Origin of the sequence: Jiella avicenniae (assembly GCF_021390325.1) — a bacterium.
In the GTDB taxonomy this organism is placed as follows: domain Bacteria; phylum Pseudomonadota; class Alphaproteobacteria; order Rhizobiales; family Rhizobiaceae; genus Jiella; species Jiella avicenniae.
The window spans coordinates 56,860-113,647 of the sequence record NZ_JAJUWU010000006.1 but is presented as its reverse complement, the minus strand read 5'-3'; the positions used below and the strand labels follow the sequence as shown (position 1 = coordinate 113,647).

Genomic DNA, 56,788 nt, shown 5'->3' with positions numbered 1-56,788 from the left:
TCATCCTCTTTCTCGTCGCCGCGGCCTTTCTCGCCGGCTATGTCGACGCCGTCGCCGGCGGCGGCGGGCTGATCACCATCCCTGCCCTGCTTCTCGCCGGCCTCGACCCTTTGACGGCGCTCGGCACCAACAAGGTGCAGTCGCTCTTCGGCTCGGGCTCGGCGACCATCGCCTATGCCGCCAAGGGCCACATGAACCTCAGGGAACAGGCGCCGGTGGCCGTCCTGTCCTTCGCCGGCGCCTGCGTCGGCGCGCTCGGCGCGCGCGTGCTGCCGACGGAAATCCTTCAGACCGGCCTGCCCTTCCTTCTGATCGCCGTGGCGCTGTTCTTCGCGCTGAAGCCCGGCCTTTCCGACATCGACGCCGAGCGGCGCATCTCGCCGGCGGTCTTCGGCTTCACGCTGGTGCCGCTGATCGGCGCCTATGACGGGCTGTTCGGGCCCGGCACCGGCTCGTTCTTCATGCTGGCCTTCGTCGCTCTCGCCGGTTACGGCGTCCTCAAGGCGACCGCGCATACGAAGCTCCTCAACTTCGCCTCCAATCTCGGCGGCTTCGCCGTCTTCGCGCTGGCCGGGTCGGTGATCTGGCAGCTCGGGCTGATGATGGGGGTCGCGCAGTTCGTCGGGGCAAGGCTCGGCGCGATGACGGCGATGCGCTTCGGGGCGAAGTTCATCCGCCCGCTGCTCGTCGTCGTCTGCATGGCGCTGGCCATCAAGCTGCTCTGGCAGTAGGTCGAAGGTTCGCGGAAGGGGAGCCGCCGATGGGCAGGACGCCGGCGATCATGCTGCAGGGGACGGGCTCGGACGTCGGCAAGTCCGTCCTCGTCGCCGGCCTTTGCCGGCTGTTCGCCAATCGCGGCCTGACCGTCCGTCCGTTCAAGCCGCAGAACATGTCGAACAACGCCGCCGTCGCCGCGATCCCCGGCACCGGGGCGTTCGGCGAGATCGGCCGGGCACAGTGGCTGCAGGCGCTCGCCTGCCGGACGCCGCCGACGACGGACATGAACCCGGTGCTGCTCAAGCCGCAGTCGGAGACCGGCAGCCAGATCGTCTTGGCCGGCAAGGTGGCGGGCGCAGCCAGGGGCCGGGAATATCAGGCGCTGAAGGCGCGTTTCCTCGAGACGGTGATCGGCAGCTTCGAACGGCTGTCGGCCGAGGCCGATCTCGTCCTCGTCGAGGGCGCCGGCTCGGCCGCCGAGATCAATCTGCGGAAGAACGACATCGCCAACATGGGCTTTGCGACCGCCGCCGCCGTGCCCGTCGTCCTCGTCGGCGACATCGACCGCGGCGGCGTCATCGCTTCCCTCGTCGGCACCCATGCGATCCTGCCCGATGGCGACCGGGCGATGGTGAAGGCCTATCTGATCAACCGCTTTCGCGGCGACCCGTCGCTGTTCGACGACGGCCTGAGCGCGATCACCCGCTTCACCGGCTGGGAAAGCCTCGGCGTGGTGCCGCATCTTGCCGCCGCGGCACGCCTGCCGGCGGAGGACTCCGTCGCGCTGGAGCGCCCTGGCCTCACCGCCTCGAAGTCGGCGCGGCTGACGGTCGCCGTGCCGATCATCGGCCGGATCGCCAATTTCGACGATCTCGACCCGCTGAAGGCCGAGCCCGACGTCGCGGTCGTCTTCGTGCGGCCCGGCGAACCGCTGCCGGCGGATGCCGGGCTCGTCGTCCTGCCGGGTTCGAAATCGACCATCGGCGACCTCGCGACCCTGCGGGCCAACGGCTGGGACCGCGACATTGCCGCTCACGTCGCCCGCGGCGGCCATGTCGTCGGCCTTTGCGGCGGCTACCAGATGCTCGGCCGCACGGTGCGGGACCCGGACGGCATCGAGGGCGAGGAACGCGAGGCGCCGGGCCTCGACCTCCTCGACGTCGAGACCGTCATGCAGCCGGAAAAGACCGTGCGCCCTGCCAGAGCCGCGACGCCGGACGGGCTGCCGCTCGACGGCTACGAGATCCATCTCGGAAAGACGACGGGGCCCGACTGCGCGCGTCCCGTCGCGATCCTCGACGGCATCCCCGATGGGGCGACGTCGCATGACGGCCGCATCTCGGGCACATATCTTCACGGGATTTTCGGGGCGGACGAATTTCGCCGGGAATTTCTGGCGCGCTTCGGTCTCGACGGTTCGGCCGCGGGATACCGGCAATCGGTCGAAGCGGCGCTCGACGAGATCGCGGACGCTCTGGAGCTGGTGGTCGACGTCACGAAGCTGATGGCGATCGCGGAAGGGCGCTGAGCGCTGCACGCATCCACATCGAAACGACACGACGAGGGGACGAAGTCGGAGGAGAGGCGTACCCCGGACTACCGCCCATGGCGGTTCCGTCATTTTGCCTGAGAGCTTCGACGATGGCGCCGGTCCGGTCGCCGAGGGCCTGAACGCGTCGACATGGCGGGCTTGACCTGGGACCAATCTGCGACGGACGAGCCGATCGGATCCAGATGTGCTTCTGTGACCTCAATAATTCCAACGGTTTGGAATGGATCCCGGGTCAAGCCCGGGATGACGACACCGCGATGATGCGATCCGCCGTGACACGCCGACGGTGCCGAAAAGCGTCGTGCGCCGAAGCCTCAATAAGACATTAAACCCGCTGCCTCATGGCCGCGGCGGTCCGCCCCCGGCCGCACATACGGAGCTTGCGCGCCCCTCAGCCGTGGAACGCCGTCTTCAAAAGGTCGATCTGCTGGCCGACCGGGTTGTTTGCCTCGGTTCCGGGCTCTTCCAGGCCGCGGTTTCCGTAGATCTCGCGGTCGAGCATGGCGATGCGCCGTTCGAGCTTGATCGCCCGTTCGACCAGGTCGCGGAAGCGCTCCGGCAACTGGCCGTATTGCGGCGTGTCCTTGGCCGAGCCGAGACCTTCGAGGCGCACCTTGACCTTTTCGGCCTCGACCTGGCTGCGCGACATGTCGCCCTGATTGGCCGCGCGCTGCAGGAGCAGCCACGAGGCGACCTGCATCAGACGCGTGGTCAATCGCATCGATTCGGCGGCATAGAGGGTCGCGCCGGCCCGATCGAGACGCTTGGCCTCGGTCCGGCCCTCGCCGTCGAGATAGCCGGCCGTCTCGTCGACCATGGCCATGCCCTCGTTGAAGAGCGGCTGAAACGACCGCGAAAACGCCAGGTGCTCGGCGAGCTTGACGGTCCGGTCGTCTTCACGCGAATCTGTCATCTGAGGTGCCATCGCCTAGCGCCAACTCCCGACTGCCTGCCCGAAGAAATCGCAACGAACGCAATGTGTAAAGCCTCGTCGCCGGGCCAAAGTGCTGCGACTTGGCCGCCGTGGCAAGCCTTGCCGGTAGGTTTTTCTTAACCTCGGTTAATACCCACAGCCCCGAAGCCGGGCAAAAAAAAGAGCCGTCGGAAACGGCTCTCAGGAGTTTCAACAGGGAGGCGTCAGACGGTGCGGAGAGCCGCGCCGCCTATCCAGCGAACTGGACTGAATTCAGTGATACCTTCGAAACCTTACCCGATCCTTAACGCCGGGTTCTCATCGCAAGAATTCCTCTACCTTTGGATCGAACGCCCGAAGTTTCGGGCCTGACGGCAAGAGAACGCGAGGGATCGGACATGGCGGCGGACCGCGAAATGCGCGTGGTGGAAATCGGCGAGCCCGGCGGACCGGACGCGTTGCGCGTCGCCAGCCGCGACGTGCCGGCACCGGGCAAGGGCGAGATCCTGATCGAGGTCGGCGCGGCGGGCGTCAACCGGCCCGACGTCATGCAGCGCCAGGGCCTCTATCCCCCGCCCCCCGGCGCCCCCGAATGGCCCGGCCTCGAAGTGGCGGGGCGCGTCGCCGCGCTCGGCGAGGGAGCGTCACGGTTTTCCATGGGCGACCGTATCATGGCTCTCGTCGCCGGCGGCGGCTATGCCGACTTCGTCACGGTGGCCGAGGCGAACGCCCTGATGGTGCCCGCGGCGTTGAGCCTCGTCGAAGCGGCCGGCTTTCCGGAAACGTTCTTCACCGTCTGGCACAACGTTTTCCAGCGCGGCGGCCTGAAGTCCGGCGAAACCTTTCTCGTCCATGGCGGGACCTCCGGCATCGGCACGACGGCCATCCAGCTCGCCCATGCCTTCGGCGCGCGGGTGTTCGCGACGGCCGGCAGCGACGAGAAGTGCCGCGCCGCCGAAAGGCTCGGTGCCGATGCCTGCATCAACTACAAGGACGCCGACTTCGTCGCCGCGCTGAAGGAGGCGACCGGCGGGCGCGGCATCGACCTCGTCCTCGACATGATCGGCGGCGACTACGCCGCCCGCAACGTCGAGGTGGCGGCAGAGGAGGGCCGGATCGTCCAGATCGCCGTCCAGAAGGGTGCGAAGGCCGAGATCGACCTGTTCAAGATCATGCGCAAGCGCCTGACGCTCACCGGCTCGACGCTCCGCAACCGGTCCGTCGAGTTCAAGGCGACCATCGCCGAGGAACTTTCCACCCACGTCCTGCCTTTGATCGAGAGCGGCAAGGTCAAGCCGCTGCTCGACCGGACCTATCCGCTGGAAGCCGCGAGCGACGCCCACCGGCACATGGACGACGACCACATCGGCAAGATCGTCCTGACGACCGGGCGCGGCGAGACATAGCCGTTTTGCCCGGCATCGGAACCGGTCGACCGACATCCCGACGCGCCGCCGCTCGTGGCGCAGAAATCCAAAGTTGCCGCGAGCCGATGTCCGAATGATCGATTTCGAAAGCCTGGGATTTTCCTTCAACATCGTGCTCTTCGTCGCGGCTGCCGCGATGATCACCTATGCCGGCGTCAAGGTCTCGACGCTCGCCGACGAACTCGCCGACCGCACCGGCCTCGGCGAGGTCGTCGCCGGCGCGCTGTTCGTCGGCGCTTCGACGTCGCTGCCCGGCGCGATCACCTCGGTCGCGACGGCCTGGCAAGGCTTTCCGTCGCTGTCGATCGGCAATGCGCTCGGCGGCCTGACGGCGCAGACGCTGTTCATCGCCGTCGCCGACATCTTCTATCGCCGCGCCAATCTGGAGCATGCCGCCGCGACGCCGGTGGCGCTGGCCCAGGGCATGCTCCTGGTCGCGCTGCTGTCGACGGCGCTGCTCGCCTCGACGCAGCCGGGCGTCTCGTTCTTCGGCATCCACCCGGCATCCTACCTGCTGCCGGTCGGCTACGTTTTCGGCCTTCTTCTTCTTCGCAACGTCCATCAGAGCGAGATGTGGAAGGCGACGGTGACGGACGAGACCCGCGAGGAAATCTCCGACAGCAGCGAAAGCGACGATCCGCGAAGCGACGGCAAGCTGTGGTCGCTCTTCGCGGTCTATGCGGGGCTCACCGCCATCGCCGGCTACGTCGTCGGCGAGAGCAGCATCGCCCTCGTCTCCGCGACCGGGGTCTCCCAAACGCTCTTCGGCACGACCTTCACGGCGATCGCCAACTCCCTGCCGGAACTCGTGACCGCGATCGCGGCGGTGCGGATCGGAGCCGTCGGCCTTGCGGTCGGCGACATCATCGGCGGCAATGCCTTCGAGATCCTGTTCCTCAGCCTCGCGGATTTCGTCACGCCCCGGTCGATCTATCTGGAGATGTCGCCGGACGATCAGTCGACCGGCCTCTTCGCCATGCTGATGGTCATCATCGTGCTGCTCGGCATGATGAAGCGCGAAAAAAGCGGGCCGTTCAACATCGGTTTCGAAAGCGTGTCGGTGTTTGCGCTCTATGCGCTGTCGGTTCTCGTCCTGTTCGTGTGACCCGGAGCGGGCAGGACGATCCGACGCGACGGTCCGGCTTTTCCTTGCGCTGACATCGCGAACGATTTATATCGAACGCGATTTCCCGGACATCCTGAGATGATCCACGGCCTGCCCTCCCCCGGACAGGCGAACAGGAGGATTTTATCCATGGCCCAACAATTGTTGATGCCGAAGGCCACCGCGGTCTGGCTGGTCGACAACACCTCGCTCTCCTTCGAGCAGATCGCCGATTTCTGCACGATGCATCCGCTCGAGGTGAAGGCGATCGCCGACGGGGAATCCGCCCAGGGCATCAAGGGCCTCGACCCGATCATGACCGGCCAGCTCAACCGCGACGAGATCGAGCGCGGCGAGAAGGACGGCAAGTACAAGCTCAAGCTCGCCGCGCCGAAGGTCCGCGTGCCCGAAACGAAGCGCAAGGGCCCCCGCTACACGCCGGTTTCCAAGCGCCAGGACAGGCCGAACGCCATCTTGTGGCTGGTCCGCAACCATCCCGAGCTGAAGGACGCGCAGATCTCCCGGCTGGTCGGCACCACCAAGAACACCATCGAGCAGATCCGCGAGCGCACCCACTGGAACTCGGCGAATCTGACGCCGATGGATCCGGTCACGCTCGGCCTCTGCTCGCAGATCGATCTCGATCTCGAAGTCGAGAAGGCGACCCGGGACATGCCGCCGCGCGCCGAGGACCTGGCAGAGGAAGAGCGCCTGCTCTCCGCCGCCCAGACCCAGAACTGGGCGCCGCAGGAGCGCTCGTCGGCAAATGACGAGGACGAGATCGACGAGGCCGCGGTCTTCGCCAAGCTCTCCTCCATGCGGCGCGAGGAGCCGGAAGAGGACGAAGACGACGGACGCTGAGGCGTCCGCTACACCCCTCAAACGATCGCGACAGACGGTTCGGCGCCGCGTCCATGCCAATGGGCGCGGCGTCGGCGTTTACGGGCCGACACGACTTGCGCCGTCGCCGCAACGGCGCCACGGCTCCTTCGTCCGGCAGCGGCGATGCTACTGCGCCACGTCGCCGCCCTGCGGCGGGATCGCCTTCAGATAGGCGGCGATCGCCTCGCGGTCGCTCGCGGGCAGTCTGGCGATGTTTTCCTGCACCTCCACCATCGCGCCGCCGACGGAGTCGAAGTCCGGGGTGAATCCGCTTTCGAGATAGTAGGCGATGTCCTCGGCCGACCAGGAGCCGATCCCGGATTCCGACGGCGTGACGTTCGGGACGTTGCCCCTGCCCTCGGGGTTGGGCGCACCGGCGAGCCAACTTGCCGTTTCGAGCCCGCCCGCGCCCCAGAAGCTGCGGGGGGTGTGGCACTCGCCGCAATGGCCGGGCCCTTCGACGAGATACTGGCCGGCATGGGCCGGGTCTGAGGCATCGCTCGGCAGTGTGATCACCGGCTCGCCGTCGCCGAGGAAGACGAGCTTCCACAGGCCGACGGCCGGGCGGATGTTGAAAGGAAAGTCGAGGTCGTTGGCCGGTGCAGCGCCCTTTTCGGCCGGCAGCGTCTTCAGGAAGGCCCAGAGATCGGCGACGTCCTCTTTCTTCATGCGGACATAGGATGTGTAGGGAAAGGCCGGATAAAGGTGCCGGCCCTCGGGATCGACCCCACGCTGCAGGGCATTGGCGAAGTCGGCGAGGCTCCAGCCGCCGATGCCGTCCTCCCGATCGGGCGAAATGTTCGGCGCGTGGAACGTGCCGAAGCGGGTGGTCAACGGATCGCCGCCGACGAGCTTCAACCGCTCTTCGCCCTTCGACTTCGATGGCGCATGGCAGGAGACGCAGCCGCCGGCCCAGAAGAGGCGTTCGCCGCGCGTCGCATCGCCGCTGCCCTCGGCGGCGATCTCGTCCGGGTCGAGCCGGTCGGGGCGGGCCAGAAAGAACAGCCCGCCGGCCACGACCAGCGCCAGGACCATCAAAGCGATCAGGAGTTTCTTCAGCATCCCCGCCTCTCACCATGCCGGCCCGAGCCGGAAGCGGAGAGGTTTGCGGGGCGGGACGCGAGGCGTCAAGCCGGCGGCCGGTCGTCTCGGCGCCGCGAGCAGCCGGTCGCGACCGACCGGAGGGCCGGCCGCCACCGAGACCGGCGGCGGCCGGATGCCCTGACGTCAGATGCGGCCGAGCAGGAGAAGGATCAGCACCACCACCAGCACGAGACCGAGAATTCCGGACGGTCCGTAGCCCCAGCTGCCGGAATATCCCCATGTCGGCAGGGCGCCGACGAGAAGCAGGATGACGATGATGAGGAGGATCGTACCGAGGCTCATGGGGCGTTTCCTTCGCCGTTGTTTGATGCCTCACAAACCGTTGAACGGAGATTGCGTTCCCATCGCCTCGGTCCGTTCGGTTAACATTTTGCCACGACTTGGACTCAGGCCGGCCCGAATCCCCCGATCGCGACGAACACCGCGATCAGCACGAAGATGATTCCGAGGACCAGCGTCGGCCGATAGCCCCACTGCCTGGAATAGGGCCATGTCGGCATCGCGGCGATCAGCGCCAGAAAGACGATGACGACGACGATCGGGCCGTATCCGACGTCCATGGGCATTCTCCCTTCGCTTCGGCTCGGCCTCGGGCGGCCCGCTCACTCGGGCTGCCGGAGGACCACGCTTCAAGAGACCGGCCATGCGGTGGCTTCGGTCCCTTCGTCAACGATCCAGGGCACAGTCCGTTCGCAACCAATCGGACAGCTTACCAGTTGAATCCTACTAGATAGGATACTATCAATATGCTCATGACACAGACGGCATCGCTCCAGTTCGATCTGACGACCAATCTTCTGCGGATCGGCAGGATCTGGCGCAAGAACGTGCGCGGCCGTATCGACGCTCACGGACTCTCGGAAGCCTGCGCCCACCCGCTGGTGGCGATCGGCCGCCTCGGCGACGGCGTTCGCCAGGGTCAGGTGGCCGAGGAAGTCGGCATGGAGGGGCCGTCCCTCGTGCGACTTCTCGACCAGCTGTGCGAATGCGGCTTCGTGGAGCGACGCGAGGACCCGGCCGATCGGCGCGCCAAGACGCTGTGGCTGACCGAGCGTGGCCGCAGCGTGATGGCGAGCATCGAGGCCGATCTCGTCGCCCTGCGCGCCGAGGTTCTGGATGGGGTTCCCAGGGAAGACATCGAGGCGACGCTTCGCGTCTTCGCCGCCTTCAGGGCCTATCAGCCCTCGCCGGACCATGGCGCCGCGAGAACGCCGGAAAAGCTCGAAGAGACGTCGTGATGTCCGCCCTTCCCCTGCCCAACGGGCGGGAATGGATCTTTGCGGCGAAGACCTTCGCCGCGTCCATGCTCGCCCTCTACATCGCGCTCGCCGCCGGTCTGCCGCGGCCCTACTGGGCCATGGCGACGGCGTTCATCGTCGCCAATCCGCTTGCCGGCGCGACCCGCTCGAAGGCGCTTTACCGGGCGCTCGGCACGGTGATCGGCGCCGCCGCGGCGGTGTTCTTCACACCACTCTTCGTCGGCGAGCCGATCGTGCTCAGCGCCGTCGTCGCCATCTGGACGGGCGGCATGCTGTTCGTCTCCTTCCTCGACCGCTCGCCGCGCTCCTACATGCTGATGCTGGCGGGCTATACGCTGCCACTGATCGCCCTGCCGACGGTGGGCGACCCGTCGACGGTCTTCGACGTCGCCCTGGCGCGGTCCGAGGAAATCATCCTCGGCATCACCTGCACCAGCCTCGTCAGCGCCCTCGTCCTGCCCCAGAGCCTCGGGGCGGTCGTCGCGGGCCGCGTCGACGGCTGGCTCGGCGACGCCGGCTCGTGGATCCGCGACGTGCTCGGCGGAAATGGCGATGCGCGCCTCGGCGAGACGATGAAGCTCGCGCCCGACCTCAGGGCCGTCGACCAGCTGATCGGACAATTGCGCTACGATCCGGAGATGGCCGCCGTCGTCCGCAGCGCCCGCGAACTGCGCGGCCGGCTGGTGATGCTGCCGGCGCTCCTTTCCTCTCTCGCCGACCGGCTGACGGCGATCCGCAACCAGTCGGGAAGGCTGCCGGCCGACGTCGAAGTCCTGTGCTGGGAACTCGACGCCTGGGTGGCGAGCAGCGGCGAGGCACATCGCAACGGTAGTCGACGGCTCACGAGCCGGATTGCGGACCTTCGCAACCCGCCCGCTCCGGCCGGCGACTGGAGCGCGCTGCTGCGCGACAGCACCCTGGCGCGGCTTTCCGAGATCGTCGATCTGTGGAGCGACTGCGTCACGTTGAGGACCGAGATCCTCGCCGGGCGGAATGCCAGGCGGCGGCCGTCCCTGCGGCTTTCCGACGTCGCGGCCGAGGTGCCGCACTACGACTACGGCATGATGGCCTTTGCCGCCGGCTCGGCGATCCTCGGCCTGTTCTGCGCTTCGCTGATCTGGATCTTTTCGGGGTGGGACCAGGGCGCCAGCTTCGTGCTCATCGCCGCGGTCGCGGGGGCGTTCTTCGCCTCACTCGACAACCCGCTGCCGCAACTGAAGCAGATGGCCATCCTGACGACGCTCGGCTGCATCGTCGCCGGCATCTACGTCTTCGGGGTCCTGCCGCAGGTGAGCACCTTCGCCGGCCTCGTCGTCGTCTTCGCCCCCGTCTATCTCGCACTGCCGATCCTGATCGCCCGGCCGAAGACGATGTTCATCGGGCTGCTCCTCGCCGTCAACAGCGCGACGCTGATGACGCTCCAGGAGGTCTATGCGGCGGATTTCACCGTGTTCGTCAACGGCGCGATCGCCGCCGTGCTCGGCGTCGTCTTCGTCGTCGTCTGGACGATCCTGACGCGGCCTTTCGGGGCGGCGCTGGCGGCCCGGCGCCTGGAGAGCCAGGGCTGGGGCGAGATCGCTTCGCTCGCCGACGGGCGAAGCCCGGCTGCCGCTCCGGTCTTCGCCGGCCGGTTCTTCGACCGCCTCGGCCAACTCGTGCCGCGTCTCGGGCCCGATGCGGCGGAAAAGAGCGCGGAAGCCTTCGCGGAGATGCGCGTCGGTCTCAACGTCCTCGACCTGAGGGAGGCCGGCATCCGGCTGCAAGGGCCGCAAAAGGCCGGCGCGGCAGCAGTGCTTTCCGGTGTCGCCCGGCTCTTCCGGCAAAAGGCCGCGGGTGCATCGACGGCTTCGGCCGGGCCCGATCTCCTCACGCATATCGACGCGGCGCTCGGCCAATTCGGCGAGGCCGACGCCGGGCGGGCGGATGCTCGGCGGGCGCCGCAGGCGCTGATCGGTCTCAGACGGGCCCTCTTCGCGGACGCGCCACCGCCCTCTCTGCCCGACCGGACGGCTTCCGCCCCGCCGCCCGCCGAGACCGCCTTCGCCATGGCGGCGGAATAGGAGTGTTCCATGATCGGTGACCTGTCGCTCTTCGGGGTCTTCGTGCCGAAGCTCCTCGTCCTCCTTCTGGCATCCTACGGGATGCTGCTCGTTCTCAAGAAGGTCCTCGCCCGCCTCGGGGTCTATCGCCTCGTCTGGCATCCGGCGCTGTTCGACCTCTCGATCTTCGTCATCCTCGCCGCCACGGCGGCGAACGTCGCTGAATGGTATCTGTCATGATCGCCCGCTTTTCCCGGCTGCTCAAAACCGCCCTTACCCTCACCCTCTTCGCCATCGCGCTCGCCGTCGGCTGGAACTCCTGGCAGAGCTACATGCAGACGCCCTGGACACGGGACGGGCACGTGCGCGCCGACGTCGTCTCCATCGCCCCGGACGTCCCGGGCCCGGTCGCGGCGGTGCTCGTTTCCGACAACCAGACGGTGGAGAAAGGCGACGTGCTGGTGCGCATCGATCCGGAACGGTTCCAGATCGCCCTCGATCTCTCCGACGCCACGCTGAAGGACAAGACCGCCGCTCTTCGCCAGGCCAGGCGGGACGCAGAGCGCTATCATCGGCTGAAGAATGGCCCGGCGATTTCGGAGCAGAACGTCGAGCAGGCGGATCTCGCCGTCGAGCAGGCGTCGGCGGCCTATGACGAAGCGAAGGCGAACCGGGACCTCGCCGCCCTCAATCTAACCCGGACCGAGGTTCGCGCGCCGGTCAACGGCGTCGTCAGCAATCTGTCGCTCAATCCCGGCGACTACGTCTCCAGCGGCTCCGGCGTGCTGGCGCTGATCGACACCGACACGCTGCGGGTGGAGGGCTATTTCGAGGAGAACCAACTGCCGAGCATCGCCGTCGGCGACGCCGTTTCCGTCGATCTGATGGGGCATCCGCAAGAGCTGCGCGGCCATGTCGAAAGCATCGCCGCCGGCATCGAGGATCGCGAGCGCACCAATGGCTCGAACCTTCTCGCCGACGTCACGCCGACCTTCTCCTGGGTGCGGCTGGCCCAGCGCGTGCCGGTTCGCATCGCTCTCGACGAGGTTCCGGCGGACACACGGCTGGTCGCCGGCATGACCGCCACCGTCAGCGTCCATCCGCGGCGCGACGGCGGCGCTCCCGCCGAGGCCTCCGCCGCGGAGTCCGCGACGATGCGGCCGGCATCCGCCGAACCGGCCCGCTGAGTGCACGGAGACGGAAACGGCTCGCGTCCCTTCCCGTCGCCCGCTGCAGCGGGCACGCGTCGTCACGGTTCCGTCACGCCCGGCGGCGAGAATTGACAAGCGGCGGTGAACGCGCCACCTCCGAGGCCGATGCTTTTGAATTTCCTCCGACGAGGACCGTTGCGATGACCATCCAGACGCCGATCGACACGATCGAGGCAGACCCGGCGCCGAGGCGGGCGACCGTCGGCGTCGACGTCGGCGGGGTGCTGGTCGGCGGGGGCGCGCCGGTGGTCGTACAGTCGATGACCAACACCGACACCGCCGACGTCGATGCGACCGTCGCCCAGGTCGCCGCCCTGTCGCGCGCCGGCTCGGAAATCGTCCGCATCACCGTCGACCGGGACGAATCCGCCGCCGCCGTGCCGAAGGTCCGCGAGCGGCTGGAGCGGCTGGGCATGAACGTGCCGCTGGTCGGCGACTTCCACTATATCGGCCACAAGCTTCTCGCCGATCATCCCGCCTGCGCCGAGGCCCTGGCGAAGTATCGCATCAACCCCGGAAACGTCGGCTTCAGGGACAAGCGGGACAAGCAGTTTTCCGACATCGTCGAGATGGCGATCCGCTACGACAAGCCGGTGCGGATCGGCGTCAACTGGGGCTCGCTCGATCAGGAACTCCTGACCCGGCTGATGGACGCCAACAACGCTTCGCCCAAGCCGCGTTCGGCGCGCGCCGTGACGCGCGAGGCGATCATCCAGTCGGCGCTGCTCTCGGCCAGCCTCGCGGAGGAGATCGGCCTGCCGAAGACGAAGATCATCCTGTCGGCGAAGGTCAGCCAGGTGCAGGACCTCATCGCCGTCTATCGCGACCTGTCGCGGCGCACCGACCATGCCCTGCATCTCGGCCTCACCGAGGCGGGCATGGGATCGAAGGGCATCGTCGCCTCCTCCGCCGCCATGGGGATCCTGCTCCAGGACGGCATCGGCGACACCATCCGCGTCTCGCTGACGCCCGAGCCCGGCGGCGATCGCACCAAGGAGGTGCAGGTCGCCCAGGAACTGCTCCAGACCATGGGCTTTCGCCAGTTCATCCCGGTCGTCGCCGCCTGCCCCGGCTGCGGGCGGACCACCTCGACGGTGTTCCAGGAACTCGCCGAGAAGATCCAGAGCGACATCCGCGCGAACATGCCGCTCTGGCGCGAGAAATATCCCGGCGTCGAGGCCCTCAACGTCGCGGTGATGGGCTGCATCGTCAACGGCCCCGGCGAATCCAAGCACGCCGACATCGGCATTTCGCTGCCCGGCACCGGCGAAACGCCCGCCGCTCCCGTCTTCGTCGACGGCAAGAAGTCTGTGACGCTGCGTGGGCCGGCGATCGCCGAAGAATTCCAGGCGATGGTCGCCGACTACATCGAGCGCCGGTTCGGCCAGGGGCGCACCGCTGCCGAATGAGGGAACCGCGAGCCGCCCCCGTTCCAGCTCTCGCCCCCGAAGGCGACGCGGCATCGCCTTCGGGGGCGGCACGGGGCGCCCTGGTGCTCCTTCTCTCGCTCGCCCTCCTCCATGCGGTGGCTCCCATCGCCAGGGCGGATCCGCCGCGCCCGGCAGACGGCGCCGCGATCGCCATGCCGGCCCTCGCCTATCCGCCCTCGCCGCCGCGTTTCCGCGCCACCGGCGACATCCCCGGGGCGGCCGAGGCAAGGGCTGCAGACGAGCCGCCGGTCCGGCGCATCTGCCGGCTGATCGCCGAAAACGCCGACGCCGTCGGCATGCCGCGCTCTTTCTTCGCCCGGCTGATCTGGAAGGAGAGCCGCTTCGATGCGGAGGCGCGGTCTCCGGTGGGCGCGCAGGGCATTGCCCAGTTCATGCCCTATACGGCGGCCGAGCGTGGCCTTTCCGATCCCTACGACACCGCCGAGGCGATCCGCCACTCGGCGCTCTATCTCGCCGATCTCAGATCCGAACTCGGCAATTGGGGCCTCGCCGCCGCCGCATACAACGGCGGGATCAACCGGGTGAAACGCTGGATCGCCAGTGGCGGGCGGCTGCCCTCGGAGACGGAAAACTACGTCGCCGCGATCACCTTCCGCCCGGCCGACTGGTTCCAGGAGGACGGCCGCGAGATCGAGCCGCGCCCGCTCGAGGACGACAGGGAATTCGACGAATCCTGCGAGCGATTGCCGATCATCGAAAGCCGGTCGGTCTTTGCCTCGCTCGACACGGGCGCGCCGATGAAGCCATGGGGCGTGCAGATCGCCGGCAATCCGAGCCAATCGGTGGCGATGGCGATGTTCCGGCGGGTGCAGTCGCAGGTGCCGTCGCTTCTCGGCGGCAAGGCGCCGCTGGTCCTGCGCGAACGGGCGCCCGGCCGCGGCCGCATCTGGGCCGTGCGCATCGGCGCCGACAGCCGGGCCGAGGCGAACCAGTTCTGCATCAAGCTCAAAGGCGCCGGGGCGTCCTGCATCGTGATGAAGAACCGCTGACACCGACGAGCGAAAATGCCGAGGCCTCCGCCCGCGGAGCAGCGACGATCGGCGCCATGCCGCTGCCGAACGGGACCGAGACGACGTCCTTGCGCAGAGAGAGTTCCCGCTGGCCGGGGCTCGCCCGAAAATCGCGGTGCAGGCGGGAACGTCTTGCGACGCCTCTCGTGATCAGTCCGACAGGACTTCCCGCAACCGGTTCGCGTCGGTGCTGGAAACATGGGACGCCGGCTCCGGATCGGCCTTCATCTGCTGCTCGAGATCGCCGGATGCGATTTTGCCCCGTGCAGCCAGAATTTCGCCGTAGATCCCGATCAGGTCTTCCGCCTGGTCCGAGGCCTTGCGCATGGTCACGCTGCCTGCGGGAGACATCAGGTAACGCTGCGGATCGCGGTCGATCTCCCGCAGCGCCCTGATCAGGCCTTCCGGACTCGACACGTCGACCTTGAAGCCGTTCTGGCCCTCGATCACGTCCTCGCCGACGGCGCCGCGGTCCGAAGCGATCACCCAGCAGCCGCACATCAGCGCCTCTCGGGTCACCAGGCCATAGGCCTCCGGCCAGACCGACGGCGCGACGAGCACGTCGACCTCGGCATAGAGTTCGGCCACCTTGCTCTGCGGCACCTTCGGCCTGATGTCGAGTTCGGTCGTTCCGAGCCTGCCTCGGCGGCGGGTGCCGAGGGACATGGCGTGATCGATGAAGACGAAGCGGAGATTCTCGAACTCGCCGCTGAGGAGCGCCTGCTGGATCAGGTGGTATCCCTTGTGGCGCGCCAGGCCGCCGATGAACGCGAGCCGCACCTTGCCGTCGGGCGAGGGAATGCGCGGAACCGGCACGATGTCCGAGCCGCCGTTCGGCACCGCGACGACATTGTGGACGCCGGCGCCGCGATACACCTCGGCGAAGGCCTCCGAAACGGCCATCACCTTCTCCGCCCCGAGCAGGCATTCGCGCAACTGCATGCGCGTGGCGAACTGGTCGGGCGGGACCCGGCCGAGTTGCGACGCCGGATTGGCGTGATCGTAGAGGACGATCCGGTCGTCCTTGCCGATCAGGAACTGTTCGTCGGAAATCCACCAGCCGTCATGGGCCGTCAGCACGTAGGGGATGCCGCGGCGCCGCGCTTCGAGCACCACTGCGGCCGTCAGCCGCTGAATGCAGTGGAAGTGGATGATGTCGGGCTGGCAGACGTCGAGATAGTCGCTGAAGACCTTCGCCATCTTCTCGTCGTAGACGATCCGGTCGATGTCCGGCAGATCCGGCGTGGTGACGCCGACGACACGAACCCCGTCCACCGCATGGCTCGAGACCTTGTAGCCCTCGCTGGCGCCTTCGATGGAGCAGAACACCTCGAAGGCGAATTCGTCCCGATGGTTGGCGGCGAAATGCCGGACGTTGTCGTGGACGACCCGCGTCGCGCCGCCGAGCGCCTGCGGCGGATAGAAGACGTTGACGACGAGAACGCGTTTGCGACGGTCCGGTGCCGGCAGGCTCGCCGAACGGATGATCTCGGTGATGTTCTTCGCCATCGCCGGGATGCTGTATTGCTTCAGCGCCTTTTCGCGCGCCTTCGCACCGATGGAAGCCCGCAACTCCGGCTGCCGGATCAGCCGGTCGAGCGCATCGGTCCAATCCTTCGGCGTGCGGGCGATGATCCCGTCGACTCCGTCCTCGATCAGATCCTCGTAGAGCGCCGTGTCGCTGACGATCGACGGAATGCCGAGCATCGCCGCTTCAAGCCACTTGATCTCGCTCTTCACGTCGGTCGTCGGCGCCGGTTTCAAGACGGCGAGGTTGATGTCGGCGGCAGAAAGCGCCGACCAGAACTGGTGGACGTCCCAGACCGGCGGCAACATCACCAGGTTATTCAGGTATTCGCCCAGCTTCTTGCCGGGGCTCATGTAACCGGCAAGGACGATGGAGACCTGGTCGCGGTATTTCTCGGCCATGGCGACGAGCGCCGGCTCGACCAGTTCCTGGAAGTCCTGCTTGTGCGCCTTCGTCCCCGATCCGTAGAAGATCGTGACCTGCTCCTTGGCCTGCACCGAAACATGGCCGACATGCTGGGCGTGCGGGCTGTGCAACGCATTGGCGTGGACGAAGACGGGCGTGTCCGGGCCGGCGATCCTGTGAACGTGTTGGATCAGCGGCTTGGTGGAGACCAGCGCGTTCTCGCAATATCTGAGCGCCGAGCGGAACAGCGGCACGCCGAGCGCCAGGCCATCGTGTTCCTTCTGAGTGAACTGGGCGTCGTAGGTTTCGAGCGGAGGCGGAAAGAACTCCGTGTCGAAGATGAGGTCGTCGACCTCGTAGAACGTCGCGCATCCCACTTCGCGCGCCTTGTCGATCGCGCGGATCATCTCGTAATAGGCCGGCACCCGGAAAAAGACGACCGCGTCGAAGCAATGGACCTTTTCGAGGAACCGTTCGACGTTGTCCTTGAAATCGAAGGCCTCGACGACGAAGCCGGCCGCCTTCAACTGCTCGATCTTCTGGTCGATCCTGTAGAACCGGCACTGGGGCAGATCGAAATTGCCCACCAATGCAACCGAGCGGACGTAGCGCTTGTCCGCCGTGCTCTCGGTCCGCAAGAGCGCGTACACGGCATCGCACTCTCTTTCGATCCGGGCCTGTGCCTCGGCGAGGCGTCCGTCGCTCGCCTCGGCATTGGCGAGCAGCCAGGTCGAGGTCAGATACCGCGGCGCGAGGTCGTGGAAACGACGCTTCAGGCCGAGATCGGCCGGAAAGCGGTCGATGCCATCCCTCAATGCCTTCAGGGCGGCAAATTGATCGCCGACCTGTTCGGCGCAGTGCGACAGGTTGATGTAGCTCCAGATGCTCGCGTCGGAGGTTGCGGTCAGCCTCTCGTAGATTTCCGCCGCTTCGAGGTAGCATTTGCGGCGCAACAGGCAGTCCGCATAGTGGCGGAGCGCCGGCGGGAAGTCCGGCACCCGCTGCAGGATCTTCTGGTAGGCGGTCAGCGCCTGATCGTCCTTGCCTTCCAGGACGAGGCGATCGGCGATCAGAACGAGCAGCGGCGCGTGCCGTGCCTCGATCAAGACCGGCGTGGCGTTGCTGACCATCACCTCGTTCATGAGCAGACCGAAGCGATCGACGTATCTGGTGGTGGCGTCCGAACCTGCGAAGGAGGGAAGTTCGAGCGACGACAGCCCCCGCACCCCCGGCCCGAGAAGACTTTCCAGCCACAGCCGCCGGTTCGGCCAGTGGTTTGCCGCAATCCCTTCCTTCAGATAGTGGCGGTAGATATCGGAGGGTGCCGGCGAGGTGACCTCTCTCGCATAGGTCTCGACGTAGAAACCGGGCTCGAACTCATAGCCTTCGCGGATGGTCGCCAACTCGTCGATGCCGACCGACACGAAGTGCCACAGCGCGGCCTCCTTGTCGAAGCTCTTCTGCCGAGATCTCAACGACTTGCTTGAATAGTAATAGTATTCCGCGTCGAACTTGCTCAAGAGGATCGGGCTGACGTCGTTGGACAGAAGCCGCTGCTCCACCGGACCGTTCGGCCCCGTCTTCGCCGGCGGCGCCAGCAGCGCCATCTCTCTGGACGGCGCACTCCGCCCGTAGCGCTCCCGGTGATACCGGGTGATTTCCTCGTCGGTCGGGATCGGCGCGGCCATCCCCCGCAGCTCCTCCGCCACGTGAGACGAGGAGGGTTCGATCATGTAGGCTTCGCGGTAGGCCGCGATCGCTTCGGTGCGCTTGCCCTGGATCTTCAGGGCGTGGCCGAGTTGCAGATGCGTGTCGGCCTTGTCGCCGCGCAGTTTCAGCGCCTGCCGATAGGCATCCTCTGCACGGGACGCGAAACCTTGCTCCTTCAAAGCGTGACCGTACTGGACCCACACCGAATCCAGCTTCGGATTGCGACGCAGGGCTTCCCCATAAGCCTTCTGGGCATCGTGCCAGCGGCGCTCGGCATTCGCCTTGTCGCCGGCCTTGACCAGCGGGCGCGCGCCGCTCAGCAGCGTCGCGGTCTTCGACAATGCGCTCCATTCGCCATTGGGTCGCCGCTCTCCGGATCCGTCTTGCCGCGTGATGAAAGGGCGGAGCAGACGATCGAACGAGGAAGAAGAACCCTTGGTCATGAATCCACTACTCACAGGCTGCGGTCGATCTGGCGCTCTCTGTTTCGGCTCGGCTTGCACGGGAGGTCAGCCGAACGAAATCGAGGGCACGTTGCGGGGCAGGAAACGAAATCAATCTATAAGGTAACGTAGCGTCAATCCATATCGGACTGATGGTCGGATCGCGAGAGAATACTTCGGCTCCCCAACGACTTTCGATGAGGGCTCGCTCGCGGCGGCTGCGCTCGGCGCGTTCGGTATCGAGGTGATCGAGACCGCGCGATTTCGATTCGTAATGCAGAAGCGTCACGTCGGGTGTCCAGAGGATGTCTCGACCCGACGCATGCAGCCGCAGGCACAGATCGATGTCGCTGTAGCCGATCGGAAGCCCGGCCGCATCGAACCCGCCCAGTGCGAGGAAATCGTCCCGGCGCACCGCCATGAAAGCTCCCGTCACCGCGCTTGCGCGTCGCGTCTTGATCCAGCGTCCGGACGGACCTGCGGCGTCGCGAGCCTCGAACAGGCCATCATGGATCACCGACCCCTTCCAGCCGAACAGAACACCGGCGTGCTGCACCGTCTCGTCCGGATAAAGCAGCTTCGCCCCGACCGCACCGACGTTCTCGCGCGCCAGGAGGCCGCGAAGCCGCTCGTCCCAGCCGGAGCTTAGCATCCGCATGTCGTCGTTGGCGAACACTAAGATCGGCGTATCGCTCGTCGCCGCGGCCAGATTGTTGATGTGCGACCAGTTGAACGGGCCATCGTCTCTCGAGACGCGGACGCCTTTGCGCGCGGCCAGAGCGTCGAGACCGACGAGGTCCGATCGCGCCGTCGTGGCGTTGTCGACGATCAGGATTTGCAGGCCATCGGGGTCGGACGCCTTGACGAACAGGCTGTCGACGAAGACGGCGCAGTCTTCCGCATTGTCGCGGGTTGGAACGATGACGGTGATCGCCGCGTGCGGCGAGCCGGCCCGCCATTCGAGATGCAGCGGCCCGCCGTCTGCCCCCTCCGAAAGGATGACTTGCCGGCCAAGGTCACAAAGCCGCAGATGCCGCTCGACCGCCTGGCGATGCTCCGCCAGCGCCTTGCGCCTCACCGCATCTCGGGCGTTCCCGTCACCCTCGTAGACCACGAGCGGATAGGGTGTATGGCCGAAGGAAGCACCGGCCCGCAGCGCCGAGAGCAGAAGATCCGAAGGTTCGGGCAAGCGCCGCCCCTCGCGTCGGGCGAGGTCGAACGCGCCCAAGGTCGTCTTGCGAACGGCAATCGCTTCGCCCCAGCCGTTCTCCTGGAGCAGCATTTCCGGATCGAGCCCGCCCCGGGCCTCGAAGCTGGAAGGCTCCGTCTCGCCCGGCACCACCCATTCCTCGTCGAAGGTCAGGACGTCGGCCGCGCTCCCGGCAAAGGCGGCGGCCAGCCAGGCGAGGCAGTGCCGATGCATCGCAGCGCTGCGTGGGAGAAAGAGGACGGCATCCGTCCCGGTCTCTTGCACGAGGTCGAGGACCGCAGTTCCGCCGGCTCCCTCGCTCGCGGCCGGAGCCGCCTCGAGCCGGTCATCGGCCCGCGCGAGCCTTTCGACCGCGACGAGAAGCGACGGCTCGACGTCGAACAGGACGGCGCGCCAGCGCATCGCCGACTGGCCGACGACGGAGGCGAGGAGCCGGTGCAAGGCGGCCGCGTCGAGGCCAGCGGCATCGGCGACGACGGTGAGGTGCGGCAGATCCGCCGGACGTTCGAGCGATGCCGGCGACGGGACGTCGAAGATCTCGCGAAAATGGCGATAGGCCTTGGCCGGAAAGGCGGCGAGACTGGCGACGTCGGGAAGCGCGGCGGCGATCTCGTCCAGCTTGCGCCGCATCGCCGCGACCTCTGCCGAAAGGGAGAGCATCGTCTCGAGGCCGTGCCCGGTCATCTGTGCGGCGATGCCGCGCATCTGCTCGCCCTCGTCGCCGGCCTGCACGAGTTCCCAGCTGGCGTTGCGGTTTGCCGGATCCAGGGCCAGTACCCGTCGATAGGCCGCCAGAGCCTCGGTCCGGCGACCGGCCAGCTTCAGCGCGTGCCCGGCCTGCAGGTGGATGTCGGCATCGTCCGGACGATCGGCCAGCGCGCTCTCGTACCAATGCAGCGCCGCGTCGATGGCGCCGGCGTCCTTGTGCATGTTGCCGCATTGGACCTTGAGGTTCGTCCGGCCGGGATCGACCTTCAACGCGGCCTCGTAGGCGCGCGCCGCCGCAGCCGGATTGCCGGCATCCCGGAGCTTGTCGGCGCGCAGGACATGGGGCGTCGACCGCCCCCTTGCCGCCAGCCAGCGCACGGGATTGGTGCGGAACCGGGTGCCTGCGGCACTCATGGCGCGCCCACCCGTTCGCCCCCGACGATCGCTCCCGCGGGGGCCGGACGGATGACGGAGTCCGGGCGAACGATCCGGTGCGGGGGCAGCAGGAGACGTCCGATCATCAGGTCGGAATTCCTTCATACATGCTCACATGACCAACCGGTACGCCCCGCCCCGGTCGGGAATACGGCAGACCGCCACGAAATCTCAGACGGAACCGTCCAGAACCGCCAGGCAGCGATCGATGCCGCTTCGCCAGGATGGCAGGCTGTGTCGGAACGTCGCCTGGAACTTCGAGGTGTCGAGCCTGGAATTGGGCGGTCTTCTGGCCGGCGTCGGATAGTCGGCGGTGGTGATCGGCTCGACGGCGGCGGACGGACCGCCCCGGGCCCGGGAACGCTCGAAGATCGCCTCGGCGAAGCCCGCCCAGGTCGTCTCTCCCTCTGCCACCATGTGATAGACGCCCGGCCACGCCCCCTCCGGATCGGCGACGGCGTGCTCGCAGACGGCCAGGATCCCGGCCGCGATGTCCGGCCCGTAGGTCGGCGTGCCGTGCTGGTCCGCGACCACCGTCAGGACGTCGCGGTCCTTGCCGACCCGCAGCATCGTCTTCAGAAAGTTGTTGCCGTAGGGGCTGAAGACCCATGCGGTGCGAAGCACCACGGCCCTCGGATTGGCCGCCAGAACGCGCCGCTCCCCCTCCAGCTTGCTGGCGCCATAGACGCCCGTCGGCCCGGTCTCGTCGGTCTCGGCATAGGGCGCGTCCTTGTCGCCCGAAAAGACGTAGTCGGTGGAAATGTGGACGATCGGAATGGCGGCCGCGGCCGCGGCGGAGGCGACGTTCTCGGCCCCCCCCGCATTCACGGCAAAGGCCGCCTCACTCTCGCTTTCGGCCTTGTCGACCGCCGTATAGGCGGCCGGATTGACGACGACGTCCGGCCGAACCTTCGCGATCGCGGCGTCGATCGAAGCCCGATCCGTCAGATCGAGTTCCGGCCGGCCGAGGCAGACGATTTCCCGCCCATTGACGGCAAGATCCGCCAAACAGCGGGCGATCTGGCCGTCGCGGCCGGTCACGAGGATACGCATCTTCACACCTCTCCGCTCATCGAGCCTCAGGCCTTGCCGAGACGTTGGCCCGAATAGCGCTCGCGCAAGGGGCGCCACCAGGTCTCGTTGTCGAGGAACCAGGCGATCGTCTTTTCGAGGCCCGTGTCGAACGTCTCCTCGGCCTTCCAGCCGAGTTCGGATTCCAGTCGCGTCGCGTCGATGGCATAGCGCAGGTCGTGGCCGGGACGGTCGGTGACGAAGGCGATCTGCTCACGACGGCTACGCCCGTCCTCGCGCGGCGCCAGGCGATCGAGCGTGTCGCAGATGGTGTGGACGACCTCCAGATTGGACCGCTCGTTGCGCCCGCCGACATTGTAGGATCGGCCCGGCTCGCCGCGGGTGGCGACCATTTCCAGCGCTTTTGCATGGTCTTCCACATACAGCCAGTCGCGGACGTTCTCGCCACGCCCGTAGACCGGCAGGTCGTTGCCATGCAGCCCGTTGAGGATCATCAGCGGAATGAGCTTCTCCGGAAAATGGTACGGGCCGTAATTGTTGGAGCAGTTGGAAAGGACGACCGGCAGCTTGTAGGTATGGTGCCAGGCCATGGCGAGGTGATCGGACGCAGCTTTCGACGCCGAATACGGCGAAGACGGGGCGTAGGGCGTCTCCTCGGTGAACAGTCCGCCGTCGAGCGGCAGATCGCCATAGACCTCGTCGGTCGAGACGTGATGGAAGCGGAACGCGTCGCGCCGCTCGCCGGCAAGCTCGGACCAGTAGCTGCGGACTGCCTCCAGGAGATCGAAGGTGCCGACCACGTTGGTCTGGATGAACTCGCCCGGCCCGTCGATCGAACGGTCGACATGGCTCTCGGCGGCCAGATGCATGACCACGTCGATCTCGTTGTCGCGCAGGAGCTGGCCGATCGCCTCGCGATCCCGGATGTCGACCTTGGCGAACTGGTAGCGCGGATCGTTGGAGATCGGTTCCAGCGAGGCGAGGTTCGCCGCATAGGTCAGCTTGTCGACGTTGACGACGCTGTGGCCGGTATTGCGGATGAGATGGCGGCAGACCGCCGACCCGATGAAGCCGGCACCGCCGGTGACGAGAAACCTCATGAGCGCGTTCTCAAGTTTCGGACGTGAAAATGACGGGCGTCTCGGACAGGGTCGGGGCCACCTTGTCCTTGTCCGACAGGATCGGCGCCTCGCCTCCCAGCGGCCATTCGACGCCGATCTCCGGGTCGTCCCAGCGGATGCCGCGATCGTGGTCGCCGGAATAGGGCGCCGAGACCTTGTAGAACACCTCCGTATCCGGCTCGAGCGTGAGAAAACCGTGGGCAAAGCCCTTCGGCACGAGGATCTGGTTGAAGGCCTTCGCCGAAACCTCGAGGGCCACCCACTGGCCGAAGGTCGGCGAGCCGTGACGAATGTCGACGGCGACGTCGAGGATCGCCCCCTTGAGCACGCGCACGAGCTTGTCCTGGGCGAAGGGCGGCGTCTGGTAGTGCAAGCCGCGCAGGGTGAACTTCGCGGCCGAGAAGGACTGGTTGTCCTGAACGAAAGGCATCGAAACGCCGGCATCGGCGAAACGCTGGGCGTTGTACGTTTCGCTGAAGAATCCGCGATCGTCCCCGAACTTTCGCGGCTTGATCTCCAGAACCTCGGGAATGGCGAGAGGCGTGACTTCCAGCATGACGATCCTTCTCGGGACGGCTTGAAGCTTTTGCCCGGCGTCACCGGGCATGGCGAACGCTACGCCATGGTAGCGCTCGCGGTCGGGATATATTAAGCAGACCCCATCGGCAATCACGAATGGAGATCATCGTGAAAGGCATCATCCTGGCCGGCGGCAGCGGCACACGCCTCCATCCCATGACGCTGACGGCATCGAAGCAGCTGCTTCCGGTCTATGACAAGCCGATGATCTACTATCCCCTCTCCACGCTGATGCTCGCCGGCATCCGCGAGGTCCTCCTGATCTCGACGCCGCACGACCTGCCGCGCTTCAAGGCCCTGCTCGGCGACGGCAGCCGCATCGGTCTGAAGCTCGACTATGCCGAACAGCCGAGCCCCGACGGCCTCGCCCAGGCCTATCTCATCGGCGAGGAATTCGTCGCCGGCGAACCCTCGGCCCTCATCCTCGGCGACAACCTGTTCTACGGCCATGGCATGCCCTCGCTGATGCAGCGCAGCATCAAGCGCGAGAACGGCGCCACGGTCTTCGCCTACCACGTCCAGGATCCGGAGCGTTACGGCGTCGTCTCCTTCGACGGCGCCTTCCGCGCCACCTCGATCGAGGAAAAGCCGCAACAGCCGAAATCCAACTGGGCCGTCACCGGCCTTTATTTCTACGATGGTCGGGCGTCGCAATTTGCCCGCGCCCTGAAGCCATCGCCCCGCGGCGAACTGGAAATCACCGACCTCAACCGTGTCTATCTGGAGGAAGGCACGCTCGAGGTCTCGCGCATGGGCCGCGGCTATGCCTGGCTCGACACCGGCACGCCGGATTCCCTCCTCGAGGCGGCCGAGTTCGTCCGCACGCTGGAACATCGCCAGGGCTTCAAGATCGCCTGCATCGAGGAAGTCGCCTTCGAGATGGGCCTGATCGACAGCGACCAGTTGATGTCGCTCGGCAAGGAACTCGGCAAGAGTTCCTACGGTCAGTACATCCAGCGGATGGCCCGGACCGAACGCTGAACCTTCCCGTTCTCGCCGGATCGAGCCGCGCCCGCACGACGGATGGCGAGACGGTGCCGTCCCCCTTTGCGTCCTTCCGGGACGTGAGGGAGCGCCATCACGTCTCAGTCATGGAGCCCATATTCTCGCCGCCCGGGGGAGATCGCGGCGGATCGGCCTTTATATGTCGTCGGCCGGGCACGGATTTCGCGGCGTAAAATTCGGCCCGCCCCATTTCCAGACGACAGGGCCAGGCGCATGGACGCACCGAATACCGATCTCGAAAAGCACCCCGACGGCAACCCGCGCCGCCACTCGAACGACGTCACCGAACGGCGCATCGAAGAAGAAGGCTCGACGCTGACGGCGACGGAACTGCGCGAGATCGAGCGCCGGCTCAGTCTTCGGCCCCTGGCGATCTACGAGCTGGTCCGCCAGGAAGGCGAGGACGAGCTGACCCGGCCGACGTCGAGCCTGTGGTGGTCGGGTCTTGCGGCCGGCCTCTCCATCGGCTTCTCGGTGTTCACCCAGGCGGTCCTGCGCGCCTATCTCCCAGACACGCCGTGGCGCCCGTTGATCGAGTGCTGGGGCTATTCGGTCGGCTTTCTCATCGTCATCCTCGGCCGGCAGCAGCTGTTTACCGAGATCACGCTGACGGCGACCCTGCCGGTGCTCGCCCGGCCGAGATGGGTCGGGGCGAAGGCGCTGATCCGGCTCTGGTCTGTCGTCTTCATCGCCAATATGGTGGGCACGGCGGTCTATGGCGCGGGAATCGCCTTCGACGTCCTCGGCACGCCCGACATCACCGCCGCGGCTCTGGCGGTTTCCCGCAAAGCCATGGAAGCGGGACCGTGGTCGACGCTTCTGCGCGGCATCGTCGCCGGCTGGCTGATCGCCACCGTCGTCTGGGTGCTCCCTTCGGCCCAGAATGCCGGCTTCTTCGTCATCGCGCTTCTGACCTACCTGATCGCGCTGTTCCACCTGTCGCACGTCGTGGCGGGATCGGTGGAGGCGATGACGCTGATGTTTGCCGGCGAACTCATGCCGCATCACGCGATCTGGGGCTTCTATCTGCCGGCCCTCATCGGCAACATCCTCGGCGGCTCGGCGCTGTTCGCGCTCATCAGCTACGGTCAGGTGGCGCCGGAACTCGACCAGAAAGGAAACTGAGCAAGGCCCACGGATCGGGCGGGCAGAGCGACCGCGCAAGCGCGCGGCAGGCTTCGCGCCCTTCGAAGCCCGGCCGGCTCGAAGAACCGGTCGAGCACTTCGGCACGAGGGGAGCGGAAAGGCTTGCGCCGTCAGCCCCTGAGGATCGAGCGGCCGGCATAGACCGCCTGGTCGCCGAGCTCTTCCTCGATGCGGAGCAGCTGGTTGTACTTGGCGAGCCGATCCGAGCGGGCGAGCGAGCCGGTCTTGATCTGCCCGCAATTGGTCGCGACCGCGAGGTCGGCGATGGTGGAATCTTCCGTCTCGCCCGAGCGATGCGACATCACCGCGGTATAGCCGGCACGGTGGGCAACGGAGACGGCGTCGAGGGTCTCCGACAGGGTGCCGATCTGGTTGACCTTGACGAGGATCGAGTTTGCGACGCCCTTCGCGATGCCTTCGCGCAGGCGCTCGGAATTCGTCACGAAGAGATCGTCGCCGACGAGCTGCACCTTGCCGCCGATCTGGTCGGTCAGCGCCTTCCAGCCGTCCCAGTCGTCCTCGGCCATGCCGTCCTCGATCGAGATGATCGGATAGGCGGAGGCGAGCTCGCCGTAATAGGCCGCCATGTCGGCGGGCGAGAGCTTCCGCCCCTCGCCTTCGAGATCGTAGACGCCGCCCTTGAAGAACTCGGTCGAGGCCGGATCGAGGGCGATGGCGATGTCCTCGCCGGGCTTGTAGCCGGCCTTCTCGATGGCCTTCATCACGAAGTCGAGGGCTTCCTTGGCCGAGCCGAGATTGGGAGCGAAGCCGCCCTCGTCGCCGACATTGGTGTTGTGGCCGGCGTCCTTCAGCATCTTCTTCAGCGTATGGAAGGTCTCGGCGCCCCAGCGCAGCGCTTCGGCGAAGCGATCGGCGCCGAGCGGCATGATCATGAATTCCTGGAAGTCGATCGGATTGTCGGCATGGGCGCCGCCATTGATGATGTTCATCATCGGCACCGGCAGGACATGGGCCGAGGCGCCGCCGACGTAGCGATAGAGCGGCAGCCCCGAGGCGTCGGCCGCCGCCTTGGCGATGGCGAGCGACACGCCGAGAATGGCATTGGCGCCGAGGCGGGACTTGTTCTTCGTCCCGTCGATCTCGCGCAGCGCCGCGTCGATGCGGATCTGGTCCTCCGCCTCGAAGCCGGCGATCTCCTCCAGGATCTCGCCATTGACGAAGTCCACGGCCTTCTGGACGCCCTTGCCCATGTAGCGCGACCCGCCGTCGCGCAACTCCACCGCCTCGTGCGCGCCGGTCGACGCGCCCGACGGCACCGCCGCCCGGCCCATCGAGCCGTCTTCGAGAACGACGTCGACCTCGACGGTCGGATTGCCCCGGCTGTCGAGAATCTCGCGGCCGATGATGTCGATGATGGCGGTCATGGGGTGCCCCTGTCGAAATGGACGAACGGTTCGACGGGCGTTCTAGACCATGAGGCGGGGGTTGGGTAGCGGGTGCAGGCAGGGACCATGAGTCTTGTAATAGTGTACACTTTTGGTGTACGCCCGAATGAGGGGATGGCTGACCGCAGCCATCGTCTGGGACATGTACCTCGCCGAGGTTCCGCCCGTTCGAAAGGATCGGATTTGGATTTCGAATGGGATGAAAGGAAGAGGCAGAACGTGATCGCCAAGCGAGGCGTCGACCTCCTCTATGCAGCGGGCATTTTCGAAGGCGAGTATCTGACCGGTGTCGATAATCGGACCGATTATGGCGAAGAAAGACTGATTTCCTTGGGCATGGTCGGCGATGAATGCTTCGTCGTCGTGCACACCGAACGAAACGGAGTGACGCGGTTGATCACCGCGTGGAAAGGGGGCCGAGATGAGCGACGAGACTATCAAGCGGGCATCGCTCGCAGAGATCAGGCAGATGAGGGAGAAGGGTGACCTTCATCACGATCCCAAAGCTCCTGTCGGAGAAAGCCTCGGTCCGGTTTTCTGGGCGAAGGCGAGACTCAATCGCCCAAAGCCGGCTCCAAAGTCAGTTCATCTGAAGCTCGACCCGGAGGTGTTCGAGTTCTTCAAATCACAGGGCAAAGGCCATCTGACGAAGATGCAAGAGGTACTGAAGGCCTATGTCGAGGCGCATCGCTAGGCTCTCCGTCATCCTCGCCCTCGTGGCGAGGATGAGGGCGGTCGGGAATGCGCCGCCTCTCCTCCCCCGGCTCAGCCCTTCGTCACCTCATCCAGCGCCTTGAGCCGCTTCAGCATTTCCGCCATCTGATCCAGCGGCACCATGTTCGGCAAAGGCTCCAGAAACCGGCGCTCACCCGCAAGCCGTAGATCCTCGCCCTCGTGGCGAGGATCTACGGCCATTGAAGCGATGGATCGGCGCAGTCGGCGCGCTTCCGCTGACGGACCGTCGATGGCAAACGACGGTGGATCCTCGCCACAAGGGCGAGGATGACGGCGGTACAGAGGATGACGCCGCACCAGAAACTCCGGCGACCGCGGCTAGCCAAAGACGACAGATCTGGAAGCGACGCTCACCCCTTCGTCAGAGCATCCAGCGCTTTGAGACGCTTCAGCGTCTCCGCCATCCGGTCCAGCGGCACCATGTTCGGACCGTCGGAGGGCGCGTTGTCGGGGTCCTCGTGGGTCTCGACGAACAGCCCGGCGACGCCGACGGCGACCGCCGCGCGGGCCAGCGTCTCGACGAAGCGGCGTTCGCCGCCGGACGAGCCGCCCTGCCCGCCCGGCTGCTGAACCGAGTGGGTGGCGTCGAAGACAATGGGCAATCCTGTCTCGGCCATGATCGGCAGGGCGCGGAAATCGGAGACCAGCGTGTTGTAGCCGAAGGAGACGCCGCGCTCCGTCAGGAGCACGTTCGGATTGCCGCTCTCGGTGACCTTTGCGGCGACGTTCTTCATGTCCCAGGGGGCGAGGAACTGGCCTTTCTTGATGTTGATCACCCGACCGGTCTTGGCCGCGGCGATCAGGAGGTCGGTCTGGCGGCAGAGGAAGGCCGGAATCTGCAGGATGTCGCAGACGGCACCGACTTCGCGGCACTGCTCCTCGGTGTGGATGTCCGTCAGCACCGGCAGATCGAAGGTTTCGGCGACCTCCTGAAACACCGGCAGGGCGCCGGACAGGCCGATGCCGCGCTTGCCGGTGAGGCTGGTGCGGTTGGCCTTGTCGAAGCTCGCCTTGAAGACGTAGGGGATGCCGAGATCGTCGGTGATCCGCTTCATCTTCTCGGCGATCATCATCGCATGATCGCGGCTCTCCATCTGGCAGGGGCCGGCGATCAGCGCGAAGGGCGCGGCGTTGGAGAAGCTGGCCGACTTGGCGGAGACGGTGGTGGCGGTCATGATCTCTCCTCGATGAAGCGGATGGCGCCGCGGCCGTTCGGGCAGGCGATGGCGACGCCGTCGCCCGCCTCGGAATAGGCGATGCCCTGCCCTTGCCAGAACTTCTTCGCGAAAGCGAGGTCGGCGACCGTGACTGTCAGGCTGTCGATCGCAAGCGGGCTCGGGCCGCCGGCAACGACGTCGAGCCGGCCGCCGTCGAGCGGGACGGTGTCGGCGCCATCGTCATTCCCCTGCACCTCACTGTCCGCGACGGAGGCAAGATAGTCGCGAAACATCTGCGGATCCCGCGCCTCAACTGTGACACCAGCGATACCGGTCGCACCGTTCGGATGGGTCGTCAGCGCGGAACGATCCGGCTTCGCCGTGTGCCGCGCCTCGCAATAAAAGAAGCTCGGCGCATCGGCGGCGTGGATCGCGGCGAAGGCAAGGCGGAAGGAGAGTTCGACCGTTCTGCCGTCCGGCAGGCGCATGGTCCGCCCGAACTCGACGAGGCCCTCCTCGCCGGCCTCTTCCTCGAGAAGCTGCTCGCGGTCGGCGAGCGCATCGCTCGAGCGGAAGGCCAACCCTGAAATCGCCGGCCGTTCCGGCAGATCGCGCATGGCCGCGTCGCGTTCGATGAAGAGATGCCCTTCGTCCTTCGCGGCGTCATAGGCGGCCGGATCGACGATCGCGAGCGGCTCGATGTAGCACCCGTCCGCCAGGAAGACGCAGGCATTGCCCGTGCCGAAGGGATGGGCGGCCTCGGGCGCCACGAGGAAGCCGAGGCTCATGAACCACTGCCGCGCGGCGCCGAGCGCATCGAACGGCATCACCAGATGATCGATCGAACGCATCGGCCTCTCCAGTCAGTGCGCGCGGCGTCGAACGACGCCCCGTTCTGTCGCCTTCAGACGAGCCGCGACTGCTCCAGCGCCGCCGCGACAAAGCTGGCGAACAGCGGATGCGGCTCGAAGGGGCGGGACTTCAGCTCCGGGTGATACTGGACGCCGATGAACCAGGGATGGTCGGCGAGTTCGACCGTCTCCGGCAGCAGCCCGTCCGGCGACATGCCGGCGAAGATCAGGCCGGCCTCTTCCAGCACCGGCCGGTAGTCGCGGTTGACCTCGTAGCGGTGGCGGTGGCGCTCCTCGATCTCGGTCGAGCCGTAGATGTCGGCGATCTTCGAGCCGGCCTTCAGTGCAGCCTTGTAGGCGCCGAGGCGCATGGTGCCGCCGAGGTCGCCCTCGGAGGCGCGGCGCTCCAGCTCGTTGCCCTTCAGCCATTCGGTCATCAGGCCGACGACGGGCTCGGGCGTCGCGCCGAACTCCGTCGAGCCGGCCTTTGCGATGCCGGCCAGCGAGCGGGCCGCCTCGATCACCGCCATCTGCATGCCGAAGCAGATGCCGAAATAGGGAACGTTGCGCTCGCGGGCGAAACGGGCCGCGTGGATCTTGCCCTCCGAGCCGCGCTCGCCGAAACCGCCGGGGACGAGGATGCCGTTGACCCGTTCGAGATAGGGGGACGGATCCTCCTGTTCGAAGACCTCCGACTCGATCCAGTCGAGCCGCACCCGCACCCTGTTGGCGATGCCGCCGTGATAGAGCGCCTCCATCAGCGACTTGTAGGCGTCCTTCAGCCCGGTATATTTGCCGACGATGGCGATGGTCACCTCGCCCTCCGGGTTGCGGATGCCGTCCACCACCTGGTGCCAGCGCTGCAATTGCGGCTTCGGCGCCGGGTCGATGCCGAAGGCTGCCAGAACCTCCGTATCGAGGCCTTCGTGGTGATAGGCGATCGGCACGTCGTAGATCGTCGCGACGTCGAGGGCCTGGATCACCGCCGTCTCGCGGACGTTGCAGAAGAGGGAAAGCTTGCGCCGCTCCTCGGCCGGGATCGGCCGGTCGGCGCGCACGAGCAGGATGTCCGGCTGGATGCCGATGGCCCTGAGCTCTCGGACGGAATGCTGGGTCGGCTTGGTCTTCAGTTCCCCGGCCGTCGGAATGTAGGGCATCAGCGTCAGATGGACGTAGATCGCGCCGCCTCGGGGAAGATCGTTGCCGAGCTGGCGGATCGCCTCGAAGAAGGGCAACCCCTCGATGTCGCCGACCGTGCCGCCGATCTCGCAGAGGACGAAGTCGTAATCCTCGTTGCCGTCGAGGACGAATTCCTTGATCGCGTCGGTGACGTGCGGGATCACCTGGACGGTGGCGCCGAGATAGTCGCCCCGCCGCTCCTTGGCGATGATCTGCTGATAGATCCGCCCGGTGGTGATGTTGTCCATCTTGTTCGCCGAACGCCCGGTGAAGCGCTCGTAATGGCCGAGATCGAGATCGGCCTCGGCGCCGTCGTCGGTGACGAAGACCTCGCCGTGCTGGGTCGGGCTCATCGTGCCCGGATCGACGTTGAGATAGGGATCGAGCTTTCTCAGCCGGACCCGGTAGCCGCGGGCCTGCAGGAGAGCACCCAGAGCCGACGAAGCGACGCCTTTCCCCAGAGAGGAAACCACGCCGCCGGTGATGAAGATGTATCGCGCCATGGGCCTTCCCGATAACCCCGCCAGGGCGATTCTGCCAGTCACAATTCGCGTGGAAAAGCGATTGGCGCTTCGCGCCACGTTGCAAGACGTCGAAGATTCGGCCGGCCTTTGCCCAGCGAGCGCGCGCCCGAGAGGGTGTCGCGATCATGCCGGAGAAGTGCCGAAAATCGAAAATGGGGCGCCGGCGGGCGCCCCATCGTCACGTTCGATCCCGAGCGATCGCCGCAGCCGTCGCTACTGCGTCGTCGACGTTCCCGAGGCGGGCGGCTGCTCGCCGGCCGGAGCAGCCGCCTCGCCGGTGCCGGTGGATGCGGCGCCGTCCGTGCCCGTGCCGGCCGGCGCGGCGGGCGTCGTCTCGGCGGGAGCGATTTCGGCCGGCGCGTCGGGCGCGGTGCCGGCCGCAGGCGCGGCCGGGTCGTTCGCCGGTGCGGAGGCGTCATCCGGGCCGACGTTGCCGTCGTCGGTGCGCGTCGTGCCAGCGGGCGGCGCCTCGACGGGGGGAACCGTCGTCTCATCGGCCCCCTGCGGCGTATCGCCGGCCGGATTGGCGGGGACTGGCTCGACGGCGGGCGCCGCCGTGTCTGCGGCTCCGTCGGACGGCGCCGCGGCAGGCGCTGGCGAACCGCTCGCTGCCGGAGCCGCGGGCTGCGCCGCACCTTCGGCCGCCGGCGTCTCGCTGTTCGGCTCGCTCGCCCCGTCGATCAGCGACGGGCTCGGCTCCTGCGCGCCGCTTGCGGGCGCAGTCGTCGATCCGGCAGCGGCAGGCGCCTCGCCGGCCGCACCGTTCTCCGAACCCGGCAGACCGCCGAGCTGATCGAGCAGGCTGCGGTCGTCGCCCCCGGGCTGGCCATTCTCGGCAGGCAGGGTGTTGAGGATGTCCGTCGGCTGGGTCCCGTAGCGGGCCAGAAGGCCGAGGGACAGCGAGGTGACGAAGAAGCCCGCCGCGAGGATCGCGGTCGTGCGTGTGAGGGCATTGGCCGCGCCGCGCGCCGACATGAGGCCGCCACCGCCGCCGATGCCGAGGGCTCCACCTTCCGACCGCTGCAGAAGCACCACGATGACGAGCGCAACGACGATCATCAAGTGGATGATGATGAGAATGGTTTCCATCGAACTTTCGTTGAGGGTGTTCTTAGAGGAATTTTGCGCCTTCTACAGAAGGAAGCGCCGTATTCCAACCGGATTCCGCGTCAAGCCTCGGACGGCGGACACGCCCGGCATATCGCCACGAAGTCCTCGCCCTTCAAGCTCGCCCCGCCGACCAGCGCGCCGTCGACATTGGCGACGGCGAGAAGTTCGGCCGCGTTGCCGGGTTTCACCGAGCCGCCATAGAGCAGGCGGATACCGTCGGCGATGCTCGCGCCGAACCGGTCCGTCAGTTGCCGCCGCAGAAAGTGGTGGACCTCCGTCACGTCGCCGGTCGTCGCCGTTCGGCCCGTGCCGATCGCCCAGACGGGCTCGTAGGCGACGACGGTGTTCGTGGCCGTGACGCCGTCGGGCAGCGAGCCGGCGAGCTGACGGGAGAGGACGTCCAGCGTCTCGCCCGCCTCGCGTTCCGCCTCGGTCTCGCCGATGCAGACGATCGCGGTGAGCCCGGCACGCCAGGCCGCCAGCGCCTTCGCCCGCACGTCCGCGTCGCTTTCGCCGTGGTTCGCACGGCGCTCGGAATGGCCGACGATGACGTAGGTCGCCCCGAGATCGGCCAGCATCTCGGCCGCGACGTCGCCGGTATGGGCGCCGGAGGCCTCGGCGTGACAGTCCTGGCCGCCGATCGCCACCTTGCCGAACAAAAGGCCGGCGCTCGCCGAAACGAGGGTGGCCGGCGGGCAGATCAACAGGTCCTTGCCCTTCCCCGCCTCGCCGGCGGCTCCGGCAACGACCTCGAGTTCGGTCAGGTGGCGCAGGAGGCCGTTCATCTTCCAGTTGCCGGCGATGAGTGGTCTGGGCGTCATGGCGTTGGAATTTCCTCCCGCGGTCGCGTTTCTCAGGTTTCGCCCGCACGATCTCGCGCGCCGATCGCGGGCGGCGCGACCATCGGGGATCGATCGGCGAAAATCAATCGCGGCGGATCGCTTGCGCCCCTTGCCGCCTCTTCACTAATAAGGCGATGCGCGCGACGCTCGCCGCCATGAGGTCTGCCAACGATGCGAAGCGGCCGGAACAGGCCCGCCGCCAGGGAGGAAAGACGACGATGCTCGAAACCATGCGCAGGAGCGTTTCCGGCTGGACGGCGAAGATTCTCCTCGGCCTCCTGGTCCTCAGCTTCGCGATCTGGGGCATCGGCTCGTCCTTCACCGGCGGCCTGTCCCGGACGGTGATTTCGGCCGGCGAAACCGAGGTGACGCCGAGCGAATACGCCTTTGCCTATTCGCAGGCGATGAACCGCATCTCCCAGCAGATCGGTCGCCGGATCACCACCCAGGAGGCCGCGACCTTCGGCGTCGACCAGGGCGTCACGAGCCAGCTGATCGCCGGCGCCGTCCTCGACGAAGAGAGCCGCGAGCTCGGCCTCGGCGTGTCGGACGAAAGGCTGGCGCGCGTGATCGCCGAGGATCCCGCCTTCCATGACGGGAACGGCAGCTTTTCGCGTTCGACCTTCCAGGCGATCCTTCGCAATGCCGGGATCAACGAGAACGATTACATCGCCCGCCAGATGAACGTCGCCCGTCGCGGCCAGCTCGTCGACGCCGTCGCGAAGGATGCGACGACGCCTGAGACCTTCCTCACCGCGCTCGGGCTCTACAACGGCGAGCGGCGGACGATCGACTATCTGGTTCTGACGGCGCCCGAGGCGTCGAGCATCGACGATCCGTCGGCAGACCAGCTTTCCGGCTATTTCGACGAGAACAAGGCGCGCTATGCCGCGCCGGAATACCGCTCGATCGCCTATGCCGAGGTGACGTCGCAGGCGCTGGCCGATCCGAAGACCGTCACCGACGCCGAAGTGAAGGCCGATTACGAAGCCCGCAAGGCGAACTACACCACCCCGGAACGGCGCGGCGTCCAGCAGATCGTCTTCGCCGACAAGGCCGCGGCCGACGCCGCCGAGGAAAAGCTCGGCGCGGGAGCGAGCTTCGAGGAGGTCGCGAGGGACGCCGGGCGCACGCCCGCCGACATCGATCTCGGCACCGTGACCAAGGCGGCGATTCCCGACCAGAAGGTCGCCGATGCGGCCTTTGCGCTTTCGGAAGGTGGCGTCTCCGACGTCGTCGAGGGCCGGTTCGGTCCGGTGCTCCTGAGAGTGACGAAGATCGAACCCTCAGGCGTCGAGCCGCTCGCCGAGGTCCAGGATCAGATTCGCAAGGACCTCGCTCTGGCAAGGGCCGCCGATGCCGTCGATGCGGCCTACACCGCCTATGAGGACGCCCGCGGCGGCGGCGCCACCTTCCAGGAAGCGGCGCAGCAGGCGGCAATTCCGGTCAAGACCGTCGCCGCCGTCGATCGCAACGGCAACGGCCCCGACGGCGAGGCGGTCGACATGCCGCAAAAGTCCGACCTTCTCGCTGCCGCCTTCGACAGCGAGCCGGGCATCGACGCGCTTCCGGTCAACGTCGATCCGAGCGGCTACGTCTTCTACGACGTCGCCAGCGTCGATCCCGCCCACGACCGGACGCTCGACGAAGTGCGCGAGAAGGTGGTCGCCGACTGGAAGCGCGAACGGGCGAACGAGCAGCTCGACGAACGGGCGGCCTCGCTCGAAAAGGCGGTCGAGGGCGGCAAGTCCATCGCCGACGTCGCCAGGGAGGAAGGCATTGAGGCGCGGACCGCCTATGGGATCACCCGCCAGTCGGGCGTCGCCGAACTCGGGCGGTCCGGCGCCGAGGCGGCCTTCTCCGGCCCGTCGGGCGACGTCGTCACCGCGTCCGGCCGCGAGCCTTCGACGCGCCTGCTGATGAAGGTCGCGGAGGTCTCGCCGCCCGCCGATCCGGCGAGCAACGTCAGTTCCTCGCAGCGCCAGCAGATGGCCGGCATGCTGGAGAACGATCTCTACCAGTCCTACGTGACCCTGCTGCAGAACGAATATCCGGTGCGCGTCAATCCGAACACGCTCGAACAGGCAAAGGCGCTGGCGCGATGAGCCAGACCCTGAAGCCCTTCATCGCCAAGGCCGCCGACGGCCACGCGCTGACCCGGGAGGAAGCGACGACCGCCTTCCAGGTGATGATGAGCGGCGAGGCGACGCCCTCGCAGATCGGCGGCCTCCTGATGGCCCTGAGGGTGCGCGGCGAGACCGTCGACGAGCTGACCGGCGCCGTGACGGTGATGCGGGCGAACATGGCCCGCGTCCTTGCCCCGGAAGGGGCGATCGACATCGTCGGCACCGGCGGCGACCATGCCGGCACCTTGAACATCTCGACCTGCTCGGCCTTCGTCCTGGCCGGCTGCGGCCTCGTCGTCGCCAAGCACGGCAACCGGGCGCTGTCGTCGAAATCCGGCGCGGCCGACGTGCTTTCGGCGCTCGGCATCGACGTCGACCTGAAGCCCGACCAGATCGGCCGCGCGATTGCGGAGGCCGGGCTCGGCTTCATGTTCGCCCCGACCCACCATGCCGCGATGCGCTTCGTCGGCCCCTCGCGCGTCGAGCTCGGCACCCGGACGATCTTCAATCTCCTCGGCCCGCTCGGCAATCCGGCCAGCGTCAAGAAGCTTCTCGTCGGGGTGTTCTCGCCGCATTGGCTGCGGCCGATCGCCGAGACGCTGTTGGCGCTGGGCACGGAGGCCGCCTGGGTGGTCCATGGCGACGGCCTCGACGAGATGACGCCGACCGGCACGACCCATGTCGTCCAGTTGAAGGACGGCGTCATCAGCGAGTTCACCGTCGACGCCGAGGAGGCCGGCGTCGGCCGCTGGACGCTGGCCGATCTGAAGGGCGGCGACGGCAGCTACAATGCCGCAGCCCTCCAGTCGGTCCTGAAGGGCGAGCCCGGCGCCTATCGCGACACCGTGCTCCTCAACGCCGCCGGCGCGCTGGTGATGGCCGGAGCCGCCCCGGATCTTCGCGCCGGCGTCGCCACTGCGGCCGAGGCGATCGACACCGGCAAGGCGCTGGACGCGCTGCAGCGGCTCGTCAAGGCGACCCAGGCCCTCGGCAAGGACAACCGATGACCGACATTCTCGCCAAGATCCGCGACTACAAGCTGGAAGAAATCGCCGCAGCCAAGGCGAAGATCCCGCTCGCCGAACTGGACGCGCGGATCGCCGACGTGGAGCCGCCGCGCGGCTTTCTTCCTGCGATCGCCCGGACGATCGAGGCCGGGGATCTGGCGCTGATCGCCGAGATCAAGAAGGCCAGCCCCTCCAAGGGCCTGATCCGCGAGGACTTCGATCCGCCCGCCCTCGCGGCGGCCTACGCCGCTGGCGGCGCCACCTGTCTTTCGGTCCTCACCGACGAGCCGTCCTTCAAGGGCCGGCCCGAATATATCGGGCAGGCGAAGGCGGCGACCGGCCTGCCCGTGCTGCGCAAGGACTTCCTCTACGATCCCTACCAGGTCGCCGAAGCGCGCGCCTGGGGCGCCGACGCGATCCTGATCATCATGGCGGCGGTGTCCGACGACGTCGCCCTCGCTCTCGAAGCAACGGCCGAGCGCTACGGCCTCGACGTCTTGGTCGAAGTCCACGACGAGGCCGAGACCGAGCGGGCGCTCCGCCTGTCCTCGCCGCTGATCGGCATCAACAACCGCAATCTCAAGACCTTCGAGACCACCCTCGAAACCGCCGAGCGGCTCGCCAGTCTCGTTCCGGACGATCGCATCGTCGTCGGCGAGAGCGGCATCTTCACCCATGCCGACTGTCTGAGGCTCGCCGAGCACGGCATCCGCAGCTTCCTCGTCGGCGAGAGCCTGATGCGCCAGGACGACGTCGCCGACGCCACCCGCGTTCTCCTCGGCGCCCCCCGCCGGGCCCTCGTCGAGCGGACCGCACGATGAGCGAGGGCACCGCCGAAGACGGACCGCGTCTCACCCATCTCGACCCATCCGGCAAGGCGGCGATGGTCGACGTCGGAGACAAGGCCGAGACCGAGCGCATCGCCGAGGCCGAGGGCCTCGTCGTGATGCAGCCGGAGACGCTCGCTTTGATCGAAGGCGGCGAGACGAAGAAGGGCGACGTCGTCGGGGTCGCCCGGATCGCCGGCATCATGGCGGCCAAGCGGACGCACGAGCTGATCCCGCTCTGCCATGCCCTGATGCTTTCCAAGATCGCCGTCGAGATCACGCCGGAGCCGGCCCTTCCCGGGCTCAGGGTCACCGCCACGGCAAAGCTCACCGGCCGCACCGGCGTCGAGATGGAGGCGCTCACCGCCGTCTCCGTCGCCTGCCTGACCATCTACGACATGGCAAAGGCCGTCGACCGGACGATGGAGATCACCGCCATCCGGCTCGTCTCCAAATCCGGCGGTCGCTCGGGGGATTTCCGCAGGGAGGCAGGCACGCCATGAGCCTGATTGCGGTCGAGGAGGCCCATCGACGGCTGATGGCGGCGACCGAGCCGGTCCGCCGCACGACGCTCGTGCCACTGCGCGAAGCGGCCGGCCGCATCCTTGCCGAGGATGTGCTCGCGAAAAGGACGCAGCCCGGCTTCGACGCCTCGGCGATGGACGGCTACGCGCTGCGCGCCGAGGACACGCGGGCGCCATTCCGGGCTCTCGCCGTCGTCGGCGAATCGGCGGCTGGGCGGGCCTTCGATGGCCGGATCGGCCCCGGCGAGGCCGTCCGCATCTTCACCGGCGCCCCGGTGCCGGAGGGCGCCGACGCCATCCTCATCCAGGAGGATGCCGAACGCAGCGAAGACGGCGCGCTGATCCCGCAGGAAGGGGTCTCTCCCGGCCAGCATATCCGCCCGGCCGGGGTCGATTTTTCCGCCGGCACGGTGCTTCTTGCCAGGGGAACGCTGCTGTCCCCCGGCGCCGTCGCGCTCGCGGCCAGCGGCGGCCATCCAGAGATCCTCGTCCTCGACCGACCGAAGGTCGCGGTGCTCGCGACCGGCGACGAGCTGGTGCCCCCCGGCGCCGACGTCGGCCCGTCCCAGATCGTCGCCTCGAACGGCTACGGGGTCGCCGCCCTCGTCGAGGCGGCCGGCGGAACCGTGGTCGACTGCGGCATCGCCCCGGACGACGACGCGGAAATCGCCGGCCATCTCGACCGCGCGCTCGCCGAGGGCTGCGACTGCTTCGTCACCATCGGCGGCGCCTCGGTCGGCGACCACGACCTCATCGGCAAGGTCTTCGAAGCAAAACGGGCGGAGATGGCGTTTCTCAAGGTCGCCATGCGACCCGGCAAGCCGCTGATGGCCGGCCGGATCGGCGACATGCGCCTCGTCGGGCTGCCCGGCAATCCGGCCTCCTCGATGGTGGCGGCGACGCTGTTCCTCGCCCCCCTCGTCGAGCGCCTCGCCGGCCGCCCGGAGAGGCCTATGACCCGCGCCGCCATCCTCGGATCGGACGTCCCGGAAAACGGCCTGCGAACCGATTTCATGCGCGCGAGGGCCGTCGTCGACGCAGACGGAACGATCGTCGCCACGCCGCTGCCGCGCCAGGACTCCTCGCTCCTGTCCATCTACGCCGCCGCCGACGTGCTGCTCATGCGCCCGCCGCACGCGCCGGCCGCGCGCGCCGGCGAAAGCTGCCGCATCGTCGATCTCTCCTGACGGCACGCCCCGACGGTCGAAGCGGCGAAGCTCTCCGAAAAGGGACTTGCGGAACACAACTAGAACAGATAGGTTTGTTCAGGTTTTGTTTTTAGAGGTCCCCCATGCTCACGCGCAAACAGCACGACCTTTTGTTGTTCATCCATGAACGGCTGAAGGAGAGCGGGGTGCCTCCCTCCTTCGACGAGATGAAGGACGCGCTGGATCTGCGGTCGAAATCCGGCATCCACCGTCTGATCACAGCCCTCGAGGAACGCGGCTTCATCCGCCGGTTGCCGAACCGCGCCCGGGCTCTCGAGGTCCTGAAGCTGCCGGATTCGATCCGCAATCCGCGGACGGCCGGGACCGCCAAACCCGGCTTCACGCCGAGCGTCATCGACGGCGGCATGCGGCCGGAGGCGGAGGAAAGACCCGTCGCGGCGGCCGCTCCGCGCCGTCCGGCGGCCGTCGCCGCGCCGCGGCAAAATCACGTTTCCGGCGAACGCGCGGTGGCGGTGCCGGTGATGGGGCGAATCGCCGCCGGCGTCCCGATCTCGGCGATCCAGACCAACACCCATTCCATCCAGGTGCCGCCGGAAATGCTCGGCTCCGGCGAGCACTTCGCCCTCGACGTCAAGGGCGACTCGATGGTCGAGGCCGGCATTCTCGACGGCGACACGGTGGTCATTCGCCGGATCGACACCGCCTCGCCGGGCGACATCGTCGTGGCTCTCGTCGACGACGAGGAAGCCACGCTGAAGCGCTTTCGCCGCCGGGGCGACACGATCGCGCTGGAGGCGGCCAACCCCGCCTACGAGACCCGCATCTTCGGCGCCGACCGGGTCAAGGTACAGGGCCGGCTGGTCGGGCTGATCAGGCGGTACTGAGACGTCCGTCCCGATCACCGGGCGGAAGCAGAGTTCGAGTTCGGCTCCTCGTCGGGTGCGGCCGGCTTCTTCCAGTATTCCGGCCACGGCGCGAGGCGGTGTCGGTTCCAGGGTTGCGGATCGGCGGGGACGGATCTCAGCGGGACGGCGCGGCCCGTCTGCACATCGCGGGAAAAGGCCAGCGAGCCGGTTCGACGCAGCGTCCGCAAGGTGACGAGAGCAGCGCCGGAGCGGCATGTCTCCAGACGGATCGCCCGGGCGACGATGGCGATGTCGCCCCCGTCGCAGGCCTCGCCCGTCCGCCGGTAGTCGCTCGTCCAGACGACACGTAGGCCGTCGCGGGTCTGAAAGCGGCAAAAATCGCGGTCGCAGGGGGGCTCGATCCGCGCGGGTGCGGGCGCCGCGGCATCGCCCTCGCCTGGCGGCGGTTCGCTCCCGAAGCTGCGCTCCCACTGGTCGGCGACGAAGCCGTTCCGGCGGGCTTGGAGATAGCCGATGGCGCCGTCGGCTGCGAAGGTCGCGACGGTCTTGCCGTCCTCATGGACGAGGAGCTGCGGCAACGGGCTCGTGTCGCGGATGGTCAGAAGGCCGACGACCGCCAGTGGAAACGCGACGAGGCGCAGGCGGCTGGCAAACAGCGCTGCGGCGAACAGCGCCGCTGTGAGGAAGACGACGCCCGCACCCGCGATGGGCCCGGTGCTCCGATCCGGCAGGACGCCGTAGAGCCATTCGGAGATGGCGAGCACGAGGTCGACGCCCCGGCCCATCAGGTAGAACGCCCACGCGTCGAGGCCGAAGGGCATCAGCAGCGAGCCGACGAGGCCGAGCGGCATGATCAGAAAGGTGAAGAGCGGCAGGGTGAGGACGTTGGCGACGAGGCCGAAGGGAGCGACGCGGTGGAAGTGGTACGCGGCGTAAGGGGCCGTCGCCGCCCCGGCGATGATCGAACTGGCGACGATGCCGAGGACGGTGCCGCCGGCGAGCCGCAGGAGCCTCATGGCGAGCGGACGCGGCACGGACGGAGCTTTTCTCTCCTGCCAGCGCGCCAACGCGCGGTATCCCGCGACGAGGGCGAGCGTCGCGGCGAAGCTCATCTGGAAACTCGCCGTCGTCACCATGTGCGGCGCGACGACGACGACGATGAGGGCGGCAAGCGAGACGTTGCGGATGGTCAGCGCCGGCCGATCGGCGATGACGGCGACGAGCATCACCGCCAGCATGACGAAGGCGCGCTGGGTGGCGACGTTGGCCCCGGACAAGAGGAGATAGAGGGCGGCGACGACGAGAGCCGCGACGGCCGCCGCCTTCTTCACCGGATAGCGGAGCGCGAGCCCCGGAACGAGTGCCAGCGCCGAGCGGACGACCAGCAATGCGGAGCCGGCGACGATGGCGAGATGCAGGCCGGAGATCGACAGGACGTGGGCGAGCCCGACGCCCCGCAGCCAGGTCTCGGCGTCCTCGGAGATGCCGGCGCGCTCGCCGGTGACGAGTGCGGCGGCGATGGCGCCCGCCTCGCCGCCGCCGGCTGCTTCGGAAATCCGGGCGGTCATCGTGCCGCGCAGCCGTTCGAGGCCGAGGGAAAGAGCCTCGACGACGCCAGCTGGCGGTGGCGGCGACAGCCCGTCCGTCGGGGCGTCGTCCGGCCGTCCGAGGGAAAAGCCGATCGCCCCGACCCCGTCGAAGAAGGGCTGGTAGGCGAAATCGTGGCGACCGGGGGCAGCCGGCCCCGAGGGCGGACCGATCCGCACCAGGCCGTAATAGGGATCGCCGGGCGATTTTGGGGCATGCTTCGCGCCGACCAGGATCCGCGCGCGCCGTGGCGGCCGGGACAGGACGGGACGCACCGTGCCGGTGATCGCGACGACGTAGCGCATTCGGCCCTTCTCGTCGCGGGAAACGGACAGCACCCGGCCGGCGATGCGCGTCGTCGCGGTGCCGGATATGATCGTCGTCTCCGATCGTTCCGCAAAGCCGATGGAGACGAGGACGCCGGCGAGGAGACCGACGAGCGCCAGGAGGATGGCCCTTCGCACCGGCAGGGCGGCGGCGCGAAGGGCGAGAGCGGCGAACAGGGCCGCCACGGCGATCGTCGCCCAGACGTTGGGGCGCCAGTCGATGGCGAAGACCGCCGCCGCGCCGGCGATCAGCGCGACGGGCAGGATATGAAAGCCGGAGCGATGCGCCGCCTCGACCGCGAACTGGCGGGCGAACCATGCCGTGACCGCGTCGCGCCAAGTCGACCCGCCCTGCCACGCGCCGCCGCCGTCGCCCGCTTCGTCGCCGTCGCTCGCCCCGCCCGGTCCGCGCAGCAGACGCAACAGCCGGCCGGCGGCGTCCGCAACCTCCCCCGGGCGCTGCCGCCCTTGCCTCAATGGCGCCTGCGGCAACGGCCGTTCCGCCTCTTCTTGCACCTCGACGCGCCTATGCTACACAGCCGGCGCACGAAAGCGACGCTCACGACGCGGCGCCTCGCGAATTTCTGAAGGAATGGAGCCACAATGGCGGACGCCGTCGTCACCCGCTTTGCCCCCTCCCCGACCGGTTTCCTCCACATCGGCGGCGCCCGCACGGCGCTGTTCAACTGGCTCTATGCCCGTGCCAAGGGCGGCAGGATGCTGCTCAGGATCGAGGATACGGACCGCGCCCGCTCCACCGAGGCCGCCGTCCGGGCGATCATCGAGGGGCTCGACTGGCTCGGGCTTTCGGCGGACGAGCCGCCGGTGTCGCAGTTCGAGCGGTCCCCCCGCCACCGCGAAGTGGTCGAGGAGATGATCGCGCGGGGCTCCGCCTACCGCTGCTACACCACCCAGGCCGAGCTCGAAGCGCTGCGGGAGAAGGCGCGCGCCGAGAAGCAGCCGCCATCCGTCGCGACGCGGCTGTGGCGCGATCGCGATCCCGCCGAGGCGCCCGAGGGCGTCCCCTCCGTCGTGCGTCTGCGCGCGCCGCTCGAGGGCGAGACGATCGTCCGCGACGAGGTGCAGGGCGACGTGCGCTTCGCCAACAAGGACCTCGACGATCTCGTCCTTCTGCGCTCGGACGGCTCACCGACCTACATGCTCGCCGTCGTCGTCGACGATCACGACATGGGCGTCACCCACATCATCCGCGGCGACGACCACCTGACGAATGCCGGCCGCCAGACGCTGATCTACCGGGCGATGGGCTGGGACGTGCCGGTGATGGCGCACATTCCGCTGATTCACGGGCCGGACGGGGCGAAGCTGTCGAAGCGCCACGGCGCGCTCGGCGTCGAGGCCTATCGCGAGATGGGCTACCTGCCGGTGGCGCTGCGCAACTATCTGGTCAAGCTCGGCTGGGCCCATGGCGACGACGAGATCATCTCGCCCGAGCAGATGGTCGCATGGTTCGATCTGCCGCAGATCAACAAGGGCGCGGCGCGCTTCGACTTCAAGAAGCTCGAGGCGATCAACGGCCACTGGATCCGGGCGAGCAGCGACGGCGACCTCGTCGACATGCTGATGGAAAGCCGCGACGTCCTGCCGAACGGCTCGATCCTTCGGAGCGCCGACGAGGAAACCACCCGAGCCAAGCTGGCCGAGGCGATGCCGGGGCTGAAGGAGCGGGCCAAGACGCTGATCGAACTCGCCGACGGCGCCGCCTTTCTCTTCGCGGAGCGCCCGCTTTCGCTCGAAGAAAAGGCCGAGACGATCCTCGCGGACGGTGGCCGCAAGGTCGTCGCCGATCTCCTGCCGCTTTTCGAGGCAGCCGGGTCGTGGAGCGCGGAGACCCTGGAGACGATCGTCCGCGACTATGCGGAGCACGCCGGAATCAAGCTCGGCAAGGCGGCGCAACCGCTTCGTGCGGCGCTCACCGGACGCACGACGTCGCCCGGCGTCTTCGATGTTCTCGCCGTTCTCGGGCGGGACGAAAGTCTTGCCCGGCTGAAGGATCAGGCCGGCTGACCGGCCGCCCCTCATATTGCGCCGCACCAAGCTTCGGCGCATAACTTGTCGTACTCCAGCCTTTGGAGTAGGCAGGACGTGGCTGAAACGTGTGCGCTGCGAAAAACGCATTCGTGGTCGCGATTCATGAAAGGACTACGCATGACAGAACAGTCGGCGAAACTCAATTTCGGATCGACGGAAGCCGGTCTGGCGATGCGTAGCGGCACCCTCGGTCCGGACGTGATCGACGTCACCACCCTGTACAAGCAGGGCGGCGTGTTTACCTACGATCCCGGGTTTTCCTCGACGGCGTCCTGCGAATCCAAGATCACCTACATCGACGGCGACGAGGGGATCCTGCTCCATCGCGGCTATCCGATCGACCAGCTGGCCGAGCGCGGCGACTATCTCGAGACCTGCTATCTGCTGCTCTACGGCGAACTGCCGACCCAGCGGGAGAAGGACGACTTCGTCTACCGCGTGACGCGGCACACGATGATCCACGAGCAGATGAGCCGCTTCTTCACCGGCTTCCGGCGCGACGCCCATCCGATGGCCGTGATGTGCGGCTCGGTCGGTGCGCTCTCGGCCTTCTATCACGATTCGACCGACATCGCCGATCCGCATCAGCGGATGGTGGCGAGCCTGCGCATGGTCGCCAAGATGCCGACGATCGCGGCGATGGCCTACAAGTACCACATCGGCCAGCCCTTCGTTTATCCGCGCAACGACCTGTCCTACGCGGAGAACTTCCTGCACATGTGCTTCGCCGTCCCCTGCGAGCCCTACCGGATCAATCCGGTTCTCGCCCGGGCGATGGACAGGATCTTCATTCTGCATGCGGACCACGAGCAGAACGCCTCGACCTCGACGGTGCGGCTCGCCGGCTCCTCGGGCGCCAACCCGTTCGCCTGCGTCGCCGCCGGCATCGCCTGCCTCTGGGGCCCCGCCCATGGCGGCGCCAACGAAGCGGCGCTCAACATGCTGATGGAGATCGGCTCGAAGGACCGCATCCCCGAATTCATCGCGAGAGCCAAGGACAAGAACGATCCGTTCCGCCTGATGGGCTTCGGCCACCGGGTCTACAAGAACTACGATCCGCGCGCCAAGATCATGCAGCAGACCTGCCACGAGGTGCTCGACGAACTCGGCATCAAGGACGATCCGCTGCTCGAGGTGGCAATGGAGCTCGAACGCATCGCCCTGACGGACGAATACTTCGTCGAGAAGAAGCTCTATCCGAACGTCGACTTCTACTCCGGCATCACGCTGAAGGCGCTGGGCTTCCCGACGACGATGTTCACGGTGCTCTTCGCCGTGGCGCGCACCGTCGGCTGGATCGCCCAGTGGAAGGAGATGATCGAGGATCCGCATCAGCGGATCGGCCGGCCGCGCCAGCTCTACACCGGCGCGCCGATGCGCGACTACGTCTCGCCCGAAGAGCGCGACTGATCGCCTTTCCCGCCGGCGCACCTATCTTGCGATCGCATGATGACGGGCCTCGCCGACCAGCGGGGCCCGATCGTTCGAGTGGCGGTCCGATCGGTGCGATCGGCGAAGAAAGACGCGCAGATGATGAAGATCTGGGGCCGGAACAACTCCTCCAACGTCCGCAAGGTGCTCTGGTGCGCCGAGGAACTCGGGCTCGCCTATGAGCGGGTCGAGGCGGGCGGCACCTTCGGCGTCGTCGATACGGCCGAATACGAGGCTCTCAATCCCAACGGCCGCGTTCCGACGCTGCAGGACGGCGATCTGACGCTGTGGGAATCGAATGCCATCGTCCGCTATCTCGCGCGCGCCTATGGCCAGCCGCCCTTCGCGCCCGCCGATGCCGCGGCCTGGGCGTCCGCCGACAAATGGATGGACTGGACCTCGACGACGCTCGGCGGCCCGTTCCGCGACGTCTTCTGGAACGTCGTGCGGATGACGCCGGAGACCCGCGACGAGGCGGCCCTTGCCAGCGGCCTCGAAGCCTGCGGAAAGCTCCTCGCCATTCCCGAGGCCGAACTCGGCAAGGCGCCGTTCCTGTCCGGCGACGCGTTCGGCTTCGGCGACATCCCCCTCGGCAGCGTCGCCTATGGCTGGTTCGAGATGCCGATCATCCGCCCGGAGCTTCCGAACCTCTCCGCATGGTACGAGCGACTGAAGCAGCGGCCGGCCTATCGCAAGGGCGTGATGACGCCGCTGACCTGAGATTGCGGCGTTTGGAGGGGGTTTGCGACAGTCAGCCCGCTCAAGACGCGATCGGTCGAGCCGGGCGCGTTGCAGATGGCCCGGGATCGGCCGCGACGAGAGCCGAATCCGGTGGACGGCGGCATTCGCCGATTCGCGCGCCCGATTGGAATTACTCAAAACTACTTCTCAGTCACTGGCCCTACCGAAGCAGCTCGGCGCCGATTTCTTGCCGGACCGGCGACTTTGTGACCCCGAATCAGCCGACATAAGTTGACGCGTGTCGTCATGTTTCCATAAAGGAGGCCTGAGGGACGAGGACGATCGGCGCGATGGAACGCTGGTGGTCCGTGTTCGCCAACATCCAGGGACGGTCGGTCCACATGCGTTTCAGTTCAGCCAATCTCCTGCGGCCAGCGGCGAGGCTTTTTCTTGCCCTGTCCCTGGCGGCCCCCATCGGCCTGGCCGCGGCACAGGAGCCGGCATCTCCCCCGCCTGGCGGCGAAGCCCCGTCGCAGACGCAGGGGCGCGTGATCCCGGGCGATTCGAATGGTTCGGAGGCGCGTGCCCCGCAGGCGACGCCCTCGCAGAGCCCGGCGCCTGCAGACGCAGCGCCAACCGGAGCCAGCCCGGCGGCTCCGGCTGCAGCGGACGATCGTCCCGCAGGAGCGCCCCCGGCCGATGATGCCGCCCCCTCCGCAGGCAGCGCCGCGTCCACAGGAACGGCCGCTCCGGCCGGGGACGCATCGTCCGCAGATGCTGTCGCCCGGCCGGAGGCCACACCGGCTTCGGGCGAGGAAGCGGTTGCAGACGGCGCCGCTTCGACGGAAGGCGAGCCGGTGCTTTTCGAGGAGCCGCGGGACACCAAACTGCCGCACGACCTCTCCCCGCTCGGCATGTTCCTCGCCGCCGACTGGGTGGTGAAGGGCGTGATGGTCGCGCTCGCGCTCGCCTCGCTGGCGACCTGGACGATCCTCCTGGTCAAGGGCTTCGAGGTGTCCGGCGCCAAGTGGCGGGCACGTTCGGGCGTCAAGCGCCTGGCCGGGGCAGAGTCGCTGCAGGCTGCGATCGGCGACGAGAGAAACGCCGCGCGCTGGCGCGGCCCCGTCGGCACCCTCGCCCGCGCTGCCGCCCAAGAGTGGCGGCGTTCCGGAAAACTTTCGGCCGAAGGCGTCAAGGAGCGCGTCGCCATGGCCCTCGGCCGGATCGAGGCGAACGCGGCCCGCTCGCTCAACCGCGGCACCGGTATCCTCGCCACGGTCGGCTCGATCGCCCCCTTCGTCGGGCTGTTCGGCACGGTCTGGGGCATCATGAATTCCTTCATCGGCATCAGCGAGGCGAACACCACCAATCTCGCCGTCGTCGCGCCCGGCATCGCCGAAGCGCTGCTCGCCACCGCCATCGGCCTCGTCGCCGCGATCCCGGCGGTGGTCGTCTACAACGTCTTCGCCCGCGCGATCGCCGGCTACCGGGCGATCCTGTCGGACGCCTCGGCGCTGGTGATGCAGCATCTGTCGCGCGATCTCGAGCGGCAGGAAGCGTCGCGCCGCGGCGCCATGCCGCTCGCAGAGGCTGCGGAGTAGACGCGATGGCCGTGAAACTCGGTGGCGAAGACGACGACGGCGGCGAGGTCTCCGAGATCAACGTCACGCCCTTCATCGACGTGATGCTGGTTCTTTTGATCATCTTCATGGTGGCCGCACCGCTCTCGACGGTCGACGTGCCGGTCGACCTGCCGACCTCGAACGCGCCGCCGCAGGAGCGGCCGGACGAGCCGGTCTATCTGACCATCCAGGAAGACCTGTCGCTGAGCCTCGGCGAAGCCGAGGTGGCGCGCGAGCAACTCGCAAGCCGTCTCGACGCGTTGACGGAACGAAACCGCGACGAGCGCATCTTCCTGCGCGCCGACGGCTCCGTCCCCTATTCCGACATCATGGAGGTGATGAACGCGCTGAGAAGCGCCGGCTACCTCAAGATCGGTCTCGTGGGCCTCGAGGATCCGGCGCGGTCGGAGGCGGCCGCCGCCGGTCCCGCCGCCCGACCCGCACCGAGCGGAACCGAGCAGTAGGCCGACATGGCGCGCCGCACGAAGGAACCATCGACTGCGAACCCGTTCGCCGGCCATAGCCGCCGGCGGAGCGGCGAACGCTGGCTGATCGCCGGCCTCGCGGTGCTCGTCGCCCACGGTGGGGCAGCCTACGCACTGATGAACACCGTGCCCGAGGCACCACCGCAGGGTGCCCAGGAGGCCGTGCTGATCGACCTCGCGCCGCCTGCCGAATCGCAGGATTCGCAGTCCGTCGAGGATGCCGCTCCGGCGCCGGAAACCGTCGAGACGCCGGACCCGGCACCTTCGGAGCCGGAAGCCGAAGCGCCGGAAACCGCCGCACCTCCGGAGCCCGAGCCGGAGCCGGTTCAGCCACCCGAGCCGGAATTGCCCGAGCCCGAGCCCGTCCAACCGCCGGAGCCGGTGCAGCCGCCCGTCGAGGAACCGCAAGCGGTTCAGCCTGAGGAGGCGGTGGCACCGCCGGAGCCCCAGCCGGAGCCCGTGCCCGAGGTGGAGGAAACCGTCCCTCCCCCGGCCGATGCGGTGCCGCTTCCCGAGCCTTCGCCGGAGGTCGAGGAGCCGGCGGAGCCGGAGCCGGACACGGCCGCACTTCCGCTGAACGTTCCGCTGCCGACCGCCCGGCCGACGCCGCCGCCGGTGCGCGAGGCCTTGCGGGAAAAGCCCAGGGAGACGAAACGGACGGCGCCTCGCCGGGCCGAAGCCAAGAAGCCGGCGCCGAAGCGCGAGCAGGCCCGCCAGCGGCGCTCCGCGCAACCCTCGGTCGCCTCGCGCGGCCAGAGCCGCCGGCAGGCCTCGCAGGGCGCCAGCGTTTCGCGCGCGGCGCTGGCGCGCTGGCAATCGCAGGTGCAGGCCCGGCTGAATCGCTACAGCCGCAGCTTCTCGGGCCGTGGTTCGGGAACGACGCGGATCGCCTTTGCGATGGACGGCAACGGCCGCGTGACGAGCGTTCGCGTCGCCGGATCGAGCGGCAATTCGACCCTCGACGGCCTGGCGGTGCAACTGGTGCGGCGGGCGAGCCCCTTCCCCGCCCCGCCATCGGGCAACCGGGTCTCGCTGACCGTTCCGGTGCGGATCCGCTGAGGGCGGTCGAACTTCCCCGGGCGACGGGCCGTCGGACCGGCAGAAGGCCGACGGGCGAAACGGCGGGCACGCCCCCCCCCCCCCCCCAGAGGCGCGTCTACCCGGCGATTGCCTTGGGAGCGTCGTGGGCCAGCAGCTTCAGCGCGTACTGCTCCTCGAAGGCACTGGCGGTCATCGGTCTGCCATAGAGGTAGCCTTGCCCTTCGGCCGCATAGTCTCGCATCAGGTCGGCCTGCTCCTCCGTCTCGATGCCTTCGGCGATGACCGTGAGATCGCAGCCCTTCGCCATCCTCGCAATGGCATCGACGATCGCCTGGTCCTTGCGGCTCCACTCGATTTCGCGCACGAAGGAACGATCGACCTTGAGGCGGGTGATGGCGATTTCCTTCAGCATCGTCAGCGAGGCGTATCCCGTCCCGAAATCGTCGAAGGCGATGCCGACCCCCATCGACCGCAGCTTGTCGAGATGCGAGATGGTGGCACCCTCGTTGCGCAGGATGATGTTCTCCGTCACCTCGAGCTCCAGAGCTTCGGGCGGCAGGCCGCATTGGGCGAGCGTCTCCTTTACCGTCTCGACGAAATTCGGGGATCGCAACTGCGCGGCGAACAGGTTGACGCCGATCCGGAAATCGCTCAGGCCCGCAGCCCGCCACCGCGCAGCCTGGCCGCACGCCGTGGACAGGATCCAGTTTCCGACCGGAATGGCCATGGGCCCGGCTTCGAGAACGGGCAGGAAGGCCGCGGGGCTCAAGACGCCGCGATAGGGATAGTTCCAGCGGATCAACGCCTCGGCGCCGACGAGGGAGCCATCCCGGAGCTTGACCTGGGGCTGGTAGTACAGCTCCAGATCTCCGTCCTCGAAGGCGTCCTGCAACTCCATCGCGGTGGTGGCCCGGTCGTTCGCCGCCCGTCTGAGATCATGGGTGAAGAGGCGTGCGCGGCCGCGACCGCTCGCCTTCGCGGCGTAAAGCGCCAGATCCGCGTTTCGCAGCAACTGCTCGACGGATGAGTTCCCATCGGACAGTTTGACGCCGGCGCTGGCCGAGATGTGCGTCACCTGATCGCGCAGGAGGATCGGTTCCTCGATGGCCCGGATGGCTCGTTCGGCGATGGCGGTCGCCCGCAGCGGGTCGGCGCAATCGGGCAAGAGCACGGCGAATTCGTCGCCGCTCAGCCGCGCCGACTCCCAGCCCTCGTCGAGGCAGTTCGAGAGCCTCTCGGCGACGACTTTCAGAACCTCGTCGCCGCCTGAATGGCCGAGGCTGTCGTTCACCGCCTTGAACCCGTCGAGATCGAACAACAGGAGCGCAAAGTGCGCCTGCGTAGCCCGATGACGGGCGACGCGGTCTTCGAGGACACCGTGAAAGCGCTCCCGGTTGGCGAGTCCGGTCAGCGTATCCGTAAAGGCGAGCCTCCTGATCTTCGCTTCGCTGCGCAACCGTTCGCGCTGGTCGCGGAAGGCAACGACCGTCTGCGTCTGCCGGCCGAGGACGAATTCGCGGCGCAACACCCGAACGGGCACGGACTGGCCGCCGGGCGCTGCGAGGACGCCGTCGATCTCCTCGCCCTCGGGAATATCTTCCAGCGCCACACCGGGCAGGATGTCCGTGAAATTCCTGCCCTCGAGATCCTGACGCCTTCGGCCCGCCAGTCGCGCCAGCCCTTCGTTGACGGAAAGTGCAATGCCGTTTTCGCAAATCGCCAGCCCCTCGAGCGCGAGATTGGCGAGTTCGCCGAGCCGCAGCCGATCTTCCCGCAGTTTCGCCTTCGCCCGCAGGGTGAGGCTCAAGGCGAAGAGCGCGACGCCGAACAGTCCGATGCTCATAGCCGCCACGAGCGGCGCGATGAACTCCGGTTCCAGCGTCCTCGGCGGGAGGGTGACGCGCGGGTCGTAGGAGAGCTGGAGGGCGGCCATCCCGCAAATGTGGAGAGCCGCGATCGCCAGGATCAGCAGCGGGGCGGCTGCCGGGCGTATTTTCCGGTTCCGTTCGCCGGCACACATCAGGGAGAGGCTGAACAGCGGAAGCGAGGCGAGGATCGAGAATGCGACGAGGCCGGCATCCCAACTGACGTGCCCCCTGACGACATAGGCGGTCTGGCCGACATAGTGCAGACCGACGACGCCCAGTCCGAGAACGAAACCGCCCGTGAGACGGCGCAGTCTCGATTGGCGGCCAATCGCGATCAGCATGCCGGCGGAGATACCGAGGGTGCCCAGAACGAGCGACAGGCCGCTCAAAATCGGCTCGAATCCGGCCGGCATTCCTGGCCGGAAGGCCAGGAGGGCGATCATATGCGTCGCCCAGGCCGTGCAGCCGGCCGCCACGAGGCCGGTGATCGCCAACCGCATGCGGGTCTTGCCCAAGGCACGCCCGGCGTGACGTGCGACCGAGAACGCGCCGTAGACGCCGATCGAGCAGACCAGCGCGGACAGCAGCAGCAGCCACGTTTCGTGGCCCGTCGTCAGACAAGTGATTATCGGCCGCATCGTCACCTCCAGCGAGGCAACATTAAGCGTTAGAGATTAAGTGCCTGTTATGCGGGGGGCTTCATTTTCCCGGAATGGGCGCGCGCGATAACCCCTGCAGGAAGGCCCCGGTCGGTCGCGCCGTGTCGTGTCGTGTCGTGGGCCTGGCATACGCATCGCCGACGCGGAACTGGGAGGTCGCCGCGCCTGTCGACGGATGCTTGCGACGCTCGGACCCCTCGGCGCGGCTCACGCCGGGATCGCGCGTCTCGCAAGGAGCCTGTCCGGCGGGCGGCCCCCGCCCGACGGCCGGGCGGCGATCCACGGCTTTCGACGCTCGTGTCGAAGCAGGTCCGCGATACGGCGGAAAGGACGGACGGCACCGTTCGACCCATGAGGCCGATGCCGAGCAGCCGGTGTCATCGCACCTGATCGAGCAGCCGCTTGCATTCGAGGAGATCGAGCAGCACCTGATCGAGGGTTTCGATGCTGTCGCGCGGCAGGCGCTGTTCCTCGCCGCCGTCGCGATCACGCCGCAGGAAGCCGCCGAGGGCGCGTGGCCGCGGCCGGGCGGCCGGTCTCGCATCCTCCGCCTGGACGGCCGGCCCGACCGCCGCCACCGTCTCCGGTTCGGGATGGATGAGATCGAGATCGTCGACCTCGGCCGGCGGCGCTTCGGCAGGCATGTCCGGTCCGTCCTGCCCCGTCGATGCGGCGAGATCGTCGAGCCCGGCGAGATCGCCGGAGCCGATCGCCATGACGAAGCGGCTGCCGTTTTCCTTGAGCAGCCGCTGGACGCCCTTGATGGTGAAACCCTTGACGTAAAGCAGGTAACGGATGCCGCGCAAAAGCTCGACGTCGTCCGGCCGATAATAGCGCCGCCCCCCGCCGCGTTTGAGCGGCCGGATCTGAGCGAAACGCGATTCCCAGAAGCGCAGCACGTGCTGCGGCAAATCGAGTTCTTCTGCGACTTCGGAGATCGTCCGAAACGCGTCCTCACCCTTGTCGGACATCAACCCAGCACCGGAACTTCAGACCTTCTTCGCGCTCATTCGGCGGCGCGCATGAGCTCCAGCCCGGTGCCGGACTCCGCACGCTTGCTGTGGGCTTCGAGGATGCGGTCCTTGAGGACGTTGGACGGCTTGAAGACGGCGACGCGGCGCGGCGAGATCGGCACTTCCTCGCCGGTCTTCGGATTGCGGCCGACGCGTTCGTTCTTGTCGCGCACGAGAAACGAGCCGAAGGATGAAACCTTCACCGACTCGCCCTTGGCGATCGTCGAGCAGATCTCCTCGAGCACCATCTCGACGAGTTGCGCGGACTCGGTTCGGGACAAGCCGATTTTCCGGAAGACCGCTTCGGCGAGATCGGCCCTGGTGAGTGTCCTGTCCCCCATCCTCGTCCCCTGGTCTTCTGGTGAAGAGCCTCGCGGCCGAATGGCCCCGATTTACCGCTTACTTTTTCGTTACTCTACTGAAACCGCCATATGAATCAAGCGCTATCTACCAGCGGACGAGCACCGCCCCCCAGGTGAAACCACCGCCCATCGCCTCCAGGAGCACGAGATCGCCGGGCTTGATGCGGCCGTCCCTGACGGCGGCGTCGATGGCGAGCGGGATCGACGCGGCCGAGGTGTTGCCGTGACGGTCGACGGTGACGACCACCTTGTCGATGTCGATGCCGAGTTTCTTCGCCGATGCGTCGATGATCCGGCGGTTCGCCTGATGCGGGACGAACCAGTCGATGTCGGCCGGGCCGACGTCGGCCGCCTCGAAACAGGCCTCGATCACGTCGGTGATCATGCCGACCGCGTGCTTGAACACCTCGCGGCCCTGCATGCGCAGATGCCCCACGGTGCCGGTCGTCGAGGGCCCGCCGTCGACATAGAGCTTTTCCTTGTGGGAGCCGTCCGAGCGCAACTTGGCGACGATGATGCCCCGGCCCGACGGCTCTCCCTCCGGCACACCCTCCAGAACCACGGCGCCGGCACCGTCGCCGAAGAGCACGCAGGTCGAGCGGTCTTCCCAGTCGAGGATGCGCGAGAAGGTCTCGGCACCGATGACGAGGGCGCGCCTCGCCTGACCGCACTTCAGATACATGTCGGCGGTCGTCAGCGCGTAGAGAAAGCCGCTGCACACCGCATGGACGTCGAAGGCGAAGCCCGACGAGATCCCGAGCCGGTTCTGCACGTGGACGGCGGAAGCCGGGAAGGTGTTGTCCGGCGTCGCCGTCGCCAGAATGATGAGATCGATGTCGGTCGCGGCAAGGTTCGCGGCCTCCAGCGCCCGGCGCGCGGCCGCCTCGGCGAGCGAGACGGTCGTCTCGCCCTCGCCGGCGATGTGGCGCTGCTCGATGCCGGTGCGCTGCCGGATCCACTCGTCCGAGGTCTCGACGACGCCGGCGAAATCCTGGTTGCGCATGATTCGCGTCGGCAGCGCCGAGCCGGTGCCGCGCACGACGGAGACGATTTTCTCACTCATGGAACGATGCTTTCGGAAACGCTCGCCGCCTCCTCGGAAATGCGGCGATGATAGCTGGCGAGGTCGGCCTCGATCTTTTCGCGAAGCCCCGTGCGCGCCATGGTGTGGGCGAGGTCGAGAGCCGCGGCAATTCCCTCGGCGTCGGCGCCGCCGTGGCTCTTGATGACGATGCCGTTGAGCCCGAGGAAGACGCCGCCATTGACCTTGCGCGGGTCCATCTTGTCGCGCAGCCGGTCGAAGGCGCTCTTGGCCAGGACGTAACCGGCGCGGGCGAGCCATGTCCGCGACATGGCGGCGCGAAGATAGGCGGCGATCTGCCGGGCGGTGCCCTCGGCTGTCTTCAGAGCGATGTTGCCGGTGAAGCCTTCGGTGACGACGACGTCCACGGTGCCCTGGCCGAGATCGTCGCCCTCGACGAAGCCGTGATAGTCGATGCCCGGCAGCGGCGTCTCCTTCAGGAGCCGGCCCGCCTCGCGGATCTCGTCCTGGCCCTTCACCTCCTCGACGCCGATGTTGAGGAGGCCGACGGTCGGGCGCTCGAGGCCGAACAGCGTCCGCGCCATGGCACCGCCCATCATCGAGAAGTCGATGAGCTGCTGGGCGTCGGCTCCGATCGTCGCGCCGACGTCGAGGACGATGCTCTCGCCCTTGAGGGTGGGCCAGATCGCCGCGATCGCCGGCCGCTCGATATTGGCCATGGTGCGCAGGCAGAACTTCGCCATCGCCATCAGAGCGCCGGTGTTGCCGGCCGAGACGGCGACGTCGGCCTCGCCGGTCTTCACGGCATCGATCGTTCGCCACATCGACGACTTGTAGCGGCCCTGCCGCAGCGCCTGGGACGGCTTGTCGTCCATGCGGACGGAAAAATCGCAGTGGTGGAAGGTCGAGGCCGCGCGGAGCTGGGGGAAGCGCTCCAGCACCGGCTCGACCGCCGCCTGTTCGCCATAGAGGATGAAGCGCGTGTCCGGCCGGCGTTCGAGCGCCAGGGCCGCGCCCGCCACCACCACCTCTGGCCCGTGATCGCCACCCATGGCGTCGAGCGAAATCGTAATGCCGGATGTTGAGGTCAACGCGTTCTCGCTTCTTTTCGCCGGCGCCCCAGAGCCTGCCGGCGCGGCGCGAAAATATCGAATTCGCGCCCACTTACAACCGGCCATGTGGCCTCAATCCTCGCCATCGCCCCTGCTCGGCGTGAATTTCGCCAGCGCCGCGAAGGGCGAGACCACGGTGTCCTCGTCTTCGTCCGGCGCCTCTTCGGCGGTCTGCCCGCCATAACCTTCCCCTGGGCGGCGGGGATAGGGATCGAGCGCCAGCGTCAGCGTTTCGAACAGGCGCTCGCCGAGATCGATCCGATCGCCCGAAAAGGTCTCCGGCGGATCGTCGGCCTCGGGATCGACGAAGATCTCGCCGGCCGCGTCGATCGACGGATCGACCGTGCGGCGGCCGCCCCTGACGTAGGTGGCCTCGAACTCCTCGTCGATCGTCTGCTCCACCGGCTCCAGCGACACGACGCTCTTCTGGACGACGACGGCACGCAGCCGTCCGGAAACGCGCGCGCCGTCCTTGCGGAAGGGCCGAGCCACGAGGTCGGCGCGGATGGAAGCGACGCTGTCGATGCCCAGCGCCTCGGCGGCCTTCGCGCACTCGATCTCGCTCGCCGCATAGGCGATTTGCCCGCCGTCCCGCGAAAGGGACGCGACCTGCAGCGACAGACGAAGCGGCGACGTCTGGTCCCCGTCCATGATTCAATCTCCGAAATTCAAGCGCCGAAGCTGAGGGTGCCCGACAGGATGTCGTCGGCCGAAACCGCTTCCAGCCGATCGGCCGTCTCCTGCATGTAGGTCGCGAGCACCGCCGCCGCATCGGCATCGTCCCCCACGGCACGGCCTTTCAGCGCGGCTGCGAGGGCCGCGGCAGGATCCGCGGCGGCGAAGGCCGCGTCATAGACCCGCACCCGCTCGTAGAAGACACCCGCCAGCTTGCGCATGCGTTTGGGCACCGACTGATCGCCGACCCCGAGTTCGCGGATCGAGGTGTCGACGTCGGTGACGAAGCGGTCGACCACCTCCTGGGCGACCGGCTCCAGCCGCGCCTCGCCGCGGCAACGGCGCAGGAACAGGAAGACGTGGATCGCCAGCGCCTCGAACCGCCCCGAAAACGTATCGGCGATGCCGCAGTGCTCGTAGAGCTTCGGCTGGCGGGTCTCTGCCACCAGGCTCTGATACAAATCCTCGACGATCGCGCGATTGCGGCGTGCGATCCTCCAACGATGAAACATTGTCG

Annotated in this window: 51 protein-coding genes (1 of these 51 cut by a window edge); 27 read left to right on the top strand and 24 right to left on the bottom strand. The window is 67.5% G+C overall.

The window, feature by feature from the left end:
* Both LZD57_RS07395 and LZD57_RS07390 read left to right on the top strand, forming a co-directional pair.
* Positions 1-731, top strand: partial view of a TSUP family transporter gene (locus tag LZD57_RS07395; protein ID WP_233718948.1) — the 3' portion only. The gene continues 13 nt to the left of window position 1, outside the view; 731 of the gene's 744 nt are visible here — the last part of the coding sequence; its start codon lies off the left edge, out of view; it ends in the stop codon at positions 729-731.
* 29 nt (positions 732-760) lie between these two features.
* Positions 761-2,245, top strand: a complete 1,485-nt coding sequence (locus LZD57_RS07390) for a cobyric acid synthase (protein ID WP_233718946.1) — start codon at positions 761-763, stop codon at positions 2,243-2,245.
* A 415-nt stretch (positions 2,246-2,660) separates the two neighbouring features.
* Here the strand turns inward: LZD57_RS07390 and rcdA are convergent, their stop codons facing one another.
* Positions 2,661-3,182 (bottom strand): protease adaptor protein RcdA, encoded by a 522-nt coding sequence (gene rcdA / locus LZD57_RS07385; RefSeq protein ID WP_233718945.1) that lies wholly within the window; start codon positions 3,180-3,182, stop codon positions 2,661-2,663.
* Positions 3,183-3,580: 398 nt separating this feature from the next.
* Here rcdA and LZD57_RS07380 point away from each other — a divergent pair, with 398 nt between their 5' ends.
* The 3 genes from LZD57_RS07380 to LZD57_RS07370 all read left to right on the top strand — a co-directional run bounded on the left by LZD57_RS07380 (position 3,581) and on the right by LZD57_RS07370 (position 6,575).
* Positions 3,581-4,588: an NAD(P)H-quinone oxidoreductase gene (locus LZD57_RS07380; RefSeq protein WP_233718943.1), complete on the top strand. Its 1,008-nt coding sequence runs from the start codon at positions 3,581-3,583 to the stop codon at positions 4,586-4,588.
* Between the two features lie 94 nt (positions 4,589-4,682).
* Positions 4,683-5,714, top strand: coding sequence for a sodium:calcium antiporter (locus LZD57_RS07375; protein WP_233718942.1), 1,032 nt, complete (start codon positions 4,683-4,685; stop codon positions 5,712-5,714).
* Positions 5,715-5,864: 150 nt separating this feature from the next.
* Positions 5,865-6,575, top strand: coding sequence for a DUF1013 domain-containing protein (locus tag LZD57_RS07370; RefSeq protein ID WP_233718940.1), 711 nt, complete (start codon positions 5,865-5,867; stop codon positions 6,573-6,575).
* 147 nt (positions 6,576-6,722) lie between these two features.
* Here the strand turns inward: LZD57_RS07370 and LZD57_RS07365 are convergent, their stop codons facing one another.
* From LZD57_RS07365 to LZD57_RS07355, 3 genes are all read right to left on the bottom strand, one after another.
* Positions 6,723-7,658, bottom strand: coding sequence for a cytochrome c (locus LZD57_RS07365; RefSeq protein WP_233718938.1), 936 nt, complete (start codon positions 7,656-7,658; stop codon positions 6,723-6,725).
* Between the two features lie 165 nt (positions 7,659-7,823).
* Positions 7,824-7,982, bottom strand: a complete 159-nt coding sequence (locus LZD57_RS07360; RefSeq protein WP_233718936.1) for a DUF3309 family protein — start codon at positions 7,980-7,982, stop codon at positions 7,824-7,826.
* Between the two features lie 104 nt (positions 7,983-8,086).
* Entirely contained in the window at positions 8,087-8,260 is a 174-nt protein-coding gene (locus LZD57_RS07355; RefSeq protein ID WP_233718935.1) for a DUF3309 family protein, read from the bottom strand.
* A 186-nt stretch (positions 8,261-8,446) separates the two neighbouring features.
* On the opposite strand from LZD57_RS07355, the gene LZD57_RS07350 reads away from it, so the two are divergent.
* From LZD57_RS07350 to LZD57_RS07325, 6 genes are all read left to right on the top strand, one after another.
* Positions 8,447-8,938: a MarR family winged helix-turn-helix transcriptional regulator gene (locus LZD57_RS07350; RefSeq protein ID WP_338034687.1), complete on the top strand. Its 492-nt coding sequence runs from the start codon at positions 8,447-8,449 to the stop codon at positions 8,936-8,938.
* The gene (locus LZD57_RS07345) at positions 8,938-11,019 is read left to right on the top strand and encodes an FUSC family protein (RefSeq protein WP_233718933.1); all 2,082 of its coding nucleotides are present in this window, start codon (positions 8,938-8,940) and stop codon (positions 11,017-11,019) included. Before LZD57_RS07350 ends, LZD57_RS07345 begins: the two co-directional genes overlap by 1 nt.
* 9 nt (positions 11,020-11,028) lie before the next feature.
* Complete coding sequence (locus LZD57_RS07340) at positions 11,029-11,238, top strand: DUF1656 domain-containing protein (protein ID WP_233718931.1); 210 nt, start codon at positions 11,029-11,031, stop codon at positions 11,236-11,238.
* Positions 11,223-12,185 (top strand): efflux RND transporter periplasmic adaptor subunit, encoded by a 963-nt coding sequence (locus tag LZD57_RS07335; protein ID WP_233718930.1) that lies wholly within the window; start codon positions 11,223-11,225, stop codon positions 12,183-12,185. The genes LZD57_RS07340 and LZD57_RS07335 overlap by 16 nt, the downstream gene beginning before the upstream one ends.
* A 164-nt stretch (positions 12,186-12,349) precedes the next feature.
* Positions 12,350-13,618 carry a flavodoxin-dependent (E)-4-hydroxy-3-methylbut-2-enyl-diphosphate synthase gene (gene ispG / locus LZD57_RS07330; RefSeq protein WP_233718928.1) on the top strand — a complete coding sequence of 423 codons (1,269 nt, stop codon included), beginning with the start codon at positions 12,350-12,352 and terminating at the stop codon, positions 13,616-13,618.
* An 83-nt stretch (positions 13,619-13,701) separates the two neighbouring features.
* Complete coding sequence (locus tag LZD57_RS07325; protein WP_233718927.1) at positions 13,702-14,649, top strand: lytic transglycosylase domain-containing protein; 948 nt, start codon at positions 13,702-13,704, stop codon at positions 14,647-14,649.
* Positions 14,650-14,820: 171 nt separating this feature from the next.
* Here the strand turns inward: LZD57_RS07325 and LZD57_RS07320 are convergent, their stop codons facing one another.
* From LZD57_RS07320 to rfbC, 5 genes are all read right to left on the bottom strand, one after another.
* Positions 14,821-18,654, bottom strand: a complete 3,834-nt coding sequence (locus tag LZD57_RS07320) for a glycosyltransferase (RefSeq protein WP_233718925.1) — start codon at positions 18,652-18,654, stop codon at positions 14,821-14,823.
* A 109-nt stretch (positions 18,655-18,763) separates the two neighbouring features.
* Positions 18,764-21,088 (bottom strand): tetratricopeptide repeat protein, encoded by a 2,325-nt coding sequence (locus tag LZD57_RS07315; RefSeq protein ID WP_233718924.1) that lies wholly within the window; start codon positions 21,086-21,088, stop codon positions 18,764-18,766.
* A 192-nt stretch (positions 21,089-21,280) separates the two neighbouring features.
* Positions 21,281-22,162: a dTDP-4-dehydrorhamnose reductase gene (gene rfbD / locus LZD57_RS07310; protein ID WP_233718922.1), complete on the bottom strand. Its 882-nt coding sequence runs from the start codon at positions 22,160-22,162 to the stop codon at positions 21,281-21,283.
* 26 nt (positions 22,163-22,188) lie between these two features.
* A complete protein-coding gene (rfbB, locus tag LZD57_RS07305) occupies positions 22,189-23,241 on the bottom strand; it encodes a dTDP-glucose 4,6-dehydratase (RefSeq protein WP_233718921.1) in 1,053 nt (350 codons plus the stop codon).
* 10 nt (positions 23,242-23,251) lie between these two features.
* The gene (gene rfbC, locus LZD57_RS07300; protein ID WP_233718919.1) at positions 23,252-23,818 is read right to left on the bottom strand and encodes a dTDP-4-dehydrorhamnose 3,5-epimerase; all 567 of its coding nucleotides are present in this window, start codon (positions 23,816-23,818) and stop codon (positions 23,252-23,254) included.
* A gap of 131 nt (positions 23,819-23,949) precedes the next feature.
* Here rfbC and rfbA point away from each other — a divergent pair, with 131 nt between their 5' ends.
* Complete coding sequence (gene rfbA, locus LZD57_RS07295) at positions 23,950-24,822, top strand: glucose-1-phosphate thymidylyltransferase RfbA (protein ID WP_233718917.1); 873 nt, start codon at positions 23,950-23,952, stop codon at positions 24,820-24,822.
* A 237-nt stretch (positions 24,823-25,059) separates the two neighbouring features.
* Positions 25,060-25,971, top strand: coding sequence for a formate/nitrite transporter family protein (locus LZD57_RS07290; RefSeq protein WP_233718916.1), 912 nt, complete (start codon positions 25,060-25,062; stop codon positions 25,969-25,971).
* Positions 25,972-26,102: 131 nt separating this feature from the next.
* Here LZD57_RS07290 and eno read toward each other — a convergent pair whose 3' ends face one another.
* Positions 26,103-27,377: a phosphopyruvate hydratase gene (gene eno / locus LZD57_RS07285; RefSeq protein ID WP_233718914.1), complete on the bottom strand. Its 1,275-nt coding sequence runs from the start codon at positions 27,375-27,377 to the stop codon at positions 26,103-26,105.
* Between the two features lie 204 nt (positions 27,378-27,581).
* On the opposite strand from eno, the gene LZD57_RS07280 reads away from it, so the two are divergent.
* Positions 27,582-27,884, top strand: a complete 303-nt coding sequence (locus LZD57_RS07280; RefSeq protein ID WP_255699826.1) for a BrnT family toxin — start codon at positions 27,582-27,584, stop codon at positions 27,882-27,884.
* Positions 27,868-28,092, top strand: coding sequence for a BrnA antitoxin family protein (locus LZD57_RS07275; RefSeq protein ID WP_233718911.1), 225 nt, complete (start codon positions 27,868-27,870; stop codon positions 28,090-28,092). Before LZD57_RS07280 ends, LZD57_RS07275 begins: the two co-directional genes overlap by 17 nt.
* 71 nt (positions 28,093-28,163) lie before the next feature.
* On the opposite strand, the gene LZD57_RS07270 is transcribed toward LZD57_RS07275, so the two are convergent.
* The 6 genes from LZD57_RS07270 to tpiA all read right to left on the bottom strand — a co-directional run bounded on the left by LZD57_RS07270 (position 28,164) and on the right by tpiA (position 33,775).
* On the bottom strand, positions 28,164-28,313 hold the full coding sequence (locus LZD57_RS07270; protein WP_233718910.1) for a hypothetical protein: 150 nt from the start codon (positions 28,311-28,313) through the stop codon (positions 28,164-28,166).
* A gap of 170 nt (positions 28,314-28,483) precedes the next feature.
* Positions 28,484-29,311 carry a 3-deoxy-8-phosphooctulonate synthase gene (gene kdsA / locus LZD57_RS07265; protein ID WP_233719043.1) on the bottom strand — a complete coding sequence of 276 codons (828 nt, stop codon included), beginning with the start codon at positions 29,309-29,311 and terminating at the stop codon, positions 28,484-28,486.
* A complete protein-coding gene (locus LZD57_RS07260) occupies positions 29,305-30,141 on the bottom strand; it encodes a VOC family protein (RefSeq protein WP_233718908.1) in 837 nt (278 codons plus the stop codon). The genes kdsA and LZD57_RS07260 overlap by 7 nt, the downstream gene beginning before the upstream one ends.
* Before the next feature lie 53 nt (positions 30,142-30,194).
* On the bottom strand, positions 30,195-31,823 hold the full coding sequence (locus tag LZD57_RS07255; protein WP_233718906.1) for a CTP synthase: 1,629 nt from the start codon (positions 31,821-31,823) through the stop codon (positions 30,195-30,197).
* A 234-nt stretch (positions 31,824-32,057) separates the two neighbouring features.
* On the bottom strand, positions 32,058-32,933 hold the full coding sequence (gene secG, locus LZD57_RS24230) for a preprotein translocase subunit SecG (RefSeq protein WP_420844765.1): 876 nt from the start codon (positions 32,931-32,933) through the stop codon (positions 32,058-32,060).
* Positions 32,934-33,013: 80 nt separating this feature from the next.
* Positions 33,014-33,775: a triose-phosphate isomerase gene (gene tpiA, locus LZD57_RS07245; protein ID WP_233718905.1), complete on the bottom strand. Its 762-nt coding sequence runs from the start codon at positions 33,773-33,775 to the stop codon at positions 33,014-33,016.
* Positions 33,776-34,014: 239 nt separating this feature from the next.
* Between tpiA and LZD57_RS07240 the strand changes: the two genes are divergently transcribed.
* The 6 genes from LZD57_RS07240 to lexA all read left to right on the top strand — a co-directional run bounded on the left by LZD57_RS07240 (position 34,015) and on the right by lexA (position 40,333).
* Entirely contained in the window at positions 34,015-35,901 is a 1,887-nt protein-coding gene (locus LZD57_RS07240; RefSeq protein WP_233718903.1) for a peptidylprolyl isomerase, read from the top strand.
* A complete protein-coding gene (trpD, locus tag LZD57_RS07235) occupies positions 35,898-36,929 on the top strand; it encodes an anthranilate phosphoribosyltransferase (protein WP_233718901.1) in 1,032 nt (343 codons plus the stop codon). The genes LZD57_RS07240 and trpD overlap by 4 nt, the downstream gene beginning before the upstream one ends.
* The gene (gene trpC, locus LZD57_RS07230) at positions 36,926-37,750 is read left to right on the top strand and encodes an indole-3-glycerol phosphate synthase TrpC (RefSeq protein ID WP_233718899.1); all 825 of its coding nucleotides are present in this window, start codon (positions 36,926-36,928) and stop codon (positions 37,748-37,750) included. Before trpD ends, trpC begins: the two co-directional genes overlap by 4 nt.
* Positions 37,747-38,259, top strand: coding sequence for a cyclic pyranopterin monophosphate synthase MoaC (gene moaC, locus LZD57_RS07225; RefSeq protein WP_233718897.1), 513 nt, complete (start codon positions 37,747-37,749; stop codon positions 38,257-38,259). Before trpC ends, moaC begins: the two co-directional genes overlap by 4 nt.
* Positions 38,256-39,467 carry a molybdopterin molybdotransferase MoeA gene (locus tag LZD57_RS07220; protein WP_233718896.1) on the top strand — a complete coding sequence of 404 codons (1,212 nt, stop codon included), beginning with the start codon at positions 38,256-38,258 and terminating at the stop codon, positions 39,465-39,467. The genes moaC and LZD57_RS07220 overlap by 4 nt, the downstream gene beginning before the upstream one ends.
* Before the next feature lie 104 nt (positions 39,468-39,571).
* Positions 39,572-40,333, top strand: a complete 762-nt coding sequence (lexA, locus tag LZD57_RS07215) for a transcriptional repressor LexA (protein WP_233718894.1) — start codon at positions 39,572-39,574, stop codon at positions 40,331-40,333.
* Between the two features lie 14 nt (positions 40,334-40,347).
* Here the strand turns inward: lexA and LZD57_RS07210 are convergent, their stop codons facing one another.
* Positions 40,348-42,720 (bottom strand): ComEC/Rec2 family competence protein, encoded by a 2,373-nt coding sequence (locus tag LZD57_RS07210; RefSeq protein WP_233718892.1) that lies wholly within the window; start codon positions 42,718-42,720, stop codon positions 40,348-40,350.
* A gap of 111 nt (positions 42,721-42,831) precedes the next feature.
* Between LZD57_RS07210 and gltX the strand changes: the two genes are divergently transcribed.
* From gltX to LZD57_RS07180, 6 genes are all read left to right on the top strand, one after another.
* On the top strand, positions 42,832-44,256 hold the full coding sequence (gltX, locus tag LZD57_RS07205; protein ID WP_233718890.1) for a glutamate--tRNA ligase: 1,425 nt from the start codon (positions 42,832-42,834) through the stop codon (positions 44,254-44,256).
* A gap of 141 nt (positions 44,257-44,397) precedes the next feature.
* Positions 44,398-45,690 (top strand): citrate synthase, encoded by a 1,293-nt coding sequence (gene gltA, locus LZD57_RS07200; RefSeq protein ID WP_233718889.1) that lies wholly within the window; start codon positions 44,398-44,400, stop codon positions 45,688-45,690.
* Positions 45,691-45,810: 120 nt separating this feature from the next.
* Positions 45,811-46,431: a glutathione S-transferase family protein gene (locus LZD57_RS07195; RefSeq protein ID WP_233718887.1), complete on the top strand. Its 621-nt coding sequence runs from the start codon at positions 45,811-45,813 to the stop codon at positions 46,429-46,431.
* Positions 46,432-47,249: 818 nt separating this feature from the next.
* Positions 47,250-47,993, top strand: coding sequence for a tonB-system energizer ExbB (gene exbB / locus LZD57_RS07190; protein WP_233718886.1), 744 nt, complete (start codon positions 47,250-47,252; stop codon positions 47,991-47,993).
* A 5-nt stretch (positions 47,994-47,998) separates the two neighbouring features.
* The gene (exbD, locus tag LZD57_RS07185) at positions 47,999-48,478 is read left to right on the top strand and encodes a TonB system transport protein ExbD (RefSeq protein WP_233718885.1); all 480 of its coding nucleotides are present in this window, start codon (positions 47,999-48,001) and stop codon (positions 48,476-48,478) included.
* Between the two features lie 6 nt (positions 48,479-48,484).
* On the top strand, positions 48,485-49,558 hold the full coding sequence (locus tag LZD57_RS07180) for an energy transducer TonB family protein (protein ID WP_233718884.1): 1,074 nt from the start codon (positions 48,485-48,487) through the stop codon (positions 49,556-49,558).
* 97 nt (positions 49,559-49,655) lie between these two features.
* Here the strand turns inward: LZD57_RS07180 and LZD57_RS07175 are convergent, their stop codons facing one another.
* The 7 genes from LZD57_RS07175 to LZD57_RS07145 all read right to left on the bottom strand — a co-directional run bounded on the left by LZD57_RS07175 (position 49,656) and on the right by LZD57_RS07145 (position 56,783).
* Positions 49,656-52,046: a bifunctional diguanylate cyclase/phosphodiesterase gene (locus LZD57_RS07175; RefSeq protein ID WP_233718882.1), complete on the bottom strand. Its 2,391-nt coding sequence runs from the start codon at positions 52,044-52,046 to the stop codon at positions 49,656-49,658.
* A 398-nt stretch (positions 52,047-52,444) separates the two neighbouring features.
* Entirely contained in the window at positions 52,445-53,038 is a 594-nt protein-coding gene (locus LZD57_RS07170) for a MerR family transcriptional regulator (RefSeq protein ID WP_233718880.1), read from the bottom strand.
* Between the two features lie 35 nt (positions 53,039-53,073).
* Complete coding sequence (locus LZD57_RS07165) at positions 53,074-53,421, bottom strand: integration host factor subunit alpha (RefSeq protein WP_233718879.1); 348 nt, start codon at positions 53,419-53,421, stop codon at positions 53,074-53,076.
* Between the two features lie 106 nt (positions 53,422-53,527).
* The gene (locus tag LZD57_RS07160) at positions 53,528-54,505 is read right to left on the bottom strand and encodes a beta-ketoacyl-ACP synthase III (RefSeq protein WP_233718877.1); all 978 of its coding nucleotides are present in this window, start codon (positions 54,503-54,505) and stop codon (positions 53,528-53,530) included.
* Positions 54,502-55,575 (bottom strand): phosphate acyltransferase PlsX, encoded by a 1,074-nt coding sequence (gene plsX / locus LZD57_RS07155; RefSeq protein ID WP_255699824.1) that lies wholly within the window; start codon positions 55,573-55,575, stop codon positions 54,502-54,504. The genes LZD57_RS07160 and plsX overlap by 4 nt, the downstream gene beginning before the upstream one ends.
* A 93-nt stretch (positions 55,576-55,668) precedes the next feature.
* A complete protein-coding gene (locus tag LZD57_RS07150; protein ID WP_233718875.1) occupies positions 55,669-56,247 on the bottom strand; it encodes a DUF177 domain-containing protein in 579 nt (192 codons plus the stop codon).
* Between the two features lie 17 nt (positions 56,248-56,264).
* Positions 56,265-56,783 (bottom strand): ubiquinol-cytochrome C chaperone family protein, encoded by a 519-nt coding sequence (locus LZD57_RS07145; protein WP_233718874.1) that lies wholly within the window; start codon positions 56,781-56,783, stop codon positions 56,265-56,267.
* Positions 56,784-56,788: the final 5 nt, after the last annotated feature.

Excerpts from the sequence above, each read along its gene's own strand:
- LZD57_RS07390 (WP_233718946.1), top strand. The coding sequence starts at position 761 with ATGGGCAGGACGCCGGCGATCATGCTGCAGGGGACGGGCTCGGACGTC.
- rcdA (WP_233718945.1), bottom strand. The coding sequence starts at position 3,182 with ATGACAGATTCGCGTGAAGACGACCGGACCGTCAAGCTCGCCGAGCAC.
- LZD57_RS07380 (WP_233718943.1), top strand. The coding sequence starts at position 3,581 with ATGGCGGCGGACCGCGAAATGCGCGTGGTGGAAATCGGCGAGCCCGGC.
- LZD57_RS07375 (WP_233718942.1), top strand. The coding sequence starts at position 4,683 with ATGATCGATTTCGAAAGCCTGGGATTTTCCTTCAACATCGTGCTCTTC.
- LZD57_RS07370 (WP_233718940.1), top strand. The coding sequence starts at position 5,865 with ATGGCCCAACAATTGTTGATGCCGAAGGCCACCGCGGTCTGGCTGGTC.
- LZD57_RS07365 (WP_233718938.1), bottom strand. The coding sequence starts at position 7,658 with ATGCTGAAGAAACTCCTGATCGCTTTGATGGTCCTGGCGCTGGTCGTG.
- LZD57_RS07360 (WP_233718936.1), bottom strand. The coding sequence starts at position 7,982 with ATGAGCCTCGGTACGATCCTCCTCATCATCGTCATCCTGCTTCTCGTC.
- LZD57_RS07355 (WP_233718935.1), bottom strand. The coding sequence starts at position 8,260 with ATGGACGTCGGATACGGCCCGATCGTCGTCGTCATCGTCTTTCTGGCG.
- LZD57_RS07350 (WP_338034687.1), top strand. The coding sequence starts at position 8,447 with ATGCTCATGACACAGACGGCATCGCTCCAGTTCGATCTGACGACCAAT.
- LZD57_RS07345 (WP_233718933.1), top strand. The coding sequence starts at position 8,938 with ATGTCCGCCCTTCCCCTGCCCAACGGGCGGGAATGGATCTTTGCGGCG.
- LZD57_RS07340 (WP_233718931.1), top strand. The coding sequence starts at position 11,029 with ATGATCGGTGACCTGTCGCTCTTCGGGGTCTTCGTGCCGAAGCTCCTC.
- LZD57_RS07335 (WP_233718930.1), top strand. The coding sequence starts at position 11,223 with ATGGTATCTGTCATGATCGCCCGCTTTTCCCGGCTGCTCAAAACCGCC.
- ispG (WP_233718928.1), top strand. The coding sequence starts at position 12,350 with ATGACCATCCAGACGCCGATCGACACGATCGAGGCAGACCCGGCGCCG.
- LZD57_RS07315 (WP_233718924.1), bottom strand. The coding sequence starts at position 21,088 with ATGAGTGCCGCAGGCACCCGGTTCCGCACCAATCCCGTGCGCTGGCTG.
- rfbD (WP_233718922.1), bottom strand. The coding sequence starts at position 22,162 with ATGCGTATCCTCGTGACCGGCCGCGACGGCCAGATCGCCCGCTGTTTG.
- rfbB (WP_233718921.1), bottom strand. The coding sequence starts at position 23,241 with ATGAGGTTTCTCGTCACCGGCGGTGCCGGCTTCATCGGGTCGGCGGTC.
- rfbC (WP_233718919.1), bottom strand. The coding sequence starts at position 23,818 with ATGCTGGAAGTCACGCCTCTCGCCATTCCCGAGGTTCTGGAGATCAAG.
- LZD57_RS07290 (WP_233718916.1), top strand. The coding sequence starts at position 25,060 with ATGGACGCACCGAATACCGATCTCGAAAAGCACCCCGACGGCAACCCG.
- eno (WP_233718914.1), bottom strand. The coding sequence starts at position 27,377 with ATGACCGCCATCATCGACATCATCGGCCGCGAGATTCTCGACAGCCGG.
- LZD57_RS07275 (WP_233718911.1), top strand. The coding sequence starts at position 27,868 with ATGAGGGAGAAGGGTGACCTTCATCACGATCCCAAAGCTCCTGTCGGA.
- LZD57_RS07270 (WP_233718910.1), bottom strand. The coding sequence starts at position 28,313 with ATGGCCGTAGATCCTCGCCACGAGGGCGAGGATCTACGGCTTGCGGGT.
- LZD57_RS07260 (WP_233718908.1), bottom strand. The coding sequence starts at position 30,141 with ATGCGTTCGATCGATCATCTGGTGATGCCGTTCGATGCGCTCGGCGCC.
- LZD57_RS07255 (WP_233718906.1), bottom strand. The coding sequence starts at position 31,823 with ATGGCGCGATACATCTTCATCACCGGCGGCGTGGTTTCCTCTCTGGGG.
- secG (WP_420844765.1), bottom strand. The coding sequence starts at position 32,933 with ATGGAAACCATTCTCATCATCATCCACTTGATGATCGTCGTTGCGCTC.
- tpiA (WP_233718905.1), bottom strand. The coding sequence starts at position 33,775 with ATGACGCCCAGACCACTCATCGCCGGCAACTGGAAGATGAACGGCCTC.
- LZD57_RS07240 (WP_233718903.1), top strand. The coding sequence starts at position 34,015 with ATGCTCGAAACCATGCGCAGGAGCGTTTCCGGCTGGACGGCGAAGATT.
- trpD (WP_233718901.1), top strand. The coding sequence starts at position 35,898 with ATGAGCCAGACCCTGAAGCCCTTCATCGCCAAGGCCGCCGACGGCCAC.
- trpC (WP_233718899.1), top strand. The coding sequence starts at position 36,926 with ATGACCGACATTCTCGCCAAGATCCGCGACTACAAGCTGGAAGAAATC.
- moaC (WP_233718897.1), top strand. The coding sequence starts at position 37,747 with ATGAGCGAGGGCACCGCCGAAGACGGACCGCGTCTCACCCATCTCGAC.
- LZD57_RS07220 (WP_233718896.1), top strand. The coding sequence starts at position 38,256 with ATGAGCCTGATTGCGGTCGAGGAGGCCCATCGACGGCTGATGGCGGCG.
- lexA (WP_233718894.1), top strand. The coding sequence starts at position 39,572 with ATGCTCACGCGCAAACAGCACGACCTTTTGTTGTTCATCCATGAACGG.
- gltX (WP_233718890.1), top strand. The coding sequence starts at position 42,832 with ATGGCGGACGCCGTCGTCACCCGCTTTGCCCCCTCCCCGACCGGTTTC.
- gltA (WP_233718889.1), top strand. The coding sequence starts at position 44,398 with ATGACAGAACAGTCGGCGAAACTCAATTTCGGATCGACGGAAGCCGGT.
- LZD57_RS07195 (WP_233718887.1), top strand. The coding sequence starts at position 45,811 with ATGATGAAGATCTGGGGCCGGAACAACTCCTCCAACGTCCGCAAGGTG.
- exbD (WP_233718885.1), top strand. The coding sequence starts at position 47,999 with ATGGCCGTGAAACTCGGTGGCGAAGACGACGACGGCGGCGAGGTCTCC.
- LZD57_RS07180 (WP_233718884.1), top strand. The coding sequence starts at position 48,485 with ATGGCGCGCCGCACGAAGGAACCATCGACTGCGAACCCGTTCGCCGGC.
- LZD57_RS07175 (WP_233718882.1), bottom strand. The coding sequence starts at position 52,046 with ATGCGGCCGATAATCACTTGTCTGACGACGGGCCACGAAACGTGGCTG.
- LZD57_RS07170 (WP_233718880.1), bottom strand. The coding sequence starts at position 53,038 with ATGTCCGACAAGGGTGAGGACGCGTTTCGGACGATCTCCGAAGTCGCA.
- LZD57_RS07165 (WP_233718879.1), bottom strand. The coding sequence starts at position 53,421 with ATGGGGGACAGGACACTCACCAGGGCCGATCTCGCCGAAGCGGTCTTC.
- LZD57_RS07160 (WP_233718877.1), bottom strand. The coding sequence starts at position 54,505 with ATGAGTGAGAAAATCGTCTCCGTCGTGCGCGGCACCGGCTCGGCGCTG.
- LZD57_RS07150 (WP_233718875.1), bottom strand. The coding sequence starts at position 56,247 with ATGGACGGGGACCAGACGTCGCCGCTTCGTCTGTCGCTGCAGGTCGCG.
- LZD57_RS07145 (WP_233718874.1), bottom strand. The coding sequence starts at position 56,783 with ATGTTTCATCGTTGGAGGATCGCACGCCGCAATCGCGCGATCGTCGAG.